Below are 54,459 nucleotides of genomic sequence, written 5' to 3'. Positions count from 1 at the left end.
GCGGCTGGTGTTTCAGGCCATTTCCGCGCGCGACCTGATCGTGGTGGAATCGGTCGTCATGCTGCTGGTCTTTGCTGTCATCACGGTGAATTTTCTGGTCGATCTGGCTTATGCCGCCGTCGATCCAAGGCTAAGGAGCCGGACATGAGCCGCAACCTGATCCTTGGCACGGTGTTGTCCTCGCTGGTTCTGCTGGCGGCCTTGGTGTCCTTTGTCTGGACGCCCTATGACTACGCGGCATTGGATATCCCCAATAAACTGCAACCGCCCAATGCGCAGCACTGGTTCGGCACGGACCATTTCGGGCGCGACATGTTTTCGATGATCATGGTCGGTGCGCGCACGTCGATTGCGGTGGCGCTGGTGGCGGTGGGCATTGGCATCGGCTTAGGCGTGCCTCTGGGTCTGACCGCTGCGGCGCGCAAGGGGTCGTGGCTGGACGAGGTGATCATGCGCGGCAATGATCTGGTCTTTGCCTTCCCCTCACTGGTCATTGCCATCCTGATCACCGCCGTCTTCGGCGCCGGAGCGATCAACGCCATCATCGCCATCGGCATCTTTAACATCCCCGTTTTCGCCCGCATCACCCGCGGCGCTGCACTGTCATTGTGGGAGCGGGAATTCATCCTCGCCGCCCGTGTCTCGGGCAAAGGGGCAGCGCGGATATCGGCCGAGCATATCCTGCCCAATGTGGCGAACCTGCTGATCGTTCAGGGGACCATTCAATTCTCGCTGGGGATACTGGCCGAGGCCGGGCTGTCCTATGTCGGCCTTGGCGCGCAACCGCCCACACCCAGCTGGGGCCGAATGCTGGCCGATGCGCAGACAATGGTCAGTTTTGCCCCGCATTTGGCTCTGATTCCGGGATTAGCGATCATTGTCACGGTGTTGGGGTTGAACCTATTGGGCGACGGGCTGCGCGACTGGCTGGACCCTCGGATACGGGTGGCGCGGGCATGAGTTTGCTGCAGATAGATACCCTCTCGCTGACGATCCATGGCGCGGAAATCCTGAAACAGGTCAGCCTGTCCATCGACGCTGGTCAGATTATGGCCGTGACCGGGGAAAGCGGCTCGGGCAAATCGATGACCGCCTTTGCCGTGATGCAATTGTTACCGAACGGAGCGGAAACACAGGGCGCGATCCGACTGGAGGGACAGGACCTGCTGAACCGTCCCGAGGCCGAGATGTGCGCCCTGCGCGGGGCGTCGATCGGGATGGTCTTCCAAGAGCCGATGACCGCGCTGAACCCGGTCAAGACCATCGGAGATCAGGTGATGGAGACGATCCTGATCCACAAGGCAATGCCGCGCGCCCAGGCGCTGTTGCGCGCGCAAGAGGTTTTGACCCGCGTCGGCCTGCCGCCTGACCGCTTTCCGCTGTCCCGCTATCCGCATGAGTTGTCTGGAGGTCAGCGCCAGCGCGTGGTGATCGCAATGGCCATCGCCTTGCGCCCCAAACTGTTGATCGCGGATGAGCCGACAACGGCTCTGGACGTGACCACACAGGCGCAGATCCTCGACCTGCTCACAGGGTTGGTGCGCGAATATGGTATGGGTTTGCTGATGATCACGCATGATCTCGCGGTGGTTGCCGATATGGCTGATCGGATCATTGTGATGCGCCGCGGAGAAGTGGTTGAAAGCGGCGCAACCGCCGACCTGCTGCGCAATATGCAGCACCCTTATACACGGATGCTGTTCGAAGCCTCGGGCCATCAGGTGATGCTGCCCGATACCGCAAATCAACACCCTCTGCTTGAGGTGACACAGGTCATCCGCGACTACCGTCTGCCCCGCAAGGGCCTGTTTGGCACACCGGGGCATCACCGCGCGGTGGACGGGGTCAGCTTTACTCTCAACAAAGGGGAGCGTCTGGGCTTGGTGGGTGAATCTGGCTGTGGAAAATCGACCCTAACACGGGCCATTTTGGGGTTGGAAGCGGTGCAGAGCGGCGAAATCCGCTTGGACGGGCAGCCGGTATTCTCTGGACACAGGCCGAACCCGGTCGTGCGCCGCAAGATGCAGGTGGTATTTCAGGACCCCTATGGCAGCTTCAACCCGCGTCACCGTGTGGCCCGTCTAATCACCGAACCCTTTCACCTGCTGGATACGCCGCCCACCGGGTCCGAACGTCAAGACCGCATCGCCGAGATGCTGACAGCCGTGGGGCTCAGTCCCGACGACGCGGGTAAGTACATTCACGAATTCTCGGGTGGGCAACGGCAGCGCATCGCCATTGCCCGCGCCCTGATCATCCGCCCCGAACTGATCCTGTTTGATGAGGCGGTTTCGGCGCTGGACGTCTCGGTCCGGGCGCAGATCCTCGATCTGCTGGCCGAGCTTTGCGCGACCTATGACCTGACCTATCTGTTCATCAGTCATGACCTGAGCGTTGTGCGCACGATTACCGACCGAGTGATGGTGATGCAGGCCGGAAAGATCGTTGAACAGGGCGAAACGGAACAGGTCTTTGCCAATCCGCAACACGTCTATACCCGAACCCTGATCGAAGCTGCGCCCAGCTTGCCGGAAATCGGCAGGATTGTCGCATAAAGCCTTTTAATAGAGCCTGAAAGGAGGCCCAAATGCCCAACCCCATCTGGTTCAATCCCGGCCTGTGTCTGATCGGTGGTAGGTGGGTCAGCCCCCAGTTGCAGGCAGACATTTCGTTGATCAACCCGTCTGACGGGTCCGAGATTTGCCGGATTGCGCGCGGAGACGCGGCGGATATCGACGCCGCTGTGCAGGCCGCGCAATCCGCATTGGATGGCGATTGGGGGCGCAAATCAGCATTGGAGCGGGGGCGCATCCTGACCCGACTGGGCCAATTGGTGCTGGAAAGAGTGGAAGATCTGGCGCAGATCGAGGCAATGGATGTGGGCAAACCACTAACGCAGGCGCGCGCCGATGCAGTCGCTTTGGCGCGGTATTGCGAGTTCTATGGTGGGGCCGCGGACAAGGTGATGGGCGATACCATCCCCTATCTGGACGGCTACACCGTCTATACCCTGCGCGAGCCGCATGGGGTGACCGGCCATATCGTCCCGTGGAACTACCCGATGCAGATCATTGGCCGCTCGGTCGGGGCGGCGCTGGCAATGGGCAATGCCTGCGTGCTGAAACCCGCAGAAGAGGCCTGCCTGACCGCGCTGGCCTTTGCCCATCTGGCGCAGGAGGCCGGCTTGCCTGCGGGCGCGTTGAACGTGGTGCCCGGTTTGGGGGCCGAGGCCGGGGCGGCGCTGTCCGGACATCCCGGTGTCCACCACATCTCGTTTACCGGCTCGGTTGCTACCGGTGCGCTGGTTCAGCAAGCAGCAGGGCGCAATGTGGTGCCGGTGACGCTGGAACTGGGCGGGAAATCCCCGCAACTGGTGTTTGACGATGCCGATCTGGACGCCGCGCTGCCGTTTCTGGTGAATGCAGGCATTCAGAACGCGGGGCAGACCTGTTCTGCCTCGTCCCGCATTCTGGTGCAACGCGGCGTGTATGAGCAGGTCAAGGCCCGAATGGCGGCGGCCTATGCCGACCTGACCATTGGCCCGGCGCAAGAGGATTTGCGGGTTGGTCCGCTGATCTCGACCCGGCAGAAAGAGATCGTGACCGGATTTCTGATCCAGGGCTCTGATCTGAGCATCGCGGGGCTGGGGCAGATCGTTGACCATGCCCCGGCCGAAGGTGCTTATGTGCGGCCGACGCTCTTTGCGGATGTTCCCCCGGACCACGTGCTGGCACGCGACGAGATTTTCGGCCCGGTGCAGGTTCTGATCCCCTTCGACACCGAGGAAGAAGCGGTTCGGATTGCCAACAACACCGATTACGGACTGGTCGCCAGCATCTGGACCCGCGATGGTGCACGGCAGATGCGGTTGGCGAAACGTCTGCGCTCGGGTCAGGTGTTCATCAACAACTACGGCGCCGGCGGAGGCGTCGAATTGCCGTTCGGTGGAGTGGGTAAGTCAGGCCATGGCCGCGAGAAAGGGTTCGAGGCCCTTTACGGGTTCTCGCAGCTAAAAACTGTGGCAGCACGCCATGGTTAGGGTCTAAACGATCACCTCGATCGGATCCTGAGCGCCGACGCCGAACACACGTTTGTAGCGTGCAATCTCGTCCTGCGGACCCATTGCCTTTTCCGGGTTGTCCGACAGCTTCACCGTCGGGCGGCCATTGGCCGACACTGCCTTGCAGACCAATGAGAACGGCGCCAGCGCGTCATCTGGCACCAGCCCGCGGAAATCATTGGTCAGCAAAGTGCCCCAACCAAAGGACACCTTGGTGCGGTGGGCAAACTGACTGTGCAATTCGCGGATCTTGTCCACGTCCAGCCCGTCGGAGAAGATCACCCGTTTCTGCCTCGGGTCTTCGCCACGAGATTTCCACCAGTTGATGGCAATCTCGGCCCCGGTCGCCGGATCGCCGCTGTCGACGCGGATACCGGTCCAGCCTGCCAGCCAATCGGGGGCACGGTCCAGAAATCCCTGCGTGCCATAGGTGTCGGGCAGGATAATGCGCAGGTTGCCGTCATGTTCGTCGTGCCAGTCGCTGAGAACGTCGTAGGGGGCCTGTGCCAGCGCCTCATCGGTTTCGGCCAGCGCGGAATAGACCATGGGCAGTTCGTGTGCGTTGGTGCCAATGGCTTCGACCTCGCGCCGCATGGCGATCAGACAGTTCGAGGTGCCGGAAAACGCTGCGCCCAACCCCTCGATCATCGCCTGCACGCACCAGTCCTGCCACAAAAAGGAATGCCGCCTGCGGGTGCCGAAATCGGCGATGCCAAGCCCGTCAATTCCGCGCAGCTGTTCGATCTTTTCCCAAACACGTGTCATAGCGCGGGCATAGAGCACCTGGAGCTCGAACCGGCGCATGTCGTTCAGAACCGCGCGGGATCGCAGTTCCATCAGCACCGCCAAAGCCGGAATTTCCCACAGCATGACCTCGTGCCATTTTCCCTCGAAGGTCAGTTCGTACTGATCGCCCTTACGCTCAAGGTGGTAGGGCGGCAGGCGCATATTCTCGAACCACTCCATAAAGTCCGAGCGGAACATCTGCCGTTTGCCATAGAACATATTGCCGCGCAGCCAGGTGCTTTCGCCCCGGCTGAGGCTGAGCGAGCGGATGTGGTCCAGCTGTTCGCGCAACTCGCCTTCGTCGATCAGTTCAGCCAAAGGAATGTGATTCGACCGGTTGATCAGCGAAAAAGCCACATCTGTTTGGGGCTTATTTCGAAACACTGACTGGCACATCAGCAGTTTGTAGAAATCCGTGTCGATCAAAGACCGGACAATCGGGTCAATCTTCCATTTATGATTGTACACGCGTGTCGCAATATCGACCATGGGGAACTCCTGCGATTTCCGTTGTTAGATCAATAGGTGCGTGAATTGGCAAGAGTCGCTAGATTGAGGACAATGACAAGGTCAGAACACAAAACGAGCATATTGTGTGATCTTTTCGTTGGTTAGTGGAAGAAGGGGATGGAAGGGCAAGGTTAAGTCGGTGAATGGTTCTCGAGTACGACTTTGATATTGTAACGATTGACGCTGACGATACGAATTCCGGATCAGCGAAGACCGCAGCGCCCGGCGGCAGGGCGGCGCGAGCGTTCTTTCGCCGTGCCGAAACGGCAGCAGCTCTTCGGGCAACTTCTCCCAAAATCCGACTGGTCTTTGAAGAGGCCGGGTTTGGACTGGAATCCACCAACAGCAATCTTGCACATGGCTATTATCGCTTACAGGACACGGTTGAGCGGGATCGTATCCTTCACGCATTGTTTGCCAATATCAGGGCAGTGGGTGTTAAGGGCGAGTATTGTGGCGAATTCGATATCCGTCAGTTTCTGAACGACGTAAAATCAGCCCGGCCACAGGACGACGTGCCGCCCGAAAGTCAGAACAGGATAGAGAAGCCGCAACAATCGGGCGGGTCCACACCCAAACGGCGCTCGGTTCAGGGGCGCATCGGGTTAGCTCTTGCGTTGGCGGTGGTCGTGATTGCCGTGCTCAGATATCTGGCAGCTGCGGGAGCCACGCCTTAGGCCAAAGTGACGCCAGCCGCGCGCATCGCGGTTTTGGCAGAGGCCAGGGACCCGTCCAGATCGATGGCCCTGCAGGCTTCCATCCGGACGGTTACATCAAACCCCAGCCGTGCGGCGTCTACTGCAGAGAAATGGACGCAGAAATCCGTCGCCAGACCGACAAGAGTCAGTGTGTCGATGCCGCGTGTTCTCAAATAGCCCTCCAGACCGGTTGGAGTGGTCTGATCGTTTTCGAAAAACGCTGAATAGCTGTCTATGGCGCTGCGAAACCCTTTGCGGAGGATCAGATCACCATCGCTGCGCAGATCGGCATGAAACGCAGCGCCTGACGTGCCCTGAACGCAATGATCCGGCCACAGTACCTGTGGACCATAGGGCATTTCGGTCATGTCATAGGGGATTTTGCCCGCGTGCGAATTGGCGAATGAGGAATGGCCTGCCGGATGCCAATCCTGCGTCAGGATCACGGCGTCGAAATCATCCATCATCGCATTGATCGGGGCGACGATCTCATCCCCTCCGGGTACGGCCAGCGCACCGCCGGGGCAGAAGTCATTCTGGACGTCGATAACAAGCAGGGCGTGGGTCATCACGGTATCTCCTTGGGGTTTTCTATCGGTACGGGGTGCGGGCGGAATCGTCAATCTTGCGCCGGGCTACAGCCTGATGCCTTGCGGCACTGGCCCAGCAGGTTTAGATCACGCGCATGTACACAATCGCTGCCCTTTATCATTTCACCCGTTTCGCCGATCCTGCCGCGCTGCGCGAGCCTTTGCTGGTGCTGTGCCGCGCGCAATCGGTCAAAGGCACGCTTCTGCTGGCGCAAGAGGGGATCAACGGCACCATCGCGGGCCCGCGCGCCGGGATTGATGCTGTGCTGGCGCATATTCGTGCGCTGCCGGGCTGTACGGATCTGGACTGGAAAGAGGCCACCGCCGACCACCCTCCCTTTGGCAAGATGAAAGTGCGCCTGAAAAAAGAGATCGTGACAATGGGCCAGCCGGATATCGATCCGTGCGCCCGCGTCGGCAACTATGTGGAGCCCGAGGACTGGAATGACCTGATCCGCTCGGAGGACGTGGTGGTGATCGACACCCGCAACGACTACGAGGTGGCGATTGGCACGTTCGAGGGCGCAATAGACCCTGAAACGGCCAGTTTCCGCGATTTCCCGGCGTGGTGGGAGGAAAACAAGGACCGCTTTCACAATAAACGCGTGGCGATGTTCTGCACCGGCGGCATCCGCTGTGAGAAATCCACCAATTTCCTGCTGGGGCAGGGGGTCCAGGATGTCTATCACCTGAAGGGCGGCATATTGCGCTATCTTGAGGAGATGCCCGCCGAGGACAGCACCTGGCAGGGTGAATGTTTTGTGTTCGATAACCGCGTGTCCGTGGGGCATGGGCTGGTCGAAGGGCCACATAACCTGTGTCACGGCTGCCGCCGCCCGATCCTGCCCGAGGATATGAAGCGCCCCGAATACGAACATGGCGTGTCCTGCCATCAGTGTATCAACGAGACCTCTGAGGCCGACAAGATGCGGTTCCGCGAGCGGCAGAAACAGATCCAACTGGCGCGCCAGCGCGGTCAAGAGCATCTGGGCTCCGACTAACTCTCTGATAAACAAGGTTGCGGGCGCGCCCCGGAAAGCGGATCATCTTTCCGGACACACGATATCGGAGGCGTCATGCGTCGTGAACCAACGACCCTGGCAGAGTGGAAGTCGACTCTGGTCGCAGCTTTAGGGCTGATCGTGGCCAGTTTCCTGGCCTGGTATGGGTTGTCTCGTCTCAGCGAGGCGGCTGCCGGGGATACGATCGGCACGATCACATCGGTCGGGTTGGTGATCTGGATCGTTTCGCAGTCCTGGTATTACATGACGCAGGTAAAGTCTCCTCGCCGACTGGTATTCCTGATGGGGGTGTCCTTCATACAGGTGGTGCCCTTCCTGTTCGCCGCGGCCTATGGGGCTTTTGGGTATTATGACCTCTGTGTGATTGGTGCCAAAGGGCCGGCGGACGTGCTGTATTTCTCATACGTCACCTTCACTACGGTAGGATATGGCGACATGGCACCTGTCGGGTTGTGTCGCGCGCTGGCAGCGGCTGAGGCAGTCACGGGTTACGTATTGTTGGGGATGTTCGTAGCGGCAGCGGTCAGCATCTATTCCCGCAACCACCAACCGCATTGAACCTGTTTTCAGCCTATTTGTTCTGATCGATCCAGCGCGACATCATTTGTTTGTCCCGGAAGCACTCGGACGGGATCGGTCGGCGTTTTATACGCGAGATGCGCTCGGCAAAGGCGACCTGCTTGCCCGTAGGATAACTGGCAAAGGGGGACGGATCGTGTGGCTTGTGTGCTGAAATCCAGTCTGACATCGACCGCCGGTCGCGTTGCGCCTCGACTGGAATGTCCAGCGCAGTCTGTTCCGCGATGGCGCGGGCATAGCGCATTTGCCGGTCGGTGACGGGTAAAAGGTGATAGTCGTTCGACGGGCCGCTCAGGGCGGAATTTTGCATGTTCCGGGTCATCGGGTGATCCTCCGACTGTGTAGAACATAAATAGAACATTAACCGTTCATTTCAAGATCAGGCCATTTTGACTCGGCAAGATGCCGCCAGCTCCTGCTTTTATTGACTGATGAATCAATAAAAGCTAAATCCGTGCGTAACGCACTCTATTCCCTTCCCCCAAGGGAACATCCGAACAGAAAAGGACGCGGCATGAAGTTTCAGCCCAAGGCCAGCCATTTCATCAATGGCCAATATGTCGAAGACACCAATGGCGCCCCGATCGACGTCATCTACCCGGCCACCGGTGAGGTCATCGCGCGGCTGCATTCTGCAACGCCTGAGATCGTGAATCAGGCTCTAAACAGCGCTAAAGCCGCTCAGGCCGAGTGGGCCGCAATGTCGGGAACCGAGCGCGGCCGCGTTCTGCGCCGTGCCGCCGACATCATGCATGCGCGCAATCACGAGCTGTCGGTTCTGGAAACCCACGACACCGGCAAACCCCTTCAGGAAACGCTGGTGGCCGATGCGACCAGCGGCGCGGACGCGCTGGAGTATTTCGGCGGTCTGGCGGCCTCACTGACCGGCGAGCACATCCCGCTGGGCGGTGGCGACTTCGTGTACACGATCCGCGAGGCGCTGGGCGTCTGCGTCGGTATCGGTGCGTGGAACTATCCGACCCAGATCGCCTGTTGGAAGGGCGCGCCTGCGCTGGCCTGCGGCAATACAATGATCTTCAAACCGTCGGAAACCACGCCTCTGTCCGCGCTGCAAGTGGCGGAAATCCTGATCGAGGCCGGGGCGCCCAAGGGCGTCTACAACGTCGTGCAAGGTTATGGCGACGTTGGCGCATCGCTGGTGACTGACCCGCGCGTGGCCAAGGTTTCGCTGACCGGGTCTGTGCCAACGGGCCGCAAGGTCTATGCCGCCGCGGCGGATGGTATGAAGCACGTGACGATGGAGCTGGGCGGCAAATCCCCGATGATCGTGTTCGACGACGCCGATATCGAAAACGCCGTCTCGGGCGCGATTCTGGGCAACTTCTATTCCTCGGGTCAGGTGTGCTCCAACGGCACCCGCGTGTTCGTTCAAAAAGGCATCAAAGAGGCGTTCCTTTCGCGCCTGTCCGAACGTCTGGCAACCGCGAAAATCGGCGACCCGCTGGATGAAGAGGTCAACTTTGGCCCCATGGTCAGCGAAAACCAGATGAACATTGCGCTGGGTTATGTCGAGAAGGGCAAGTCCGAAGGCGCACGTCTGGTTTATGGCGGCGAGCGGATCGACGGTGATGGCTTCTACATGCAGCCCACTGTCTTTGCCGATGTGACCGACGACATGACCATCGCGCGCGAAGAAATCTTTGGCCCCGTCATGTCGGTGCTGGATTTCGACACCGAAGGAGAGGTCATGGACCGTGCCAATGACACCGAATTCGGCCTGGCCGCAGGCGTCTTTACCAACGACCTGACCCGCGCCCACCGCATCGTGGCCGGGTTCGAGGCGGGCACCTGCTATATCAACACCTACAACCTCGCCCCGGTTGAGGCGCCGTTCGGCGGGTCCAAAATGTCGGGCGTCGGGCGTGAGAACTCGAAACTGGCAATAAACCACTTCAGCGAGATGAAGACGGTTTACGTCTCGATGAACGATGTCGAGGCACCCTACTGATCAAAACCGGCGAGCTGCGCTCTGTTCCCGACATTTCGCGTCGGGAACAGAGCATAAGCTGTTCCTGACCTGTGGCTGAATTTCCAACAAGCGCTTAGTCCGCAAGCAGGAGGTCAGCCCATGAAAACCCACGCTCAGGCCGTTGTGATCGGAGGCGGCCTTGTTGGTTGCTCGATCCTATACCATCTGGCCAAGCTCGGCTGGACCGACGTGGTTCTGCTGGAACGTGATGAGCTGACCTCGGGCTCGACCTGGCATGCGGCGGCCAATATCCACGGTTTGCACGACAACAACAACATCACGCGCATCCAGCATTATACGATGAACCTGTATAAAGAGCTGGAGAAGGAAACCGGGCAGGGTTGTGGCGTGTTCCAGTCCGGTTCACTCTATCTGGCGCAGACCGAGGATCGCGAACACCAGTTGCGCCTGCAAGAAGCCAAGGCGAAGTTTTACGGCCTGAATTTCTATGAGGTCAGCCGTGAGCAGGCGATGGAATTGCACCCGCTGGCGCAGTTCGATGACATCCGCTGCATCATGTTCGAACCCGATGGCGGCAATGTCGATCCTTCGGGTGTGACCCACGCATATGCCGCCGGCGCGCGGGCAATGGGGGCCACGATTGAGCGGTTTTGCCCTGTAATAGGGACTGAACATCAACCCTATGGCTCGTGGATCGTGCGCACCGAAAAGGGTGACATTCACACGCAATGGGTGGTGAATGCAGGCGGCCTGTGGGGGCGTGAGGTTGCGGCGATGGCCGGGATCGAACTGCCATTGCAACCGACCGAACACCAGTATTTTGTTACCGAAGCAATTGATGAGGTCGCCAATCTGGGCCGGCGTCTGCCCTCGATCGCCGACCGGGATGGCGAGTATTACTTCAGGCAGGAAGGCAACGGTCTGCTGATTGGTGCCTATGAGAAGGACATGCGTTTCTGGGCTGAAAACGGCACTCCACTGGATTTTGCCCACGACTTGTTCCCCGACGATCTGGATCGCATCATGGAGAACGTCATCCGCGCCACCGAACGCGTGCCGGTGGCTGCGACCGCTGGTGTCAAGCGGGTGATAAACGGGCCGATGATCTGGTCTCCGGATTCCAACGCGATCTGGGGACCGGTGCCGGAGTTGAAAAACTACTTCTGCTGCACCGGTATCATCCCCGGCTTTTCGCAATCGGGCGGTCTCGGGCTGTTGTCAGCGCAATGGATGATCGAGGGCGAGCCGCAATACGATATGTTTGCCTGGGATCTGGCGCGGTTCGGCGACTGGGCCGACAAGGCTTTCACCAAGGCGCGGGTCGAAGACGTCTATACCCACCGCTTCGCCATCCACTTCCCGAACGAAGAACGCAGTGCCGGTCGACCGGCCCGCGTGCGCCCGGCCTACCAGATGCAAAAAGACATGGGCTGCGTCTTTGGTCTGAACTGCGGCTGGGAGCATCCGCTGTGGTTCGCCGATCAGCCCGGCGCGAAGGAAACCAACGGCTTCACCCGTCAGAACTGGTGGGAACCGGTGGGGCGCGAGGTGCAGATGTTGCGCGATCATGTGGGCGTCATCGATATCTCGAACTTCGCCAACTACGAGATCAAGGGGCCGGGGGCTTACGATTGGCTGGACCGCCTGGTCGCCAACCGGGTGCCGACCGAGATTGGGCGGTCCTGTCTGACTCCGCTGATTTCAGTTCGCGGGGGGGTGGCCGGTGATTTTACCGTCACCAAGGTTGCAGATGACGAATACATGATGATCGGCTCGGGCATGGCCGAGCGCTATCATCAGCGCTTCTTCAACATGGTCGATCTGCCGGAGGGCACCACTGTCGAAGTCGTCACCAACCGCATTGCAGGCTTCAACGTGGCCGGGCCAAAGGCGCGTGATCTGTTGCAGCGACTGACAAATGCGGACCTGAGCAACGAGGGCTTCCGGTTTATGCGATCCCGTACGATCGAAGTCGCCGGGGTCACCTGTTTGGCCATCCGCGTCAGCTTTACCGGCGATCTAGGATGGGAATTGCACTGCGCTGAATCTGACCAAATTAGACTCTATTCCGCGCTTTTGGAGGCTGCAAAGACGTTGAACGGCGGCCCCGTAGGCGGCCGCGCGCTGGGATCGCTGCGCATCGAAAAGGGTTACGGGTCTTGGGGTCGCGAGTATTCTCAGGAATACTGGCCGCAAGAGGTCGGGCTGGCAGGACTGATCAAGCTGGACAAGGAGTTCCTGCACAAGGAAGCCTATCTGGCCATCAAGGACAATCCGCCGCGCGAAGTACTGTCGATCTTCGAGGTTGACGCCGATCTGGCGGATGCCTCAGGTGGTGAGCCGGTCTTTACCCCCGACGGCACCCCCGTTGGCCGCGTGACCTCGGGTGCATTCGGCTATTCTGTGGATAAGTCCTTGGCCATCGGATATGCAGACCCCAAGGTGGCTGGTCCGGGCGATACGGTCGAGATTTTCATCCTCGGCAAGCCGCACAGGGCCAGAATCCTTGCGGAACCGCCCTTCGACCCCAAAGGATACAGGTTGCGCGACATCCAACCGGTGATGGAGACGGCCTCGTGACCGATACCTTCACGCGCGTTGCCGATTTTATCCTTAACCGCCCGGCCGACCAGATGCCTGATAGCGCCAAAGAGGCGGCGGCGCTGATGATGCTGGACACGATGGGTATCCTGATCGCGTCGGGCCCGATGGAGGCCGGGGTGATCGCGCGCGACACGGCGGCGCTGCTTTATGCCAGTTCCGATCCGGCCTTTAGCGCGCGGATGATGTTCGATGGTCGCCCGGTAAGCTTGGCAGGAGCAGCCTATGCAGCCGCAACCCAGACCGACAATCTTGACGGGCATGACGGGTACAACCCCACCAAAGGGCATATCGGGGTTGTGGTTTTGCCTGCATTGATCGCCCTGGCCGAACATCGCCACGACCTGACCGGACCCGAAGCTTTGGCCACCGTCATCACCGGCTATGAAATTGCCGGTCGCGCCGGGTTGTCGTTGCACGCTTCGGTCAGCGACTACCACACCTCGGGCGCTTGGAACGCGCTGGGCGTTGTGGCGATGGTCGCCCGGTTGCGCGGTTTTACACCCGAACAGATGCGGCAGGCGTTGGGGATTGCCGAATACCACGGCCCACGCAGCCAGATGATGCGCGAGATAGCCAATCCAACGATGTTGCATGACGGTTCGGGCTGGGGCGCGCTGGTTGGCATTTCCGCTGCCATTCTGGCCGAGCGCGGATTTACCGGGGCGCCTGCCATCACAATCGAAGCCGATGCCGCCGCCCCCCATTGGACTGATCTGGGACAGTTCTGGCAAATCGAGCGTCAATATGTGAAACCCTATCCCATCTGCCGCTGGGCGCATGCGGCGATTGATGGCGTCCGGGCGGTGATGCGGGACAACAGCCTGTCCTCCGACCAGATTCAATCCATTCAGATCAACAGTTTCCATCAGGCGGCCTGCCTATATGCCGGGATGCCGGGCACGACGTCCCAGGCTCAGTATTCTCTGCCCTTTGCCGTAGCTGTGCAGGCCATTCACGGACGGATCGGTGTAGAACACATATCCGGAACTGGTCTGACTGATCCGGAAGTGGCGGATTTGATGGCGCGCATCCAAGTGACAGAGAACAAGCGCCACAACGCCCGTTTCCCCGAAGGTCGCTGGGCGGATGTCAGCATCACAACCACCGACGGGCGGGTTTGGAAATCCGGAGACATTAACGCCCGTGGCGGTCCCGAGGCACCGATCAGCCGGGATGAGGTAATCGCCAAATATATGGAATTCGCGGCCCCGGTTATCGGAGCGTCGCGCGCCGAGGCGATCCGCAAGGTCATTCTGGGCTGGGTCGCCCCGAACTCCCAATATTCCGATTTGTCACCATATATTTTTGGTCCCTGACGCTTGCCTTTCCGACCAAAGATCCGTGTGGCACATGTCCTGATGCCTATTTCTTTCCGTGTTAGAGCCTGTGTCACTCTTCCTTCAAAGTCGCGAAGAGATCGGTAATCCTCTGTCGAGTTTCCGCGCTGTCCTGCAACAGGGCCTCCGCATTGGCCAACGGTTTTTCTGGAATACGTACCGGTAAGGCTAAAAGGCCCCGAGTTGTATTCGCAACTCGACTGAACCTCGTCCCGCTATCCCGCTCTGCCTCCTCCGTCAGATCGGCCAGCCAGAACAACCGGTTCGCTTCATCCGTGTGACCCGAGGCGCGCATCAACTCGCCAGCCGCCGCGAAATCGCCCGCAGCTTGCAGGGCAGCGGCCCGCAGTGAAACAGCCGCTTCGGTGGAATCTTCGGCCAGTTCCAGCATTGCCTGATGCGGGCGCCGGGCCAGCAGTGCCGCCTTCGCCCGCAACCGGGCCCGTTCCCCACGCTTGAGCCTGTCCTGAGGACGTTTCGCCAGGGCCTGCGCCTGTCGGGCGAAACCCAGCCTGGCCAGCCGGTCCGCAACGACGATTGCCGCATTGGTTGTCAGCTCCTTTATCTGGACGTGCGACAGGCTCAGGGCGCGACGCAGAAAGGTTGCATCGTCGGCCCGTTCAGTCAGCACAAACACCACGCGGTTGAGCGTTTCTGTGGAGGCGTCACCCTCTGTCAGTTCTGCCACCACGTCCAGCGCCGCGTCGAATTCTTGTCCCAGGCTCAGGGCAACCGCGTGCGTTTGTTGCATCATCGGACCGATATCTGATCGGCGAAACTCGACCGTATAGGACTCCGCCAGATCCAGCTCTTGCGGTGAAACTGCGCCGCGTTCCAGCCAGCGTTTGTCGACCAGCCGAGCCAGCGCAAACGGGGCTTCAAGCGTGGCGTCCGGGGCCGCAAGCACTTCGGTCAGCAAGGCTTTGGCCCGGGGGGTATCCTGCTCGGCCGCTGCGACTTTTGCCTTTACCTGCGTGGTGTCGGCGCTGGTCCGAGTCTCAACACGGTCCACCGAGCGCAAGACGCGCCGGGCGGCTTCCAATTTCTGCCCGTCCACCAGAATGTCCGACAGCATCGGTCCGACAAAGCGGCGCAGGTGATCCGGGAGCTGCGCAAAGGTCTGCTCGATTGCCGCCAGATTTGCGTCTTCGTGCAGGTTGCCCTCGGTCAGAGCCGCCCACATGGCGGCATCGCTGGCACAACGCTGAAGCCCGGCAAAAGGATTCGTTTCATTCAGCGGCCTATTGTCCAGAACGCGGGCAATGGTGGCGATACGTTTGGTTTCCAATGACTGCTCGCCCAGCAATTCCAGCGCCCTGATGGCTTCAGAACCGAACCCGGAATAGGCATATAACTTGGCCAGTTTCAGCGCGCGGGTCTCGTCGACGGTATCGAATTCCTGAAACAGATCCGCCCTCAGCTGCGCAGCTTGTTCGGCAAACGGGCGTTCATCGGACCAGTCGTCAAAGGCAAGCTCGGCGCTGGACACGCAGGGGGGGCGACGTTCCAGCTGTGGCACATCCGGACCCAAAAGCCCGTTCAGATCGCCCAGAATTGAGGTCACCTGAACGTTCAGTTCCACATCAGATGTCATGAGCAGACTTTGGTTGCCAATAGAGGCCCGTGGCCCCACAGGAGCAATGTTCAAATCGACAATGCCGCGGTCAGCACCCTGCAAAAGACGCGCTGCAAGCTGGTCTTCGAAGCCGCTCGCGTTCAGGTTCAACAAAGGCAATTCCAACGCAGAAATAGTCTGATCCCGAACTGGTGTTTTGCCGTCCTCGGGTGCCTTGGGCAGGGTCAGGGTTGGAATGTCGCTGGTAGGCGGCGGCAGGTAGGTACCCGGCGCGATGTCCACCACAATCATCGTGTTTTTGAACAGAAAGGCCGAAGCAACACAGTCACAGCCAAACTCCAGCTCAAGGGGGGCACCGGGTTCAGCCTGTGAAAGGGCAGCCAGGCGGTTCTGGGTCAGGCGTTGAAACACCGCGCCTGTCTGAAACGCCACATCCTCCAGCGCAACGTTTAGGCGCGCGCCGTTCTTCGTCTGCTTCAAGACCCAGTCGGTGTTTTGCGGAACCTGGACAACCAGTCTGGTATACCCGTCATGTTCGCCCGAGCGCACGGTTACATCCCGCGCGGTGGCGCCGGTGGCCGCTGCGATCAATGCGGAGGCTAAGAGCACGAACCGGGTCATGCTGCGGCCTGTTTGAGCTCTTTCAGCGCCTCTTCAAGCTCGGTGAAACCCGGGCGGTTATGGGTCGGTGTGTTCTGACGCCCGACCTCGATACACATGGCGGCATTGTGGTTGTGCAGGTTGGCGACCAGAACCTCTTTGATCAATTGGTAGAAATGGTTGTCCTCCTCCACTACTGCTTTCAGCTTGCCCGCGAAGGGGCCGACCAGACCATAGGCCAGAAACACGCCCAGAAAAGTCCCCACCAGCGCACCGCCGATCAGTTTGCCCAGAACCTCGGGTGGTTGGTCGATCGAGCCCATTGTCTTGATCACCCCCAGAACCGCTGCCACGATGCCCAGGGCGGGCAGGCCATCGGCAACCGTCTGCAGGGCGTGGCTGGAATGCATGGCGTGGTGAAAATTTGCTTCCATCCGCTTTTCCAGCACTTCTTCCACCTGATGCGGGTCGTCGTAATTCATTGATGCGGACCGCATCGTGTCGCAGATCAGATCAACCGCTTCTTTGTCGGCTTGAATCTTGGGATAGGTCAAAAACAGCGTCGAGTTATCTGGGTCTTCGATATGTTGTTCAACCTCGACCGGGTTGGCCTTGGCGGTGCGGATCAGCGAAAACAGCAGGCACAGCAGGTCGCGATAATCCTCGGGCTTCCATTTCGGGCCTTTGAACACCTTGCCCATGTCTTTGAGGGTGTGTTTGACGGCGCTCATGTCGTTGCTGATCATAAAGGCCCCAACAGCCGCGCCGCCGATCATCATCATCTCAAACGGCAGCGACTTCATGATGATGGCCATCTTGCCGCCCGCAGCCAGATAGCCGCCGAACACCATGGCGAAAATGACGACAATTCCGATTAATCCGATCATGGGTGGTCTCCAGCAAAGTCCTGTGCGGGTTGAAATGCTATTCCTGCGGCGCCGCGGCGTTACGGCCAGCCATGATGACGCTGATTGTATAAGCGGCTTCAGGGCTCAGCCCGGCCAGAACGCCCGCCGCCGCGTCCGGCGGCATCCGTGACAGAAAGCCGGCGGCAAAACTCGGATCCATCGTCTCAAACAGGGCGGCGGCGTCTTTGGGTTTCATGTTCTGATAAACATCCGTCAGGCGCGTCAGGTCGGTCTCGGCGGCCTTTTCGGCGATGGAGAGCGTTTCGCGCAGGGCTTCTTCGGCCTCTTGCAGCGCAACCAGGCGGGTCTCGATCGCCTGATCGGCAATGGCCAGCGCCTTTTCCTTGTTCAGGACTGCTGCCTCGCGCTGTTCCAGCGCCTCTTCCCGGCGCAGCAATTCAGTCAGCAAAACCTGCGCCCCCGGCAACTCGGCCCGCGCCTGCTTGGCTTCGGGCATTGACGGCTCGACGCCTTTCGCCAGCGCGGGACCAGCCTCCAACCCAATGCGAATCGCGGCGGATCCGATCATCAGCAACGAGATGACTGCCAGCACGCCGCTCTTTGGGCGTCTTTCGGTTGGCTTGCGGGTCATGTCGCGACCTCATCCCGGGAACGGTCGTGTCGGAAGAACATCAAGCCATCGGGCCGCTTGGCAGGAGTTGTGGCAGGTGTTTCGGTTTCCTGCTCCGCAGGCTGATCGCCCGCCTCAACTATGTCTTCCGGCTGTGCAGGCTCTTCGCTCAACTCAGTAGTGTCTTCCGGTTCTGCCGCAACTGCTTCAGCATCCGTATCGGGTTTTGCGCTTGTTTCCTCCGGAGGGGTGACAGCTTCCGTTTTCGCTTGATTTGCGGCCTTGTCCTCGGGCGGAACGACGTCATGCATCGATGCCATCATCAGCTCGAGGCGCTGGGCAACCGATTCGGCCCGCTGCGTCAGCTCTTTCAGAACCTCACCGGACTGGTCCGACGCCTCACGCGCCGCACCAAGCGACTTTTTCAGTTCATCGGCTTGGGTCGACAGCACGGCAACCGCACCGCCAACGCCCTTTTCCAGATCGGTGAACCGCTTGAGCCGCCGGGACAGCACAAAACAATAAAGACCCGCACCCAGCGCGCCGGCGACCAGCAAAATATCTGCAATCAGCTCCAATTTCGCCTCCTAGTTCAATACAAATTCCATCACGAGGACATCGCGCACGCGTCCCTCGCCGACGACAATTTCAATGCGCCGCAACAGATGTCCGCGGATGCGGATCAGGGCCAGCGAATCCTCAAGATCCGACACTTCGACCGCGCGCAGATAGCCGTTCAGGATGTCCATGATTCGCGGTTTCATCTTCTCGACATCGGCGGCGTATTCGCCGTTCACCTCAAGCTGAGCGTGAAACTTCAGGTGCCGCGAATCGCCTGCATTCACCGAAACGATGACCGGCGGCAGATCGATGAAACCCACCTGTGGCAACGCCTTGACCGGTTTGCCCTTATCCATTTCCTTGGCCTCTTCCACCGTGGGTTTGCCGCCGAAAGGCAGCATTCCGGACGTGGTCAGGAAATACCCGCCTGCCGCCCCGGCCACGGCCAGAATCACTCCGATAAGAAGACCTTTTTTACCTGATTTTTCAGGGGCTTCTGCCTGTTCTGCAGTTGCGTCAGTCATGACGTCCTCATTTGTCCGTTCTGCAATTGTCATAACCCGGCAGGGACTAACCGATTGTTAAGGGCAATCGTCCAAACAGGAGGTGAGCCGGGCAGAATGTCGGCGAGTCGGAGGTGAGCGTGCAGCAGATCGGAACTGTCTGGGCAAGTTTGGACAGGCGTAAGCAAATCATCGTTGCCGGTGCGGTTGTGCTGGTGTTTCTTGGGGTCCTTGCGATGTCACGTCTGGTGACGGCGCCATCGATGACCTTGCTCTATGCGGGGCTGGAAAGTGGCGCCGCAGGGGATATCGTCCGCTCGCTGGAACAGCGCGGGGTTCCGTATGAAATTCGCGGCGGCTCGATCTATGTGCCCGGGTCGCAGCGGGATGAGCTGCGCATGACTCTGGCCAGCGAAGGCCTGCCAGCGAATGGCAATCAGGGATATGAACTGCTGGATTCGCTCAGCGGCTTTGGTACCACGTCGCAGATGTTCGATGCCGCCTATTGGCGGGCAAAAGAAGGTGAGCTGGCCCGGACCATTGTCGGCAGCCCCCATGTCAGCCAGGTGCGCGTTCATATTGCCAACGGGTCGACCAACCCGTTCCAGCGCAGCGTGGCGCCGACGGCCTCGGTTTATCTGGTGCCGTCGGGTGCCCAGGTAACTTCCGACCAGGCCAAGGCAATCCGGTTTCTGGTGGCTTCTGCGGTCAGCGGCTTGGTGCCCGAGAATGTCACCGTTGTCGATTCGAAAGGAGCGGTGATCGGGGCACAGGAGACAGCCGTGGCCGCTGATACAGCAGATGACAAGGCAAGACAGCTGCGTGAACGGGTGATGCGGTTGGTTGAGGCGCGCGTTGGTGCCGGGAATGCGGTGGTTGAGGTCAGTGTCGATACGGTGACCAAGACCGAGTCCATTCGAGAACGCCGCTTTGATCCCAATGGCCGTGTTGCCATCAGCACCGATATCGAGGAGCGGTCCGACAGTGCCCGCAACCAGTCTGCTGATGTAACCGTGGCGTCGAACTTGCCGGATGGGGACGGTGCCGGAGGCGACGAATCGAACTCCAACGCAACGCAGACCCGTGAACGGGTGAATTACGAGGTCTCTGAGACCGAGTTGGAGGTGCACAATGCGCCGGGTGCAATCAAGCGACTGACCGTGGCGGTTCTGGTCAATGGCACGCGAAGCGTCGATGCCGCTGGGATCGAGAACTTTGAGCCGATGCCCGAGGCCGAGATGGACGCGTTGAAAGAGCTGGTGGCTTCGGCCGTAGGGTTCGACGAGGCGCGCGGGGATGTCATTACCCTGAAATCGCTGGACCTGCCGCTGGTTGAGCCGCAGGGCACGATGGCCTCGGCCTCGATCTGGCAAAAGGTGCATTTCGACGTGATGTCGGTGATACAGATGGCGGTTCTGGCGATTGTCTCGCTGGTGCTCGGCCTGTTCGTGATCCGTCCGATCCTGACGAATCCGGCGATGGCACCCGCGCTGCTGCCTGCAGGGACCACTCCTGAGCCCGAGGCCTATCTGACCGGTGAAATTTCAACCGACGAGAACGGTCAATTCACCTCGCTGCCGGGCCAGATACCTGCTGGCGACGTTCCGGCGTTGGCCGCTCAGCAGGGCACTGATCCGGTGGACCGTTTGCGCGCGATGATTGGCGACAAACAGGAAGAAACTGTCGAGATCCTGCGCAGCTGGCTTGAAGAAGGGGAGGAGCGTGTCTGATGTCGATTGCCCATCTTCTTGAGGATTTCACCCTGCAGGCCGGTGGTGGCAAACTGCACCTTCTGGACGAGGACGCGCTGGAAGAACAAAGGCTGGCCGCGTTTGAACAAGGCTACAGCGCCGGTTGGGAAGACGCGGTTCAGGCGCAGGAACAGAGCCGGGGGCAGGTTTCGGCCGAACTTGCCAAATCGCTTGAGGATATGTCCTTCACCTATCACGAGGCCGCTACCCGGATGACCCTGTCGCTGGAGCCGATGTTTCAAAGCCTGGTACAGGTTGTTCTGCCCGAAACCTTGGATCGCGGCTTTGCCGCGCGGCTGGTGGAACAGCTGGCGGACATGGCGCGCGAACAGGTCGGTCAGCCGATGCAGATTTTAGTGCCCACAGGTTGCGGGACAGAGGTTGAGGCCCTGTTACCGCAGGATCTGTCGTCGCCCACCCGCGTGATTGAGGACCCGTCATTGGAGCCCGGGCAAGCCCGATTGCAGGTCGGCACCTCTCAACGCGAAGTGGATTGCAGCGGTCTGCTGGCCTCGGTCGCCGGGGCATTCGACGCATATGTATTTGAGGCAAAAGAGGCAGTGAACGATGAGTGAGTCCCAGACCCCGAAACCCGAGAAAGCCAACCCGTTCGAAGCCGTTCCGATCGAGGTCACAGTCTCGGTCGGGCGCGCGCGGCCCTTGATCCGCGACCTGTTGAACATGGGTGAGAATGCCGTGCTGACGCTGGACAAGCGGATCGAGGACCCGGTTGACCTCTATGTCGGCGATCAACTGGTCGCCCGTGGCCTGCTGGAAGAGATGGAGGGCGATCAGGCCGGGCAATTGGCGGTGCGCCTGATCGAGATCGCGGACTTGCAAAACGGAATCGGTTGATGCGGGTTCTGCTTTGGCTGGTTGTCGCGCTTGCGACCCTGTCCCCATCCTTGGCTGTGGCACAGGAGTTGTCGCTGTCACTGGGCGAAGGCGGCTCGATCTCGGCGCGGACCATCCAGTTGATCCTGTTGATCACGGTGCTCAGTCTCGCGCCGGGGTTGGCGATCATGATCACCTGCTTTCCGTTTCTGATCACGGTTCTGGCGATCCTGCGACAGGGCATTGGGTTACAGCAATCACCGCCCAACATGCTGATTGTCAGCCTGGCGATGTTCCTGACTTATTTCATCATGGAGCCGGTGTTTACCGAGGCGTGGACCACTGGCATCCGGCCCATGGTCGAAGAAACGATGGAGGTTGAGCCGGCGCTTGAAATTGCAATCCAGCCGTTCCGCGCTTTCATGGCTGCGCGGCTGGACCCCGATACGTTTTTTTCCATGGCGGCCCTGCGCCCCGGCGGCGACGCCATCGCGCTGTCACCCGAGGCACCGCTGTCGATCCTGATGCCGTCCTTCATGTTGTCCGAGATTGCCCGCGCCTTTCAGATTGGATTTCTGATCTTCCTGCCTTTTTTGATCATTGATCTTGTGGTGGCGGCGGTCCTGATGTCGATGGGTATGATGATGGTACCACCCGCGACCGTATCGCTGCCGTTCAAACTGGCGTTTTTCGTCATCGCGGATGGCTGGTCGCTGATCGCCGGAGCACTGGTGCGCAGTTACATGACCTAGAGCGGTCATTGCCGGGTGATCTGCAGCCGCGCACGCAGGCCCTGATCCCCGGTCTCGAATCTGAGAGAGCCGCCATGCTGTTCGGCAATCGTAGCCACGATGGTCAGGCCAAGGCCGAACCCGTCCGAGGACCCGATATTGGACCCGCGGCGAAACGGGGCCATCAGCGCCTCGATATCTGAAACGGAGAGATCGGCCCCCTTGTCCTCGACAGTGATGGTGGCTGTGCGGGCATCTGTTTCCAGTTGCACCTCCGCATGGCGGCCATATTTCAGAGCGTTGTCGATCAGGTTGGTCAATGCGCGTTTCAGCGAGATCGGCCGCCCCATGACCAGCATCCGTCGCGTTTCCGGGAGCGACCCGCGCCCGCGTCGCGACATGAAAAGCGACGGTGCACCCTCGACGGCGACCGGGGCAGTTTTCCTCAATGACACCGGCAGGTTCATGTCCTGGTAGTCGGCAACCAGAGACTCGACCAGCGCGGTCAGTGAAATCTGACGCGGTTCTTCAACGCTTAGTTCTGATCGGGTGTACGTCAGCACGCTTTCGATCATGCCGGTCATCTGGTCTACATCCGCCTCTAGCTTTTCGCGCAGTTCGTCATCGGGGATCAGTGCTGCCCGCAGGCGAACCCGGGTGGCGGGCGTGCCCAGATCGTGACTGACGCCAGATAGAACGGTGGCGCGCTTTTCCAGCTGCGCCCGCTCGGCGTCCAGATGGTCGTTGACCGCCGAAACGATCTCGCGCAGTTCCGCCGGACCATCGGCGTCATAGCTGTTCGGTCCACCCAGGCGCTTGCGATCGCGCAGAGCGCCTGCAAACCGGGTGAAGGTATCCGAGACATTGCCGACCGAAGTCAGGATGACCGCCAGCGCAACGACCGCAGCCAGAATGGCAGGCAGGCGCAAGTCGGCGGGGGCGGCCTTGCAGCCCCAGACATCGGTACCATCCACCTGCCGCCAGTCATTGCGTCCGAACCGGGCGATCAGGATAGGTTCGCTGCAATAGGTGGCCAGCAGGCGGGTCAGGTTGCCCATCTTCTCGGCCCCGGTCTGATCAATGCGTGAGAGGATATCTGAGACCGGATAGACCAGCCGATCCGACATCACCGCCAGCGTCAATTCGCGGCCGGCCAAAGGGGTATTATTATCGGTCAGGAGCGAAAGGTTGGTGACAAAGCTGCGGTCCGACAGGCCGGGCAATTGCTCGAACTGGCCTGCATCGGCCAGTTGCGCCGCTTCGGGCGACAAGGCTGTAACCGTGACTCCGGGCGGAGGAGTTATTCCGACTCGTAACTCTTCGTAGACGGCAAAGCCTGAAACATAGGCGCGGGTCAGAAACTCATCCCAGGCGCGGGCCGAGGAAAACCACAACCCTGCGGACAACAAGCCCGAGGCAAAAGCCGCCCCGGTCCATATCCAGCCCAGGCTGCGCAGGCGCGGCGCGCGCGCTGTCATGCCTCCTCTTCCACCGACACTTCGGCGGCGAAAACATAGCCGACGCCGCGTTCGGTCCGCAGCAATTGCGGGTCTTTCGGGTTGGTCTCGATCTTTGACCGCAACCGCCCGACCAACACGTCGATGGCGCGGCCCTGCGCCTCGGGTTTGTCCGCACTGCCGGTGACGTCCAGCGCAGCGGCGATCTCATCCCGGGTCAGGGGGATATGCGGGTTGGCCAACAGGACTTTGAGCAGCGCGGTTTCCCGTTGCGACAGGGGCACCAGATAGCCCTCGGGCGAATGCACCTCATCCCGCTTGCCGTCGTAAGTCCAGTCATTGAAGCGAAAGCTTTGCGTGCGGCGGCGATAGGCCAGTGAGGGCGTGCGGCGCGCGCGTTGCATCACAGCGCGAACCCGCGCCAGCAACAGCTGCGGATTGAACGGTTTGGCGATATAGTCATCGGCGCCGACCTCATATCCTGCCATCCGCTGATGATCAGCCGACAGGGCCGAGACCAGAATAATCGGCACATCCTGCTCGGCCCGCAGGCGAGCGCAGATCTCGACCCCGTTCTCATCTCCCAGCATCACATCCAGCAGGATCAGGTCGATCCGGCCTGCGGTCAGGTGCGATCGGATTTCGTTTTCCGAACTGGCAGGCAGGGCAATGAACCCGTTCTTTTGCAGGAACTGAGTCATCATCGACCGCATCTCGGGGTCGTCATCCACCACCAAAAGTCGCGGAATGCTCACGCGGCTTGTCCTCCCAATTTCTGCTCCTCCGACACCATGCATTGTAACGAACGGAAACAGATTCAATGTCAACGTAACACGCTGTAACAAAAGCGGTGAAAATTTGGGCGGTGGGGGAGGTTTAGCGCGGATTCTGCGTTGCCAGACGATGACAGGCTCTCAGTATGGCGGGCATCGCTGTTTCGGCAGCCACAAAGTTCTCAGGGAGGAGACACTAAAATGAATCGTTTTGCATTTGCCACCGTATCGACACTGGCCATCGCGGCCGCGTCGTCCGTTGTGGCCGAGCCACAGGCGGAAGTTCTGCATTGGTGGACGTCGGGTGGTGAGGCCAAGTCGGTGGCCGTATTGCAGGAAGAGTTCGCCTCGAACGGCGGCACCTGGACCGACATGCCGGTTGCTGGTGGTGCAGGGGATGCGGCGATGACCGCGCTGCGCGCACGGGTTTTGTCCGGAAACCCGCCAACTGCCGTGCAGTTGAAAGGCCCCGCGATTCAGGAATGGTATGAAGAGGGCGTTCTGGCCGATATCTCGTCCGTGGCCGAAGCCGAAGGCTGGGCCGATGTGCTGCCTGCGTCGATCGCGGGTCACATGATGTGTGAAGGCACATGGTGCGCAGCTCCTGTGAACGTGCACCGAGTGGACTGGATCTGGGCCAACGCGGATGTCCTGGCGGCCAATGGCATTGAAATGCCGACCACCTGGGACGAATTCAATGCAGCTGCCGTCAAGCTGATGGATGCCGGAGTGATCCCGCTGGCCCATGGCGGTCAGTCCTGGCAGGACGCCACCGTGTTCGAAGCGGTGGTGCTGGGTCTCGGCGGGCCCGAATTCTATCAGAAAGCACTGGTCGATCTGGATCCCGAAGCGCTGACATCGGACACCATGGTGCAGGTCTTTGATCAGATGCGCACGCTGCGCGGTTACGTGGACGAAAACTTCTCGGGCCGCGACTGGAACCTTGCCACCGCCATGGTGATGAATGGCGAGGCCGCGTTCCAGATCATGGGCGACTGGGCCAAAGGTGAGTTTCTGGCAGCAGGTAAGAAACCCGGCGAAGATTTCCTGTGCGCCTCGACCCCCGGCGACGGCTATCTGTACAACGTCGACAGCTTTGCCATGTTCAACGTGGAAGGCGACGACAATCGTGCCGGTCAGGACCTTCTGGCCAAGCTGATAGTGGGACCAAGTTTTCAGAAGGTGTTCAACCTGAACAAAGGGTCGATCCCAGCGCGGACCGACGTGGCGCTGGATGACTTTGACATTTGCGCCAACCTGTCGGCAGAAGACATGGGGTCGACCTCGGCCGCGGGCTCGCTGCTGCCGTCCTATGCCCATGGCATGGCGCTGCGCGGTGCGCAGGCCGGAGCGATTACGGATGTTGTGACCGCGCATTTCAACTCGGATATGTCCTCGGCTGACGCGGTTCAGCAACTGTCGGACGCAGTGGCAAACAGCTACTGATCCGAACCGGTTCTGCCCCTATACTGCGGGGCGGAACCTCTTTTCTCCCGGAGGAAAAAATGTCCGAATGGCTGGAAAACCACCTGCCCAAGGTGGTGCTGGCACCGTCGTTCATTGCCGTATTGATCTTTGTCTACGGCTTTATCGGATGGACGGCTTGGGTGTCGCTGACCCGATCGAAACTGTTGCCGAAATACGAGATCAAGGGCTTCATCCAGTATGAACGCCTGTTCGATTCCCCTCGCTGGGATACGGCAATCAACAACCTGTATATCTTTGGCGCGCTGTTCATCGTCATCGCGATGGTGCTGGGCCTGTTGCTGGCCATCCTGCTGGATCAGAAGATCCGTGTCGAAGGCGCCATTCGGACGATCTACCTGTACCCCATGGCGCTGTCGATGATCGTGACCGGTACCGCGTGGAAATGGATCCTGAACCCGGGTCTGGGTATCGAATCCATGGTGCAGGGCTGGGGCTTTACGAACTTCGAATTCGACTGGCTGGTGAACCCCGATTACGCCATCTACACCATCGTGATGGCCGCGATCTGGCAGAGCTCGGGCTTTGTCATGGCGCTGTTTCTGGCCGGGCTTCGCTCAGTGGACGGAGAAATCATCAAGGCCGCTCAGGTCGATGGTATCCCCACATGGCGCATCTACACGGCGATCATCATCCCCTCGATGGCGCCGATCTTCCTGTCTGCCTTCATCGTGCTGGCGCACCTTGCAATCAAAAGCTTTGACCTTGTCATCGCCCTGACGGGTGGCGGACCGGGCTACGCAACCGATCTGCCAGCCACCTACATGTATGCCATGGCGTTTTCGCGCGGCGACATTGGTCAGGCGGCCTCGTCCGCGATGATCATGATGCTGGTCGTCTTCGCCATCGTGGTTCCCTATCTTTACTCAGAGCTGAGGGCGAAAAATGACTGATTTGTCGATGCCCCATACCGAAACCCGCACCCAAAGCGCCACCGGCAAGATTGCCCTGCGTTGGCTGCTTTACGTCCTGCTGGGCCTGTTCGCGCTGTATTACCTGATGCCGCTCTTTGTGATGCTGACCACATCTCTGAAAAGCCTCGAGGAGATCCGCACCGGCAGCCTGATTTCGCTACCCCGCGAAGTGAGCTTTGACGCCTGGAAAACCGCCTGGTCCAGCGCTTGCACCGGTATCCAATGTGAAGGCCTGCGGCCTTACTTCTGGAACTCGGTCCTGATCGCAGTGCCTGCGGTGGCGATCTCAACCCTGCTGGGCGCACTGAATGGCTATGTCGTGGCGCAGTGGCGGTTCAAAGGGGCCAATATCATCTTCTCGCTGATGCTGTTTGGCTGCTTTATCCCGTTCCAAGTCGTGCTGCTACCTATGGCACGTCTGCTGGGCATGATGGGGATTGCCGGGACCATTCCGGGCCTGATCTTTGTCCATGTGATCTACGGGCTGGGTTTCACCACGCTGTTCTTCCGCAACTACTATGTCACCATCCCGGCCGAGCTGACCAAGGCCGCCCGCGTTGATGGTGCCGGGTTCCTGCGGATTTTCTGGTCGATCTTCCTGCCGCTGTCGCTGCCCATCATCGTGGTGACCGTGATCTGGCAGTTCACTCAGATCTGGAACGACTTCCTGTTCGGTGTGTCGTTCAGCCAGGCGGGCACGCAGCCCGTGACCGTGGCGCTCAACAACATCGTAAACTCCACCACCGGCGTCAAAGAATACAATGTCGACATGGCCGCCGCGATTATCGCGGGTCTGCCGACGCTGCTCGTCTATGTCGTTGCCGGTAAGTATTTCATCCGCGGCCTGACCGCTGGCTCTGTGAAGGGATAAGACCCATGGCACCCATCCTTGATATCAACAAACTTTACAAGAACTACGGTGCGACCGAGATTCTGAAGGACATCAACATCTCGATCGAACCGGGCGATTTCCTGGTCCTGGTCGGCCCCTCGGGTTGCGGCAAATCCACCCTGTTGAACTGCATCGCGGGGCTGGAGGAGGTCACCGGGGGCACGCTGTCCATTGGTGGAAATGACATGACCCATGTCAGCCCCAAGGACCGCGACATCGCGATGGTGTTCCAGTCCTATGCGCTCTATCCGACCATGTCGGTGGCCAAGAACATCACCTTTGGCATGAAGGTCCGCGGCGTCGATCAGGCCACGCAAGACGCGAAACTGAAGGAGGTCGCCTCACTGCTGCAGATCGAACCGCTGCTGAACCGCCGCCCCAGCCAATTGTCGGGTGGTCAGCGTCAGCGTGTGGCGATGGGCCGGGCGCTGGTGCGCGATCCCAAGCTGTTCCTGTTCGATGAGCCGCTGTCGAACCTCGACGCCAAGCTGCGGGTCGAGATGCGGACCGAGATCAAAAAGCTGCATCAGACACTGGATGCGTCCATCGTCTATGTGACCCACGACCAGATCGAGGCGATGACGCTGGCGACCAAGATCGTGGTTCTGAAAGGCGGAGTCGTGCAGCAGATCGGCACTCCGGCCGAGATCTACAACAACCCGGCCAACCTGTTTGTCGCCGATTTCATGGGCTCACCCGCGATGAACCTGATACCGGCGCAGGCAACCAAGAATGGCTCGGGCACAGAGGTCGCGATCGCGCGTGATACGGGCGAGACTCTGGTGCTTAAAGATACGCGTGATCTGTCGTTGCCCAAGGACGTGATTCTTGGTCTGCGCCCTGAAGATATTGCCGAGGCCGGGTTCCGCGCCGGGGCCGGCGTGCAAGAGGCTGAATGCCTGGTCGATATGGTCGAACCAGCCGGGGCCGACACCTATGTGGTCTCGGAACTGGGCGGCAAGCAGGTCACCGCGCGTCTGCACGCGGAAACCAGCGCGCAGGCAGGCAAGATGCTGAACCTCGCCTTTGACATGAGCAAAGTGTCCTACTTTGCCAAGGAAACCGGCGAGCGCCTAAACTAACAAAAAAAGCGCCGCGCGAACCCGATCGCGCGGCGCTTTTTCAAACTGCAAACCAGGTTAGCCGACCTTGTTCTGGTTCATGTCCTTGATCAGACGGTTCAGGTCTCCGCCCCTTGCATCCAGCATCGCCCCGATTTCAGTCCGTTCGGTCAGCAGCATATTCACACCTTCGATGAACATGTTGAAGAACTTGTCACGGCCTGATTTGTCCGACACAAGGAAGGTCACCTCGAACGGTGACGAGCCCTGCAGCTTGACCGAGGTGCGCACCTCATAGCCTGCCTTGATCTTACGGGCATTGCGTACGGTCACCTGACCGCCGATGAATTCGCGAAAGCGACGGCCGTATTTGCTTGAAATATAGCCTTGAAACGCCTTGGTGAATTGCCGCAACTGGGACGGGCTGGCCGAGCGGCCATCCGCCCCCAGCACATAGCGCGCCATGATCGGCACATCCGCATATTGCACGAAAATCTTCTCGAAATCGCGGATCATCGCTTTTTCGGATTTGCCCGAGGCGATCACGCGGTTGATATCATCCACGACACTGACAACCAGTGCTTTGGCGCTGGCTTCGGTCTGGGCAAAAGCGGGAAAAGCGGTCAGCATAGCACCAGCAAGGCCGGTGGCGATAAAACCGCGTCTGTTAAGATGGTTATTCGGCATATGGGTCCTCGTAAGGGTCTAGATAGGGGTCCCTGACAGGGTCGGTTCCGGTATCTGCATAGGGGTCGTCATACAGACCCAGATAGGCTTCCTCATCATCCCGTGCCAGTTCGAAGCGACGGTTTTGAATATAAATTGTCTGTGCCTGCGCGTAGCTGTCGGCGCTTTCATACAGGATCGAATCGATGGTGTCCGAGAACCGCCCCCGGTCGCCCATCCGGCGTACAACCTCGGCATAGACGCCAATGTTATCGACTGGCCGGACCGGAGAGAAATTGATTGGGTTCGAGAACAGGTTGACGATGACGCCAATAGAATCCCGCTGCGTTGAGGGGCCATAGAACGGCAACTCGACATAGGCGCCTTCGCCGACGCCCCAAACGTGCAGGGTTTCGCCGAAATCGGTATCCACCGGCGGCAGGTTCAGCTCGGCGGCTGGGTCAGACAGACCTGCGCCCCCCACCGTGGTGTTGATCACGAATCGCAGCAGCGCATTGCCGGATTGCTTGATATTGCCTTGCAGCAGGTAGTCCAGCGCCTGACCGGGCATCGTCAGGTTTTCAGCAAAATGGTTGAAGCTGGTCACCATCGGATCAGGCACGATTCTCACGTAGCCTTTCGAGGCGGGCCGGAACAGGAACCTGTCCACGCCAAGATTGAATTTGTGAATGCCCCGGTTGGTATTTTCGTAGGGATCGAACACTTCATTCGGAGGCGTACCCTCTGGCGGCCGCGTGGCGCAGGCGCTCAGGACTGTCATCAGGGACAGTACGATCAGGTGCTTCAGGCGGGATCTGCTCAACACGGTCTTAGCCACTCCAAACCATTCGGGGTCATTGGCCCGAATTATCAATCAATACTGCCTATGGCCACATAGCGCGACCCAATCCGAGTTAACATATACGTTCCAATACAAGTATGAAACAGATAGCGTTTAACCTGCCCGATGGGCCGAGGTAAAGCGACACCGCTTCAACTGTCCGGAATAAGAAGAGTTACGCCCACCTTTCGGGCACGTCCATCCCCGTTTTCAGTCTTTCCGAACCTGACCTTCCCGGTTAGCTTCGCCGCGACTCAGGATATGGAGGAAACCTCATGAGCATCGCAGCGAAACTGGAAAGCCTCGGCGTCACCCTGCCGGATGCACCGGCACCGGCGGCAAACTACGTGCCGTTCGTACGGGTCGGCAATATTGTTTATGTATCGGGCCAGATTTCCAAAGATGATGATCTGATAACCGGCAAGCTGGGCGATGATATGGGGGTCGAGGCCGGTGCGGCGGCGGCAAAGGTCTGTGCCATCAACCTGTTGGCGCAGGTCAAGGCGGCCTGCGGCGGCGATATTGACAAGCTGGTGCGCGTGATCAAGTTGACCGGTTTCGTGAACTCGACCGCAGATTTCACCGCGCAGCCGCAGGTGATCAACGGTGCATCTGATTTCCTGGTCGAGGCGCTGGGCGATGCCGGTCGTCATTCCCGTTCCGCCGTCAGTGCTGCCGCGTTGCCACTGGGCGTGGCCGTTGAAATCGAAGGTATCTTTGAGGTCCAATGACACCGTCCCTGCCTTCCGTGTTCCTGCAGACCCCGATCGCGCATCGGGCGCTGCATGACAAATCGGACAACCGCCCGGAAAACAGCCGGGCGGCCATTCAGGCCGCGATAGAGGCCGGATATGGGATCGAGATTGATCTGCAACGGACCTCGGACAACCGGGCGATGGTGTTTCATGACTATGACATGACGCGTCTGACCGGACAGTCGGGTCCGATTCAGCAGATCTCGGCAGCACAGGCGCAGGCCACGCGGCTGCTGCATGCCGATGACGGCATCCCCACGCTGGACGAGGTGCTTCAGATGGTGGGCGGCACGGTACCGCTGCTGATCGAATTCAAGGATCAGGACGGCGCGATGGGGACTGATGTCGGACCGCTTGAGGCAGACGCCGTTCGGGCGTTGCAAGGCTATGACGGACCGGTGGCGCTGATGTCTTTCAATCCCAACTCCGTGGCCGAGCTGGCGCGTATTGCCCCGCATCTTCCGCGCGGCATCGTGACGTGCTCGTATCAGCCCAAAGTCGAACTGTTGCCGCAGAAGGTCTGCGATCACCTGCGTGACATTCCCGATTTCGACCGGGTCGGCGCCAGTTTCATCAGCCACGAGGTCGCAGACCTGTCCCGCCCCCGTGTGGCCGAGCTGAAAGCGCGGGGTGTGCCGATTCTGTGCTGGACGGTCCGGTCGCCTGAACAAGAGGCACAGGCGCGCGAGGTTGCCGACAATGTGACCTTCGAAGGGTATTTGGCCCCGCATCCGGGTTGAACCCTTCCCCCACCGTCACAGATAAAGGTCAGACGCGGAGGGCACATGGATCAGGCGCAAATCGAAGTTCAGGTTCTGGGATCGCTGTCGCAGATTTCTGCTGAGGATTGGGACAGTTGCGCCTGCCCCGAGGCTGCCGATGGCGGGCGACCGCTGGACCCGTTTACCACCCACCGGTTTCTCTTGGCGTTGGAAAACAGCGGGTCGGTTGGGCGTGGTACCGGATGGCAACCGCAATACCTGACTGCCTATCTGGACGGTATGATGATTGGCGCGGCCCCGATGTATGCCAAGTCGCACAGCCAGGGCGAATATATCTTCGATCACAACTGGGCGCATGCCTACGAAAACGCAGGTGGTCGGTATTACCCCAAGCTGCAGATTGCCGTGCCCTTCACCCCAGCAACCGGGCGGCGCTTTCTGGTACGGCCGGGATACGAGGTGGTGGGAATGTCGGCGCTGGTGCAAGGCGCGGTGCAACTGGCCGCCGACAATCGGGTGTCGTCACTGCACGCCACATTCTGCACCGAGGATGAGGCCATTGCCGGTGAGCAGATGGGTCTGATGCTGCGCACTTCGCAGCAGTTCCACTGGCTCAACGATGCATTTGCGGATTTCGACGGGTTTCTGCGGGCGTTGTCCTCGCGCAAACGCAAGAATATCCGCAAGGAACGGACGCAAGCCTGTGGGTTCGGAGGTCAGATTCGCACTTTGACCGGCGATGAGCTGCGACCGGAACATTGGGATGCCTTCTGGCGCTTCTATCAGGACACCGGATCACGCAAATGGGGCGCACCGTACCTGACCCGTCAATTCTTTGATATAGTGCATGAAACCATGGCGGATGACATAGCCTTGGTGCTGGCGGAGCGCGACGGCTATCCGATTGCCGGGGCGCTGAATTTCATCGGGCGCGAAACGCTCTTTGGCCGCTATTGGGGCTGCGTCGAACATCACCCCTGCCTGCATTTCGAATTGTGCTACTATAGGGCGATTGATTTTGCCATTGCCCATGGTCTGGCCCGGGTTGAAGCCGGGGCGCAGGGTGAACACAAGCTGGCACGAGGCTATATGCCCGCGCGCACGCATAGCTTGCATTGGGTCGGTGACCCCGGTTTTGCCGATGCGATCCGAAAATATCTGGACGCCGAGGCCGCAGCAGTGGGAGAAGAGATCGAGATCCTGACGGAATACGGCCCGTTCAGGAAATTGAACCCGGAGGAACAGCAATGACCGAACTATTGTCGATCGAGACCCGCGGGCCGCTGCTGGACCCGCTGTTCAAGAATGGCTGGACCATGGTCGAAGGCCGGGATGCGATCACCAAGACCTTTATCTTCGAGGATTTCGTCCACGCCTTCGGCTGGATGACGCAGGTGGCGATATTTGCCGAGAAATGGAACCACCATCCTGAATGGTCCAATGTCTACCGCACGGTCGAGGTGACGTTGGCCACTCATGACGTGGGCGGTCTTTCCGCGTTAGACGCAAAGCTGGCGCGCAAAATGGACAGTCTATGCTAGCGGTTACCCTCACCGACGCCACCCGCCAATGCAGCGGTCACACCCATTTGGCCGAATTCAGCGGGGGTAACGGTGCCGTTGCTGACATCGATGTCGCCCGGAATACGCGTTGTCCGGTTGCCGATCTGGCGAACGCTGCGTGCGGCCGGATTGATATCCAGACAGCGATTGTTGTAGCAGGTCAGCCCGGACGTATTGATCTGAATGCGCGTCTGCCCGTCCGGCCCGGTTACCACCGGCGCCTGTGGAACGTCACAGGCCGCCAACAGGCTCAGAAAGCCGAGAAGTCGCCATTTTTGCATGATACGCCCCCGTGTGGATGACCTCGCTGAGCGCTAGGTCGTCCGGTTTAATCCAGCTGGCCGTTCTGGTTCTTGTCAGCCGACAGGAAATCATCGTTCATCTGCGCGTCGTATTCCGCCCTTGAGATAAAGTCATCGTTGTTCCGGTCAACCTCCTGAAACTGTTTGATGTCCAGAAACGGTTTGGCCTCCTGCAATCCCAACGAACCGTTCTTGTCCTCATCCATCTCCTGGAATGCATAATCGGAAAAGGCGTCGAACTCGTCCCGGGACAGGAACCCGTCATTGTTCGCGTCGATGGCTTTCAGCTCGTTTTCATGCAGCTCGCCCACGGTTTCTGCCGAGGCGGCACCGGCCAGCAAAACGGCCGCGGCGATAATAAATCCACGTGTCATTCCGGTTCTCCTCAACATGCGTATCTGTTGCCTTCAATGGCACCGGCGGCAGCACCTGCCGCTGTCAGGATGGATTTGCCTGATCCGCCGCCGAACTGGTTGCCGATGGCGCCGCCAATCAGCGCACCGCCCAGCGAGCCGCTGAGACAAGCGATTTCGTGCTGGCGCGCCGCCTGTTGTTGCGGGGTCGGGGCTGGGCCGCAGGCGGCCAGCGCCCCCGCAGAACAGAGCAAGAGTGTAATGATTTTCAGCTTCATCGAAAAACTCCCTGATTGTATTGTTCGAATATTGGCAGATCAGGGCGTTGCATCAAGTTAAATGGCAGTCATGGCCCCGGGTGCCCCCGGAGCCAACTGGTATCAGATGACGTCCAGCAGACCCTCGCCCGCCGAAATTTCGCAGGCACCGGGGTTCTCTTCTACATTCAACGCCACCACCTTGCCGTCCTCGACCAGCATGGCATAGCGCTTGGACCGGGCGATCAGCCCGGCGGGCGGGGCGTCGAAATCCATGCCGATGGCCTTGGTGAACTCGGAAGCTGCGTCGCCCAGCATTGTCAAACCGGCCTCGGTGGCGCCGGTGGCCTCACCCCAGGCTTTCATCACGAAGGGGTCGTTGACCGAGACGCAGATGATCTCGTCCACGCCCTTGGCATCGAACTGGTCCTTGGTGCGCATGAAGCTGGGCACATGGGCCGAATGGCAGGTCGGCGTAAAGGCGCCGGGCACCGCAAAGATCACAACTTTGCGCCCTTTGGTCTTGTCTGAAATCCGCACCTCTTCGGGGCCGTCCGCGCCCAGTTGGGTCAGCGTGGCGTCGGGCAGCATGTCACCTGTTGAAATCATTTTAAGCTCCTGTCGTTTGGATTTGCAGAGTCGGGCTCAGCCGCAATATAGGTGGTCGTGTGGATGAGACCACGTGAATTCGACAGGGCGGGAGGAACATGAGCCATATTGTCGTGATCGGTGCGGGGCAGGCGGGGTCTTCGCTTGTCGCCAGGCTGCGCAAGGACGGGTTTGACGGGGACATCACCCTGATCGGAGCCGAGCCGCATTTGCCCTATCAGCGCCCGCCGCTGTCCAAGGCCTATCTGCTGGGCGAGATGGAACTGGAACGCCTGTTCCTGCGTCCCGAGAGTTTTTACGTCGAGAACAATATCACCCTGCGTCTGGGCCAGCGTGTCACCGCGATTGACCCGCAGGCCAAGACTGTGACCGTAGGGGATGAGGTCATCTCTTACGACGACCTAGCGTTGACCACCGGGTCGGACCCGCGTTACCTGCCGGCCGCGATTGGCGGCGATCTAGAGGGTGTCCACGTGGTGCGCGATCTGGCCCATATCGACGAGATGGAGCCCCGCGTGACCGACGGTGCGCGTGCACTGATTGTCGGTGGCGGCTATATCGGGCTCGAGGCCGCAGCGGTCTGTGCCAAGCGCGGGGTCAAGGTGACCTTGGTTGAGATGGCCGACCGTATTCTGCAACGGGTGGCCGCGCCCGAGACCAGCGATTATTTCCGCGCGCTGCATACCGAATACGGCGCCGATATCCGCGAAGGCGTCGGGTTGGAGCGTCTGCTCGGTGAAAACGGCAAGGTGGTGGGCGCGGTTCTGACAGATGGCACTGAGTTGCAGGTCGATTTTGTCGTCGTCGGCGTTGGCATTGCCCCCTCGACCCAGCTGGCCGAGATGGCTGGGCTGGAACTGGACAACGGTATCAAGACCGACGCCCATGGCCGCACGTCCGACCCGTCGATCTGGGCGGCGGGCGATTGTGCCTCATTCCCGCATGGCGGTGCCCGTATCCGTCTGGAAAGCGTCCCAAACGCGATCGATCAGGCCGAAATCGTGGCTCAGAACATGCTGGGCGCGACCAAGGACTACGTTGCAACGCCGTGGTTCTGGTCGGATCAGTATGACGTCAAGCTGCAGATCGCTGGCCTGAACACCGGATATGACCGCGTGGTGACGCGGCAGGGAAACGGCCAGACCGTCTCCTTCTGGTATTACAAGGGCGACCAGCTTATTGCCGTGGACGCGATGAATGATCCACGCGCCTATATGGTCGGCAAACGTCTGATTGAATCGGGCAAGACCGCCGATCCTGCTATCGTGGCCGACGCGAGCGCGGACCTGAAGCCGCTGCTCAAGGCGTGAGGATCATCGCCGGAGAGTTCCGGGGCCGCGCCTTGGCCTCGGTTGGCAAAGGGGATGCGGGCGCACATCTGCGCCCGACCACCGATCGCGTGCGCGAGAGCCTGTTTAACGTGCTTAGCCACCAGATCGACTTTGACGGGCTGCGCGTGCTGGACCTGTTTGCGGGCACTGGCGCGCTGGGGCTCGAGGCTCTGTCACGTGGCGCGGCGCATGTGACATTTGTAGATGATGGGCGCGTGGCGCAGGGCCTGATCCGCAAGAATATCGACCTGACCCGCAGCGCCGACCGCACCGATCTGATCCGCCGGGATGTCACGCGGCTGGGCCAAAACCCCGGCGCGCCCTATGATCTGGTCTTTCTGGACCCACCTTACGGCAAGTCCATGGGGCAGAAGGCTTTCGCTGCCCTGTCGCAGGGGTGGATTGCCGACGATGCCCTGATCGTGTGGGAGGAAAACGCCCCGATGCAACCGCCCGAGGGGTTCGCCCTGCAAGACAGCCGAAAATACGGTGACACGCATATCACTCTGATGTGGAGCGATACCCCGAATGCATGATCTGGTCATTTTCGACTGCGACGGCGTTCTGGTCGATAGTGAGCCGCTGTCTAATCAGGTGCTGGTCGACAATCTCGGGCGCTATGGTCTTGATCTGACCCTTGAGGACAGCGTAGGTTTTTTTGTTGGTGGCACCATGATCGGTGTTCGGGACAAGGCCCGGGAGCTGGGCGCGGATTTGCCGGATGACTGGGTCGATGAGGTCTATGCCGAAACCTATGACCGCCTACAGCAGGGCGTGGGCTTGATGCCGGGTGTTTCGGATTTGCTGACCACGCTGGACTCATGCGGCGTCCCCTATTGTGTTGCCTCAAACGGCAGCCCGGACAAGATGAAAATCACGCTGGGGCAGAACGGACTGTGGGATCGTTTTCAGGGCGTGATGTTCTCGGCACATGTGTTGGGCACGGCGAAACCCGACCCGACAATGTTCCTGACTGCGGCGGAACAGTTCGGCGCCTTGCGGCCGGTGGTCATCGAAGACAGCGCCAGCGGTGTGACCGCCGCAATCCGCGCCAATATGCGCTGTCTGGCCTATGCACCGCAGGGGGGCGGTGAAAAGTTGGCCAGGCTCGGCGCTGAAGTGATCACCGATATGGCCGAGGTTCCGGTGCTTTTGGGGATTTGACCGGGACGTGCTAGAATTCAAGCATGGACCGCGCCCTGACACCTCCGATCTGGACTGTTCCGCAGGAAACCGACGCAACCACCGGACCCGAGCGGAAACCCACCCGCGCGCCGGTGTTCATCCACGACGCGGTGACGCCATGGGGGCAGGAAACCCTGTTGCTGAAACTGATGCGCGATCAGGCCGCCGATCAGGAGGAGTAGGTCGGGTGAAATTTGTCGCCCGGTGACAGGGTAAAGATATCAACCCCATCTGCCGTCACGCCCACCGAATGTTCGAACTGCGCCGACAGCGACTTGTCTCTGGTCACCGCGGTCCAGTCGTCGGCCAGCGTCTTGGTCTCGGGGCGGCCCAGATTCACCATTGGTTCGATGGTGAAGAACATGCCCTCTTCCAGAACGGCACCGGTGCCCGGACGGCCATAGTGCAGCACGTTGGGTGGTGCGTGGAATACCCGGCCCAGCCCGTGACCGCAGAAATCGCGCACAACGCTCATCCGGTGCGCCTCGACATAAGCCTGAATGGCGTGGCCGATATCACCGAACGTATTGCCCGGCTTGACCATCTCTATCCCCTTGAACAGGGCGTCATGGGTCACCTGGATCAGGCGCTCGGCCTTGCGCGGCAATTTGCCCGCCACATACATGCGGGACGTATCGCCGAACCAGCCGTCAACGATGACCGTGACGTCGATATTCAGGATATCACCATCCTTCAGCCGCTTGTCGCCAGGAATTCCGTGACAAACCACGTGATTCACACTGATGCAGCTGGCGTGCTGATAGCCCTTGTAGCCGATGGTGGCCGAGGTTGCTCCCGCGTCCTCGACCATTTGCGTGATCAGACCGTCGATCACGCCGGTGGTCTGGCCGGGAAAGACGTGCTCGGCAATGTCATCCAGAATCCGCGCGGCCAGGGCTCCTGCCGCGTGCATGCCGGCAAAGTCACCCTGTTCATAGATGCGGATACCGTCTTTGGTCAGACGGCCACGATGTTCCTTCATGGATGCGAGGCTCCAAATGTTTCGCGCGGCATTTCTTTTACGCTGCTTGTGCAGAAAGTACCAGAGGGTGTCGGGACGCAATGTCAGAACCACCCGCCCGATCGCATGTAGACCATCAGGTAATAATGAACTAGCACAAGGCAAGTCCGGGCGGGCACACGAAACAGAGAAGGGCAGGCCGATGCAAAGAAAAGCTGACCAGTTGAGGGCCGAGATTGCCAGCATCAGTGAGCTTCTCAAGGCCGGGCGACCGGATCGCGCGTTCAAGCGGGCCACCAAGGCTGCCAAGAAATGGCCAAAAGCTGCGGCCTTGCCAAGACTTGCGGGCATCAGCGCGGTGCAGCAGCAAAAACTCAAACTGGCCCAGACCCATTTCCATCAGGCCTGGCGACTGGATCCCGAAAACGCCGAGTTGACCCAGAACTATGCGCTCAGCCTGGTTCAGGGGGGCGATCCCGCCGATGCGCTGACGTTTCTGGATAAGGTCGCTGCGCGCGGCCCTCTAAGCCCCGCCCTGCAGTTCACCCGCGCGCTGGCCCTGCTGCAAGAGCAGCAGCCGGAACAGGCGCTGGCCGATGTCGAGCAGGTCTTGAGTCGCGAGCCTGCCAATCCGAACGCACAGATCCTGAAGGCGGACATTCTGGATTCGATGCACCGCTGGGGCGACGCTGTCGAGGTGCTGACGGCGCTGGTCAAAAAACAGCCGAGATTCTTTCCCGGCTTGCTGCGGCTGGCCAGATCGCAACTGGGCCTGGGTCAATTGGGCGACGTTCTGAAAAATACCCGCGCAACCCTTGCTTTGGCGCCAGAACATCCGGACGCGCTGGAAATGATGGCCGGACTGCCGAACCTCACTTTTGACGACATAGCCACGCTGCAGGCCCGGATTTCCAATACGCTGGAACGCGGCCTGGCAGCCAACCCTGAGGACGAGGTGAAACTGCGTTTTGCTGCGGCCAATCTGGCGCGCCGGCAAAAGAACACTGCGCAGGAAATGCAGCACCTGGCTGAGGCCCACAAACTGCAGCGCAACGGGTTCGAAGCCTGGGAAGAACGCAGCGCCAAAGACTGCGCCAAACGGCTGGCCGCCCCTTTGCCCGCTGCCGGGTCTGAACCATCCGCAGGCATCCCCCGGCCGATTTTCGTGGTCGGCCTGCCCCGGTCCGGCACCACGCTGGTCGAGCGTATTCTTGCCCGCCATTCCACCGTTCAGGGTCTCGGAGAGCTGCCCTCGGTCCATCAATGGGCCCGGCAGGCCGAAGCGCAGCCGCCGGAATGGCGTGAAATCAATGGGCTGACAGATCACTACATGGCAAAGCTGCCCGCGCTGTCCGGGAATGCCAAGGCCTTTGTGGATAAAGCCCCCGGCAACTATGCCTTTCTGGGTGAGATCGCGCAGGCGTTCCCCAACGCCGTGATCCTCAACGTGTTGCGCGATCCGCGCGATGTCGCCCTGTCCATGTGGCGCGCGAATTTCGGAGCGGGTGGGCTGTACTACACCCATGACCTGAACTGGATGGCGGCCGAGGCCAACCGGTATCAGCGTTACATGCGCCACTGGCATCAGCTTATGCCGGGCCGCATCCACGATATCCGGTATGAGACTTTGGTGGGCAACCTAAAGGGCACAGCCGAAGAACTGGCGCGGATTTGTGATCTGCCTTTCGAGGACGCCATGCTGACGCCGGACCAATCCGCGAATGCGATCAAAACGGCCAGTAACTTGCAGGCCCGGCAGCCGGTTAACACAGCCTCTGTCGGAGGCTGGCAAGCGGTGGCGGATCAGTTGGAGCCGTTTGTGCAAGGTTTGGACACGGATCTGTGGCCGCAGGTTTTTGATCGGCAATCTAAAGCTTAGTCTAATACAAGAGCTTTACACGGTGGGAATCCAAGCCAACGGGCGCTGAGCCCTGAGTCCTTGATCGCAACTTTCAAACGATCCGAGAAAAATACGCGGCTTCTGATGCTGCGATCCATCCAGAAGTCTAGATCACAGGCGGACGACGGGTCGACCGCAAGCTTGTTTTTGTCTTCAGGGATTGACCTCCACGCTAATCCCTTGGTTCCAACCGGTCTAAGCCCAATAGATTGATCCGGGACGAGTGTTTTTCGGTTCTCCAAAATATGCATGAAAAACCATCGCCGCCCAGGATAGGGCGTTTCTTGGTCGTATTCGCGCAACTCTACCTCATGAAACCGGGTTCGGCCGAGCCCAAACTGCTTCAGCAGATCACGCATCGACTCCGACACAAAAATCAAACCCAAATGGCCCGTAAAAATATCCGGCAGATTTTCCTTCTTTTTCTTGGGGAGATCGCGAAATTCGAAATAAATGTAGTCCGGATACTCGGACACATCTATGTCCTGCGCATCTTCGTATCTTTTTCGAAACGCCACATACCCGGACGGTCGTGGAGCATCCAGATGGACCTCGACGGGCTGGACATTGCGGGTGCCGTACAGAAGGAGGGATTCCCAAACTTTCTTATGTGCCACTGCTTCCTCAAAGTGCGGTAATTGCGTAGAATTTCATCAATACGTTAATTGCAAGCTATCCTATGCGGTTTCCGACCCAAACACCTTCTGGCGAAATCTCAGTCCCATAAACCAACCGCTCCACCCCCTGTGCCTGTGCGACCTCGAACGCTGCCGCATAGGCCGGGTCGATATCTGTGGCCAGCGCCAGACGGTCGCAATCGGTGCGCTGCACCAGATACAGCATGGTCGCCCGGTGTCCCGGTGCCACCATCGCCGCCAGCTCACCCAGATGTTTTGTGCCGCGGGCGGTGACGCTGTCGGGGAACTCGGCCAGACCCGGCTGGCGCGACAGGGTGACGCTTTTGACTTCGACGTAAGCGTCCGGCAGGCCCGGCTGGGTCAGCAGAAAGTCGATGCGGCTGTTTTCACCGTACTTCACCTCGGGGCGGACAGTTTCATAAGCGGCCAGTTCGGGGATTTCACGTGCCTCCAACGCGGCGCGCAGGGCCTTGTTCGGGACCGACGTGTCGACCCCGGTGAAATGGCCATTTTCATGATCGACCAGCCGCCAGCCGTATTTCAGCTTTTTCTTCGGGTCGTCATTGGGCTCCAGCCAGATTTTCTCACCCGGCTCGGCCAGCCCCATCATTGAACCCGGATTGGCGCAGTGGGCGGTGACCTCGCGCCCGTCCTCCAATGTGCAATCCGCCAGAAAGCGTTTGTAGCGGCAGATCAGGCGGGCGGGGACAAGGGGGGTTTCAAATCGCATGTCTCAGGGCCTATACCTGCCCTAACGGTCGATCAAGAGGGGGGCACGCACCATGGCCAATCCAACCGCCGCAATGCTGGTGATCGGGGATGAGATACTCTCGGGCCGGACCCGCGATGCGAATATGCACTATCTCGCTGGGGAACTGACCAAACATGGCATCGACCTCAAAGAGGTGCGGATCGTCAGCGACGATGCCCCTGCGATCGAGGCGGCGGTCAAGGCTTTGTCCGACGGCCACGACCATGTTTTCACCAGTGGCGGGATTGGCCCGACCCATGACGACATTACCGCCGATTGTATCGCCCGCGCCTTCGGGGTGCATATCGACATTCGCGACGATGCGCGCGCCCTGTTGCAGGCGCATTATGACAAGTCGGGATTGGAGTTTAACGAGGCCCGCCTGCGCATGGCACGCATCCCGGACGGAGCGGAATTGATCGACAATCCGGTCTCGACTGCGCCGGGGTTCACTATCGGCAACGTGCATGTGATGGCAGGGGTGCCGTCGGTGTTTCAGGCGATGGTGGCCAGTGTGTTGCCCGGCCTGACCGGGGGCAGCCCGTTGTTTTCCCAGACTCTGCGTGTGAACAGGGGCGAAGGTGATATTGCGGCCACTCTTTCCGCGCTGGCCGAGGAGTTTTCAGACCTGTCCATCGGGTGTTATCCGTTCCAGATCAACGGTGTTTTCGGGGCGAACGTGGTGTTGCGTGGCACCGATGGCGCGCGCATCGATGCCGCCACGACCCGGCTTGCGAAAGAGCTTGAATTGTGAACGTCAACTGGGCGGACATCGTCGATGGCACATGGCCTGCTGCGCGGTATGATCGGCTGGGGCCGTTTCAACTGCGTCAGGGGCAAGGCGGTGGGTCGCGCGTATCTGCAGCCAATGCGCTGGGTCCGGCAAGCGAGGCTGATATCGATGCCGCCGAGGCTGCGATGCAGGCGATGGGGCAAAAGCGCATCTTCTGCCTGCGCCCGGGGGATGAGGCGCTGGATAACCAACTGGCCGCGCGCGGGTATCAGGTTCTGGATCCGGTCAACATCTATGCCTGCCCGACCGATCACCTGACGGGTACGCCGATCCCCCGTGTCACGGTGTTCCTCACGCCCGAGCCGCTGGCGATCATGCGCGAAATCTGGGCGAAGGGCTGCATCGGTCCCGAGAGGCTTGCCGTGATGGAACGCGCGCAGGGTCCGAAAACCAGCCTGCTTCTGCGCCACAGTGATCATCCTGCCGGGACCGGTTTTGTTGCTGTTCACGGCGGGGTCGCAATGGTTCACGCGCTGGAAATCCTACCCGATCATCGCCGTCAGGGCCTTGGCGTCTGGGCAATGCGCGCCGCCGCCTTCTGGGCACGGGAAAATGGGTCGGATACGCTCAGCGTGATCTGCACCAGGGCAAACGCCGGGGCAAACGGGCTTTATCACGCGCTCGGGATGGAGATTGCCGGCGAATACCACTACCGTCAGCTTATTTGAGGAGAAAGCCCGACGTGACCGACCAAACCGCCCCCACTGCGCTGGACCTGCCGATGGTGGACCCGCTGCCGCCCGAGACGCAGAAATACTTTGATATCTGCGTGGATAAGCTGGGCTTTGTGCCGAACGTGCTGCGGGCCTATGCGTTTGACATCGACAAGCTTAACGCCTTCACCGCGATGTATAATGACCTGATGCTGGGCGATAGCGGTCTCAGCAAGCTGGAACGTGAGATGATCGCGGTGGTCGTATCGGCGATCAACAAGTGCTTCTACTGTCTTGTGGCGCATGGCGCGGCGGTGCGGCAATTGTCGGGTGATCCGCAGCTGGGGGAAATGCTGGTGATGAATTACCGTGTCGCGCCTCTGGACACGCGCCAACGGGCGATGCTGGACTTTGCCGCCAAGATGACCTCGGCAAGTACCGAGGTCGAGGAACCCGACCGCCAGCGCCTGCGGGATGTGGGGTTCACGGATCGCGACATCTGGGACATCGCCAACGTGGCCGGCTTTTTCAACATGTCAAACCGGGTCGCCAGTGCCACGGCGATGATTCCGAACGACCAATACCACGCGCAGGCCCGATGATCCGCTTTGCCTCACTGATCCTGTTGCTGTTGGTCGGGCCGGGTATCGCGCAGGACCTGACGTTGCCTTCGGGCGCACGCCAGATCAGCGACCGGGTCAGCCCGCTTGACAGCTATGACCTGCCAACCGGCCCGTTTGCCGATGGCACCTTGCCGACGCGGCAGGTTGAGGGGCGGGTTGAACGGATCACATGGCGCTTGCAATCGGGCTCCAGTACGACGCTGCAATTGCTGGCCCCGCTGCGCGATCAGATCGTCGCGCAGGGCTATGACGTGCTGTTCGAATGCGAGGCCCGCACCTGTGGTGGGTTCGATTTCCGCTTCGGAACCGAGGTTGTTCCGACCCCCGACATGTATGTGGCGATTCAGGATTACCGCTTTCTGTCGGCCACGCGCGGCGACGATGTGCTAAGTCTGCTGGTCAGTCGCAACCCGCCCAGCGGGTACGTTCAGTTGATCCGGGTCTCTCCGGTTGACGCCGAGGCCCCACCACCTCTGGTGATCGAGGAAACGGCCGATGTATCCGGCGGGTTACTGGCCGCGTTGGAACAGAACGGGCATGTGATTCTGGACGATCTGCATTTCCGCACCGGAGAGATCACGCTGGGCGATGGCCCATTTGCCTCACTAAACCGGATCGCGGCCTATCTGGCCGACAACCCCGGTACGCGGCTGGCGCTGGTCGGTCACACGGACGATACCGGCGCGCTAGATGCCAATATCTCTGTCAGCACGGGTCGGGCGCAGGCGGTCCGGGCTCGCCTGATCGAGTCGCATGGGGTTGCTGCCGACCGGGTTGAGGCCCGTGGCATTGGATATCTGGCCCCCCTGACCTCGAATGCCACGCCCGAAGGCCGCGACCTGAACCGCCGGGTCGAGGCGGTTCTGCTGGTCAATTGACCCCGGTGACACAGGTCTGACAGGCGAGCCGATCGAATACGAAAGGAGCCCACATGACTGACCAGACACCAACGCCGCAGGCATTGATCATTGGCGCGGGGACCGGTCTGTCGGCCTCGTTCGCGCGGGCATTGGCACAGGGCGGATATGCCGTGCATCTGACGGCCCGCGACGTGTCGGATCTGGCACCCTTGGCCACCGAGACAGGGGCGAGGCTGCATCAGTTGGATGGCACGGAAGCCCAAGGCGTGGCGGCGCTGGTTGCCGGTCTGCCGGGAGAGCTGCGGGTTGCGTGTTATAACCCTTCGGCCCGGCAGCGTGGCCCGATCACCGAGCTTGATCCGGAAACGGTACGCAAGGCGGTAGAAGTCACCGCACATGGGGCGTTTCTGCTGGGTCAGGCCGCCGCCCGCCGGATGTTGGATCAGCCGATGCGCGACAACCGACGTGGCACGATCCTGTTCACCGGCGCCTCGGCAGGGGTCAAAGGTTTCCCGCTTTCGGCACCTTTTGCCATGGGCAAGTTTGCGCAACGGGGGCTGGCGCAGTCCATGGCACGCGAACTGCACCCCCGAGGCATCCATGTGGCCTGGGTCAATATCGACGGCGGTATCCGCAATCCGGACCGGGTTGCAGGGGCTGACACGCCCGACTCGATGCTGGACCCGGATGCCATCGCACGGGAATACATGCATCTGATCCATCAGGACCGCTCGGCCTGGAGCGATGAGTTGACCCTGCGCCCGTGGGTTGAACGGTTCTGAGCGGACAAAAAAAGGCCCGCGCAGATGCACGGGCCGTCGAGGTTCACCGGGGGAGATATTACCAGTCCATCGGGCCCTTTTCGTTGAAAGACTCGACAAGAAAATCAATAAATGCCCGCACCTTTGGCTGGGTAAAGCGGCCGGGCGGGTAGACGGCATAGACGCCCTGCACTTCGTCGGGCAACGACGGCATCGCATCCAGAACCGCACCGGATTTCAGCGCGTCCGCGTACAGGTAGCTGGGCAGATATGCGATCCCCAGCCCGGAGATGGCCGCATTCAACAGCGATTGCCCGTCATTGACGCTCAGCCAGCCTGCGGTGCGCACCTGCCGTTTTTCACCCGAAGGTGCCGTCAGTTTCCACACATTGCCTGAGGATTGGCTGGAGTAGTGCAGCAACTTGTGTTCGTTCAGGTCGTCGATCTTCTGCGGACGTCCGAATTTCTCGATATAGCTGGGCGCGGCGACCATCCGTTTGACAGTTTCCGTCAGCTTGCGGGCGCGCAGAGTGCTGTCTTCCAGCTCACCAATGCGCACGGCAACGTCGAACCCTTCCGAGATCAGCTCCACATAGCGGTTGTTCAGCACCATGTTCACGGTGATATCCGGATAGGCTGCGAGGAAATCCGAAAGAACCGGCGACAGGTGATTCACGCCGAAATCCGTCGCCACGCTGATCCTTAGCAGGCCCGAGGGGGCCGACTGCATCGAGGTCACCAGCGCATCCGCCTCGCCCGCGTCGTTCAGCACGCGGCGGGCACGGTCGTAATAGGCCAGCCCGATCTCGGTGGGGGACACGCGGCGTGTCGTACGGTTGAGCAGCCGTGCGCCCAGTCGGGCCTCAAGGCTGGACACGTGCTTTGACACTGCCGATTTGGAGATGCCCATCTTCTTGGCCGCATCGGTGAAGCCACCCTGGTCCACCACATTGGCAAAGGCTTCCATTTCGGTAAGTCGATCCATTCTCGTTCCCCGGGTGCAAAATCTTTGCCTGACTGTCGCCTTCAATCTGGGCGGAAACAGGGCAGACATGGGATAATATCAGGGATTTGAATCAGATCGTTTGCAGATGGGAAACGCGGAAACAATGGTTTCCGGTGCCGCTACAGAGCCTGCAAGACAAGGATTTTCGGCGTTTATGTCCGAATGTGTTAAGATGAGAATGGCAAATTTGTGACCACGGAGGAGATCATGAAAGCCTTGCTTGCCCCAGCTGCCTTGTGCCTGTTCGCAACCCTTGCGACGGCCGGAGGGGAAACCGCATCCAACCCCGAAGCTAAAGTCTATTTCGTGAATCTGGCCGATGGGGACACCGTTCAATCCCCGGTAACTGTGGTCTTTGGCCTCAGCGGCATGGGCGTGGCCCCCGCCGGGACCGAGAAGGAAAACACCGGCCATCATCACCTGCTGATCGACCGCCCACCGCTGGGTGAGGGCGAAGACGGTGCGGATGAACTGGCCAACGGTCTGCCCTCGGACGACAACCACCTGCATTTCGGCGGCGGCCAGACTGAGGTGACATTGGACCTCGCCCCAGGTGAGCACACGCTGCAACTGGTGCTGGGCGATGCGGGCCACGTGCCGCACGCCACGCCGATTGTGTCCGAGGTGATTACGATTACAGTGGAATAATTACCGGGATCGGCCATGAACCCGGTTTACAATAATCTGGATGTCGGAAACTCTGTCGGCCAAAACAGGAGGCCAAAATGTCGCTGGAGTTCTTTCTGACATCCTTGATTGTGGTGTTGTTGCCCGGAACCGGAGTGATTTACACGCTGGCTGTTGGCCTTGGGCGTGGGTTTCGCGCCAGCCTTGCGGCGGCGGCGGGATGCACAATAGGCATCGTACCGGCAGCTCTGGCCAGTATCATCGGGCTTGCGGCCCTTTTGCATACCAGCGCGCTGGCCTTTCAGATCATCAAGTATCTGGGTGTCCTCTACCTGTTTTATATGGCTTGGGGTATCGTCAAAGAAGGCGGAGCAATGGAGGTAAATGCCGAGAAATCCTCGGCAGGTCACCTCAAGATCGCGGTGACCGGGACGTTGATCAACGTACTTAATCCCAAACTGTCCCTGTTTTTTCTGGCCTTCCTGCCTCAGTTTCTGCCAGCCGGCACGGCGAATGCCGGTATGGAACTGGCCAAGCTGGCCACCGCCTTTATGGCGATGACCTTTGTGGTCTTTGTCGGATACGGTGCCTGCGCTGCCCTTGCACGGGATTACGTCATTCGCAAACCATCCGTGATGGCCTGGATCAAACGGTGTTTCGCGACAGCGTTCGGTGCGTTGGGCGTCAAGCTGGCGCTCTCTGAGTAATCAGAGAGCCGCAGCCAGCCGTGTTCCCTGATTGATCGCCCGTTTGGCGTCCAGCTCTGCCGCGACATCCGCACCGCCAATCACATGCGGGGTGATGCCGCGGTCGATCAGCGCATCTGCAAGGCTGCGCTCGGACACCTGCCCAGAGCACAGGACAATTGTATCCGCCGCAATCACGGTGGGGTCGGCGCGTTCTTCGCCAAAACTGATATGCAGGCCATCCGCGTCAATGCGCTCGTAATTCACGCCGCCGACGAAATCGACGTCCTTCATCTTCAGCGTTGCGCGGTGAATCCAGCCGGTCGTCTTGCCCAGCCCCTTGCCATGCGCCTGTTTCTTGCGCTGCAGCAGAGTGACGTCGCGAGCAGGGGCTTCGGGTTGCGGGCCTTCCGGCGCCAGCCCCGAGCGGTGCTGTTCCGGGTCGGTCACGCCCCATTCCTTCATCCAGGCGGGCAGATCGGTGGTGATGCTGTGGCCGTTCTCCAGCAGGAATTCCGACACGTCGAACCCGATACCGCCTGCGCCGATCACGGCGACGGATTTTCCAACCTCGGCCTTGTCGCGCAGCACGTCGATATAGTTGACGACGTTGTCACGGTCCTGCCCCGGAATTTGAGGGTCGCGCGGTGTGACGCCGGTGGCGATGATTACCTCGTCAAAGCCGGTCAGGTCGTCGGCGCCGACCTCACGGTTCAGTTCCACCTTGACGCCCAAATCTGCCATCATGGTGCGGTACCAATCGACCAGCCCCCAGAATTCTTCCTTGCCCGGCACCTGTTTGGCCATGTTCAGCTGACCGCCAATCTCGGCGGCGCGGTCGAACAGGGTCACGTCATGGCCGCGCTGGGCGGCGGTCATGGCAGTGGACAGCCCGGCCGGACCGGCACCGACGATCGCAACGGTCTTCGGCGTCTCGGCCTGGCCAATCTCCAGCTCAGTTTCGTGGCAGGCGCGCGGGTTGACCAGGCACGAGGTCAGCTTGCCGCTGAAGGTGTGATCCAGACAGGCCTGGTTGCAGGCGATACAGGGCGCGATCTGGGCGGACTGACCGGCCATCGCCTTGTTCACGAAATCCGCATCCGCCAGCATCGGGCGCGCCAGTGACACCATGTCGGCGCAGCCGGTGGACAGAACCTCTTCGGCCACTTCAGGTGTGTTGATCCGGTTCGAAGTAATCACCGGGATACCGACCTTGCCCATCAGCTTTTTGGTCACCCAGGCAAAGGCTGCGCGCGGAACGCTGGTCGCGATGGTGGGAATCCGCGCCTCGTGCCAGCCGATGCCGGTGTTGATGATCGTGGCCCCGGCCTGTTCGATCCGCTGGGCCAGTTCCACCACCTCTTCATGGGTCGAGCCATTGGGGATCAGGTCAATCATCGACAAGCGGTAGATGATGATGAAATCGGTGCCCACGGCCTCACGCGTGCGGCGCACCACTTCGATGGGCAGGCGCATCCGGTTCTCGTAGGACCCACCCCAGCGATCCTCACGCTTGTTGGTGTGGGTCACAAGGAACTGGTTCAGGAAATACCCCTCGGACCCCATGATCTCGACACCGTCATATCCGGCCTTCTGGGCCAGAACGGCGGCGTTCACGATGTCGCTGATCTGTTTCTCGATGCCTTCCTCGTCCAGTTCATTCGGCGGGAAGGGCGAGATCGGAGACTTCACCGGGCTGGGTGCCACGCATTTGGGACCATAGGCATAGCGCCCCGCATGCAGGATCTGCATGGCGATCTTGCCGCCCGCCTCATGCACTCGCCGCGTGATGATCGAGTGGTTCGCCACCTCTTTGTCGTTGGTCATCATCGACGCGCCGGGCAGAACCGAGCCTTCGAGGTTCGGGCCAATTCCACCCGTCACCATCAGTCCAACGCCGCCACGGGCCCGGTCGGCATAAAACTCGGCCACTCGGTTCCAGTCGCCGGTCTCTTCCAACCCCGTGTGCATCGAGCCCATCAAGACGCGGTTCTTCAACGTGGTAAAGCCCAGATCCAGCGGGGCCAGCATGTTTGGGTACGCAGTCATGGCGAACTCTCCCTCCCGATTCTTCTGCGATAGATTGACGTTCACGTCACCTTTGTCACGCAGAACCTAACGTCACACCCTTTGCTGTTCCTGAAGCGCTTGATACAGAGTTGCCAGACCAATGTACGAGGCCGCGCATGACCCCAGAAGAGATCGCCAAACTGCCCTATCGCCCCTGCGTCGGGCTGATGCTGATGAATGCCGAGGGTAAGATCTTCGTCGGCCAGCGCAATGACCGCCACGTGGATGCATGGCAAATGCCTCAGGGTGGCGTGGACAAGGGCGAGGCCCCCCGCGATGCGGCCCTGCGCGAGTTGTGGGAAGAAACCGGCGTCACCGCTGCTCTGGTCGAGGTCGTGGCCGAGACCGACGGTTGGCTGCCCTACGATTTGCCTCACGACATTGTGCCAAAGATATGGAAAGGTCGCTATCGCGGGCAGGAACAGAAATGGTTTCTGCTGCGCTTCACCGGCAGCGACGATCAGATCAATATCGAAACCGATCACCCGGAATTCACCCGCTGGAAATGGCAGGAACCCAGCAAGCTGATTGATGAGATCGTGCCGTTCAAGCGCGAAGTGTACGCGCAAGTGGTGGACGCGTTTGACAGCTATCTGGGCTAAGGGCGGCATCACATCCTGCTGATCACCCCGCGACAACTTGCCGTGAAGGGGCGTGGTTCGGGTTGCGGCACATCTCTAGCTTGGAGGGCATGAAAGACACTGCCCACCCCCAACCCGTCACCGATCCCGCCGGGCGGACATTTAACGGCACGGACCAGCGCGCACCATTGCGCCGTGGGCTGCAAAGCTGCGGTGAATACGGTTCGGGCCAGACGGCGGGGCGGTTTTATCCGATCGCATGCGTCGCACTTGAGGTCACGCAGCGCTGCAATCTGGATTGTACGCTGTGTTACCTCTCGGACCGGGCCGAGTTGACCTATGATCCGCCGCTCGCGGTCCTGTTTGCGCGGCTGGCAACGATCCGAAGCCACTACGGCGCCGGGGTTTCGGTGCAGCTGACCGGGGGTGACCCGACCCTGCGAAAGGTCGAGGACCTTGCAACGCTGTGCCGCGAAATCCGGCGGTTGGGGATGCGGTCCTGTCTGATGACCAACGGTATCCGTGCCAGCCGGGCGTTTCTGACGCGGCTGGCAGCAGCGGGGCTGGACGATGTGGCCTTTCACGTGGACATGACGCAGGAACGCAAAGGGTTCCGCAACGAGGTTGAGCTGAACACCGTCCGCCGCGCTTACATCCGCCGGGCACGCGGGCTGGGATTGCGGATTCTTTTCAATACGACCGTTTTCAGCGGCAATTTCGATGACCTCCCGGCCCTGGCGCGGTTCCTGCGGGATCGTCCCGAGGTTGCCTTTGTCTCGTTCCAGATGCAAGCCGACACCGGGCGCGGCGTCCTGCGTGCGCGACCTGATGCGATCACACAGGACAGCGTCGCACGTGCGGTCGAGGCGGGTTATGAGGCGCCGCTGCATTTCGGCACAGCTGCGGTAGGGCATTCCAAATGCAACCGCTATGCCAGTGTCGTCACCGCCGGAGGCCGCGCGGAGTCGTTGTTGTCGAACAGGCGTCTGGTGCATCGGGTGATCGCTGCATTGGAAGGAGCGGACGACCAGCAGGATGCCCATATGCGTATTCGTCCCAAACTGCTGCGCGCGATCCGGCGTCACCCTTTGCTGGCGTTGCGTGCTCTGGCACACTTGGCAGTTAGCGTGGCCCGTCTGGGGCCGGGGTTGTTTCGCGGTCCGGTACGGCGGCAGGCGGTGTTCATTCACAACTTCATGGCGGCGGATGCGTTGGATGACGACCGCTGTGCCTCGTGCGTGTTCATGGTAGCGACAGCGAATGGCCCCTTGTCGATGTGCGTGCATAATGCCCAACGCGATCACCATCTGGCCAGCCCGGACCAGATCGACGGACCCACCGGCCCAAGCTGGTGGAACGCGGCTGTGCCCCGTTTGGCTGCGCGTTCGGACTTGCCCGACCTGAGCGATCCGGCATCGGCGCCGCTCAAACAGTTGAAGGGCCAGATGCGGGCCTTGCGCCAGGCCCGGAAGGACGCCTCATGAAAAAGCTGCTGATCGTGATGTTGCTGCCCCTGTTGGCCGCCTGCGCCAGCGTCGAACGTTTGGCTTTGCCGGCACCCGAGGTGCTTCCGGGGCAAACCCTGACCCGTTTTGCCTCTGCGCCGGGTCAGCGGCTCGACCACCGGGACTGGAGCGCCTTTCTGTCCCGCTATGTCGCCCCGGATGCGATGGGTGTGAATCGAGTGGCCTATGGGCAAGTAACCCTGGCGGATCGGGCACGGCTGGACGAGTATCTGACAGAACTGCAAGCCGTGGACCCAACACGGCTGACCCGGGATCAGCAACTGGCATATTGGATCAACCTGTATAATGCGGTGACGGTGGACGTGATCCTTGAGAACTACCCCGTCGCCTCAATCCGCGTCATCAAGGATGGCCCTCTTTCCATCGGCCCCTGGAACCGCCCGCTGGTGCAGGTTGCGGGGCAGACCCTGAGCCTGAACGATATCGAGCACCGTATCATCCGGCCCACTTTCGATGAGCCGCGCATTCACTACGCATTGAACTGCGCCGCTGTAGGGTGCCCAAACCTGATGGACCGCGCCTGGCAGGCCGAGACGCTGGAGCGTGACTTTGCCGCTGCCGAGCGCGCCTATATCAACGATCCGCGCGGGGTCCGGTTTGACGAACGCGGAGGACTGATCCTGTCGAAGATCTACATCTGGTTCAGAGAGGATTTCGGACGTGATGAACGCGCAGTGATCGCCAATATCACAGAAGCGGCAGAACTGAACCTGCAGGCACGGCTAAATGAAACTTCGCGCGTGGCTGCATATGAGTACAATTGGGCGCTAAACGACGCAACTGTCACGGAATAACAGTGATTCAAAGCGATTCTTGAAGAGATTTTTTTCGATGCGCGTTGACCCAGAATTACACAAACAGAGTCCGCAAATGAGGTGCAGCAGGCTTCAGAAGTGGTTACTGAAGGCTGCTTTATCAGTTTAAAGAACGTTAAAGTCCTCTAAACACAAAATTTTTACTGCAAAAGTGTCCAAAATGTGGCACGGTGCGCTGAGGTGTACTTTGTTTTCGTATGAAGTTTTGAAACGGGGGAAACGTAGTGAGTTTTCTGGGACTATGTAAGGTTGCCACGGTAGCAGTCTGTTTAACGGCTGGATCCGCTTATGCCTCAACCGTTAATTTCTTGGTTGGTGCGGGATCAGGCACAACTTCCACGTCAAGTTGTACCAATTGTAATTTGACCATAACTCCAAACGCATCGTTAGTTGGTACGGCATTCTCGCTCGGCGTAGGGGAAACACAGCGTGTGGCTTTGTTTGATGTCCTTTTGAGCGACGCTGGCCTTTTCTCGGGCGGTGAGTTTGAGGTGGATACCACCTTAGCATTTGATATCCCTGGTGGATCAATCAGTAGTTCGGGTGATGCCGATTTTATTAGCTTTTTTGGCTTCATTACTCTCGGCAGTTTGGATTGGACGCAGAGCGCGTTTAATGTTGCCTTTGGAAACGGAGGTTTGTACAGCGTCGCGCTCGAAGAGGGCATCGGATTTGTGTTGGGCAAATCCAAAACAATCTATGCGGACGTGACTTTGGAAGTCTCACCGGTTCCGCTGCCAGCGCCATTTCTGCTGCTTTTAGGTGGTATCGGCGGACTTGGTTTAGTGCGCATGCGCCGGAAGAGGTCATCTGCCTCACCCGCGTGATTTTTCACGCCTTAACAACCTACGCAGCGGTTCACCATTAACTGTGAGCCGCTCGTTTCATTTTTGGAAGGCAAGTTCTAAGGGCGATCTGTTCCCTCCGAACGGTCTTGACGTGATGCTCAAAATTCAGCCCAACCAACCGGTTGGGCTAACACGTTTCCCTATTTTTTGAGTGGCAAGTTGCGAAGGGTCTTGTGCCCAAGGTTCATCTTGGTTTCTGCGAACTTACAGCAACTCTTCGGCGCGCAGCAGTTCCTGCATGTTTGCCTCGGGGCGCGGGCCGATATGGCTGATCACCTCGCGGGCGCAGACATTGCCGATCTTCGCGCAGGTCTCGTAATCGCGGCCCGTGGCCATGCCGAACAGGAATCCGGCAGCAAATTGATCGCCTGCACCGGTTGCGTCTACCGGCACCACTTTTTGCACCGGCACATCGATGCGCTGACCGTCATGCAGAACCGTTACGCCATCGCCCGAGCGCGTGCAGACAACCAGAGGGCAAATCTCGGCTGTTTTCGCCAACGCCTCCTCCAGATCGTCGGTTTCGAACAGCGATTTGATCTCGGCCTCGTTACCGATCACGAAATCCAGTTCATTCTCGATCAGCAGCAGGAAATCGACCCGGTGGCGTTCAACACAGAACGGGTCCGAAATGGCGATGCCTGTCTTGCCGCCGCCCTTATGGCAATCGCGCGCGGCCTCAAGAAATGCCGCTTTGCCCTTTTCCTTGTCAAACAGATAACCCTCAAGGAACATGATCTGGCTTTTGCCCGCCACGTCACTGGAGACGTCTGCCGAGGATAGCTCGGACGAAATCCCCAGATAGGTGTTCATCGACCGCTCGCCATCGGGTGAGACAAAGATCATCGAACGCGAGGTCGGCAGTTCGCCGCCCGGGACCGGAGGGTTCACGAAGTCTACGCCATCCTCGTTCATCGCATCCGCATAGAACCGGCCCAGGGCGTCGTCATGTACCCGGCCGATGAACGCCGCATCCAGACCCAGCGCACCGGCTCCGGCGATGGTGTTGGCCACGGACCCACC

General features: G+C 60.0%; 60 protein-coding genes (2 of these 60 running past the window's edge). 38 read left to right on the top strand and 22 right to left on the bottom strand.

All coding sequences use genetic code 11. From position 1 onward, the window contains the following. The 4 genes in view from ACR0IK_RS09045 to ACR0IK_RS09030 are tightly spaced (at most 32 nt apart) and all read left to right on the top strand, a layout consistent with a single transcriptional unit that may run on beyond the window. Positions 1-148: the final stretch of an ABC transporter permease gene (locus ACR0IK_RS09045; RefSeq protein ID WP_480641223.1), read on the top strand. 800 nt of this gene lie to the left of the window's left edge; 148 of the gene's 948 nt are visible here — the last part of the coding sequence; the start codon falls outside the window, past its left edge; it ends in the stop codon at positions 146-148. Continuing rightward, positions 145-960, top strand: coding sequence for an ABC transporter permease (locus ACR0IK_RS09040; protein WP_480641222.1), 816 nt, complete (start codon positions 145-147; stop codon positions 958-960). Before ACR0IK_RS09045 ends, ACR0IK_RS09040 begins: the two co-directional genes overlap by 4 nt. Next, a complete protein-coding gene (locus tag ACR0IK_RS09035; protein WP_480641221.1) occupies positions 957-2,555 on the top strand; it encodes an ABC transporter ATP-binding protein in 1,599 nt (532 codons plus the stop codon). The genes ACR0IK_RS09040 and ACR0IK_RS09035 overlap by 4 nt, the downstream gene beginning before the upstream one ends. 32 nt (positions 2,556-2,587) lie before the next feature. Further along, positions 2,588-4,039 (top strand): aldehyde dehydrogenase family protein, encoded by a 1,452-nt coding sequence (locus tag ACR0IK_RS09030; RefSeq protein WP_480641220.1) that lies wholly within the window; start codon positions 2,588-2,590, stop codon positions 4,037-4,039. A gap of 3 nt (positions 4,040-4,042) precedes the next feature. Here the strand turns inward: ACR0IK_RS09030 and pncB are convergent, their stop codons facing one another. Beyond that, positions 4,043-5,335: a nicotinate phosphoribosyltransferase gene (pncB, locus tag ACR0IK_RS09025; protein ID WP_480592366.1), complete on the bottom strand. Its 1,293-nt coding sequence runs from the start codon at positions 5,333-5,335 to the stop codon at positions 4,043-4,045. Between the two features lie 164 nt (positions 5,336-5,499). Here pncB and ACR0IK_RS09020 point away from each other — a divergent pair, with 164 nt between their 5' ends. Beyond that, on the top strand, positions 5,500-6,033 hold the full coding sequence (locus ACR0IK_RS09020) for a hypothetical protein (RefSeq protein WP_480592368.1): 534 nt from the start codon (positions 5,500-5,502) through the stop codon (positions 6,031-6,033). On the opposite strand, the gene pncA is transcribed toward ACR0IK_RS09020, so the two are convergent. Beyond that, the gene (gene pncA / locus ACR0IK_RS09015; RefSeq protein ID WP_480641219.1) at positions 6,030-6,623 is read right to left on the bottom strand and encodes a bifunctional nicotinamidase/pyrazinamidase; all 594 of its coding nucleotides are present in this window, start codon (positions 6,621-6,623) and stop codon (positions 6,030-6,032) included. The two genes, ACR0IK_RS09020 and pncA, sit on opposite strands and share 4 nt — an antisense overlap. Before the next feature lie 116 nt (positions 6,624-6,739). Between pncA and trhO the strand changes: the two genes are divergently transcribed. Beyond that, complete coding sequence (gene trhO / locus ACR0IK_RS09010) at positions 6,740-7,645, top strand: oxygen-dependent tRNA uridine(34) hydroxylase TrhO (protein WP_480641218.1); 906 nt, start codon at positions 6,740-6,742, stop codon at positions 7,643-7,645. 75 nt (positions 7,646-7,720) lie between these two features. Continuing rightward, on the top strand, positions 7,721-8,224 hold the full coding sequence (locus ACR0IK_RS09005) for a potassium channel family protein (protein ID WP_480592374.1): 504 nt from the start codon (positions 7,721-7,723) through the stop codon (positions 8,222-8,224). Positions 8,225-8,237: 13 nt separating this feature from the next. Here ACR0IK_RS09005 and ACR0IK_RS09000 read toward each other — a convergent pair whose 3' ends face one another. Then, a complete protein-coding gene (locus ACR0IK_RS09000) occupies positions 8,238-8,567 on the bottom strand; it encodes a hypothetical protein (protein ID WP_480592376.1) in 330 nt (109 codons plus the stop codon). Between the two features lie 192 nt (positions 8,568-8,759). On the opposite strand from ACR0IK_RS09000, the gene betB reads away from it, so the two are divergent. The 3 genes from betB to ACR0IK_RS08985 all read left to right on the top strand — a co-directional run bounded on the left by betB (position 8,760) and on the right by ACR0IK_RS08985 (position 14,116). Next, on the top strand, positions 8,760-10,214 hold the full coding sequence (gene betB, locus ACR0IK_RS08995) for a betaine-aldehyde dehydrogenase (protein WP_480641216.1): 1,455 nt from the start codon (positions 8,760-8,762) through the stop codon (positions 10,212-10,214). A 120-nt stretch (positions 10,215-10,334) separates the two neighbouring features. Continuing rightward, positions 10,335-12,776 (top strand): GcvT family protein, encoded by a 2,442-nt coding sequence (locus tag ACR0IK_RS08990; protein ID WP_480641215.1) that lies wholly within the window; start codon positions 10,335-10,337, stop codon positions 12,774-12,776. Next, on the top strand, positions 12,773-14,116 hold the full coding sequence (locus tag ACR0IK_RS08985; RefSeq protein ID WP_480641214.1) for an MmgE/PrpD family protein: 1,344 nt from the start codon (positions 12,773-12,775) through the stop codon (positions 14,114-14,116). The genes ACR0IK_RS08990 and ACR0IK_RS08985 overlap by 4 nt, the downstream gene beginning before the upstream one ends. A gap of 73 nt (positions 14,117-14,189) precedes the next feature. Here ACR0IK_RS08985 and ACR0IK_RS08980 read toward each other — a convergent pair whose 3' ends face one another. From ACR0IK_RS08980 to ACR0IK_RS08960, 5 genes are read right to left on the bottom strand one after another with little or no spacing between them, the layout of a single operon-like run. Then, a complete protein-coding gene (locus tag ACR0IK_RS08980; RefSeq protein WP_480641213.1) occupies positions 14,190-16,334 on the bottom strand; it encodes a hypothetical protein in 2,145 nt (714 codons plus the stop codon). Beyond that, complete coding sequence (gene motA, locus ACR0IK_RS08975) at positions 16,331-17,200, bottom strand: flagellar motor stator protein MotA (RefSeq protein ID WP_480641212.1); 870 nt, start codon at positions 17,198-17,200, stop codon at positions 16,331-16,333. Before motA ends, ACR0IK_RS08980 begins: the two co-directional genes overlap by 4 nt. A 37-nt stretch (positions 17,201-17,237) precedes the next feature. Further along, a complete protein-coding gene (locus ACR0IK_RS08970) occupies positions 17,238-17,813 on the bottom strand; it encodes a MotE family protein (RefSeq protein WP_480641211.1) in 576 nt (191 codons plus the stop codon). Next, positions 17,810-18,370: a hypothetical protein gene (locus ACR0IK_RS08965; protein ID WP_480641210.1), complete on the bottom strand. Its 561-nt coding sequence runs from the start codon at positions 18,368-18,370 to the stop codon at positions 17,810-17,812. The genes ACR0IK_RS08970 and ACR0IK_RS08965 overlap by 4 nt, the downstream gene beginning before the upstream one ends. Positions 18,371-18,379: 9 nt before the next feature. Further along, a complete protein-coding gene (locus ACR0IK_RS08960) occupies positions 18,380-18,877 on the bottom strand; it encodes a flagellar basal body-associated FliL family protein (RefSeq protein ID WP_480641209.1) in 498 nt (165 codons plus the stop codon). A 119-nt stretch (positions 18,878-18,996) separates the two neighbouring features. Here ACR0IK_RS08960 and fliF point away from each other — a divergent pair, with 119 nt between their 5' ends. Genes fliF through fliP form a run of 4 tightly spaced genes read left to right on the top strand, consistent with a single transcriptional unit; the run spans position 18,997 to position 22,193 of the window. Beyond that, positions 18,997-20,586: a flagellar basal-body MS-ring/collar protein FliF gene (gene fliF / locus ACR0IK_RS08955; RefSeq protein WP_480641208.1), complete on the top strand. Its 1,590-nt coding sequence runs from the start codon at positions 18,997-18,999 to the stop codon at positions 20,584-20,586. Beyond that, positions 20,586-21,182, top strand: coding sequence for a FliH/SctL family protein (locus ACR0IK_RS08950; protein ID WP_480592395.1), 597 nt, complete (start codon positions 20,586-20,588; stop codon positions 21,180-21,182). Before fliF ends, ACR0IK_RS08950 begins: the two co-directional genes overlap by 1 nt. After that, on the top strand, positions 21,175-21,462 hold the full coding sequence (locus ACR0IK_RS08945) for a FliM/FliN family flagellar motor switch protein (protein WP_480592397.1): 288 nt from the start codon (positions 21,175-21,177) through the stop codon (positions 21,460-21,462). Before ACR0IK_RS08950 ends, ACR0IK_RS08945 begins: the two co-directional genes overlap by 8 nt. Then, complete coding sequence (gene fliP, locus ACR0IK_RS08940) at positions 21,462-22,193, top strand: flagellar type III secretion system pore protein FliP (RefSeq protein ID WP_480641207.1); 732 nt, start codon at positions 21,462-21,464, stop codon at positions 22,191-22,193. Before ACR0IK_RS08945 ends, fliP begins: the two co-directional genes overlap by 1 nt. A 5-nt stretch (positions 22,194-22,198) precedes the next feature. On the opposite strand, the gene ACR0IK_RS08935 is transcribed toward fliP, so the two are convergent. Together ACR0IK_RS08935 and ACR0IK_RS08930 are read right to left on the bottom strand one after the other, a co-directional pair. Then, complete coding sequence (locus ACR0IK_RS08935) at positions 22,199-23,650, bottom strand: sensor histidine kinase (RefSeq protein ID WP_480592401.1); 1,452 nt, start codon at positions 23,648-23,650, stop codon at positions 22,199-22,201. Beyond that, positions 23,647-24,384, bottom strand: a complete 738-nt coding sequence (locus ACR0IK_RS08930) for a response regulator transcription factor (RefSeq protein WP_480592403.1) — start codon at positions 24,382-24,384, stop codon at positions 23,647-23,649. The genes ACR0IK_RS08935 and ACR0IK_RS08930 overlap by 4 nt, the downstream gene beginning before the upstream one ends. A 219-nt stretch (positions 24,385-24,603) precedes the next feature. Between ACR0IK_RS08930 and ACR0IK_RS08925 the strand changes: the two genes are divergently transcribed. From ACR0IK_RS08925 to ACR0IK_RS08910, 4 genes are read left to right on the top strand one after another with little or no spacing between them, the layout of a single operon-like run. Then, positions 24,604-25,848, top strand: a complete 1,245-nt coding sequence (locus ACR0IK_RS08925; protein ID WP_480592405.1) for an ABC transporter substrate-binding protein — start codon at positions 24,604-24,606, stop codon at positions 25,846-25,848. 59 nt (positions 25,849-25,907) lie between these two features. Beyond that, positions 25,908-26,780 carry a carbohydrate ABC transporter permease gene (locus ACR0IK_RS08920; protein ID WP_170387762.1) on the top strand — a complete coding sequence of 291 codons (873 nt, stop codon included), beginning with the start codon at positions 25,908-25,910 and terminating at the stop codon, positions 26,778-26,780. Continuing rightward, complete coding sequence (locus ACR0IK_RS08915; RefSeq protein WP_480641206.1) at positions 26,773-27,672, top strand: carbohydrate ABC transporter permease; 900 nt, start codon at positions 26,773-26,775, stop codon at positions 27,670-27,672. Before ACR0IK_RS08920 ends, ACR0IK_RS08915 begins: the two co-directional genes overlap by 8 nt. Positions 27,673-27,677: 5 nt before the next feature. After that, positions 27,678-28,775 (top strand): ABC transporter ATP-binding protein, encoded by a 1,098-nt coding sequence (locus ACR0IK_RS08910; protein ID WP_480592408.1) that lies wholly within the window; start codon positions 27,678-27,680, stop codon positions 28,773-28,775. Between the two features lie 57 nt (positions 28,776-28,832). Here ACR0IK_RS08910 and ACR0IK_RS08905 read toward each other — a convergent pair whose 3' ends face one another. After that, on the bottom strand, positions 28,833-29,441 hold the full coding sequence (locus ACR0IK_RS08905; RefSeq protein WP_480641205.1) for an MlaC/ttg2D family ABC transporter substrate-binding protein: 609 nt from the start codon (positions 29,439-29,441) through the stop codon (positions 28,833-28,835). Further along, a complete protein-coding gene (locus tag ACR0IK_RS08900) occupies positions 29,431-30,201 on the bottom strand; it encodes an MlaA family lipoprotein (protein ID WP_480641482.1) in 771 nt (256 codons plus the stop codon). Before ACR0IK_RS08900 ends, ACR0IK_RS08905 begins: the two co-directional genes overlap by 11 nt. A 335-nt stretch (positions 30,202-30,536) precedes the next feature. On the opposite strand from ACR0IK_RS08900, the gene ACR0IK_RS08895 reads away from it, so the two are divergent. Genes ACR0IK_RS08895 through ACR0IK_RS08880 form a run of 4 tightly spaced genes read left to right on the top strand, consistent with a single transcriptional unit; the run spans position 30,537 to position 33,279 of the window. Next, complete coding sequence (locus ACR0IK_RS08895; RefSeq protein WP_480592412.1) at positions 30,537-30,992, top strand: RidA family protein; 456 nt, start codon at positions 30,537-30,539, stop codon at positions 30,990-30,992. Further along, positions 30,989-31,756 (top strand): glycerophosphodiester phosphodiesterase family protein, encoded by a 768-nt coding sequence (locus ACR0IK_RS08890; protein ID WP_480592414.1) that lies wholly within the window; start codon positions 30,989-30,991, stop codon positions 31,754-31,756. The genes ACR0IK_RS08895 and ACR0IK_RS08890 overlap by 4 nt, the downstream gene beginning before the upstream one ends. Positions 31,757-31,801: 45 nt before the next feature. Continuing rightward, positions 31,802-32,989, top strand: a complete 1,188-nt coding sequence (locus ACR0IK_RS08885) for a GNAT family N-acetyltransferase (protein ID WP_480641204.1) — start codon at positions 31,802-31,804, stop codon at positions 32,987-32,989. Further along, positions 32,986-33,279, top strand: coding sequence for a 4a-hydroxytetrahydrobiopterin dehydratase (locus ACR0IK_RS08880; protein WP_480592417.1), 294 nt, complete (start codon positions 32,986-32,988; stop codon positions 33,277-33,279). The genes ACR0IK_RS08885 and ACR0IK_RS08880 overlap by 4 nt, the downstream gene beginning before the upstream one ends. Here the strand turns inward: ACR0IK_RS08880 and ACR0IK_RS08875 are convergent. The 4 genes from ACR0IK_RS08875 to ACR0IK_RS08860 all read right to left on the bottom strand — a co-directional run bounded on the left by ACR0IK_RS08875 (position 33,276) and on the right by ACR0IK_RS08860 (position 34,821). Then, positions 33,276-33,581, bottom strand: a complete 306-nt coding sequence (locus ACR0IK_RS08875; protein ID WP_480592419.1) for a hypothetical protein — start codon at positions 33,579-33,581, stop codon at positions 33,276-33,278. The two genes, ACR0IK_RS08880 and ACR0IK_RS08875, sit on opposite strands and share 4 nt — an antisense overlap. A 47-nt stretch (positions 33,582-33,628) precedes the next feature. Continuing rightward, on the bottom strand, positions 33,629-33,976 hold the full coding sequence (locus tag ACR0IK_RS08870; protein WP_480592421.1) for an EF-hand domain-containing protein: 348 nt from the start codon (positions 33,974-33,976) through the stop codon (positions 33,629-33,631). A gap of 11 nt (positions 33,977-33,987) precedes the next feature. Next, the gene (locus tag ACR0IK_RS08865; RefSeq protein ID WP_480641203.1) at positions 33,988-34,233 is read right to left on the bottom strand and encodes a glycine zipper 2TM domain-containing protein; all 246 of its coding nucleotides are present in this window, start codon (positions 34,231-34,233) and stop codon (positions 33,988-33,990) included. A gap of 102 nt (positions 34,234-34,335) precedes the next feature. Next, positions 34,336-34,821 carry a redoxin family protein gene (locus ACR0IK_RS08860; protein WP_480592425.1) on the bottom strand — a complete coding sequence of 162 codons (486 nt, stop codon included), beginning with the start codon at positions 34,819-34,821 and terminating at the stop codon, positions 34,336-34,338. 98 nt (positions 34,822-34,919) lie between these two features. Here ACR0IK_RS08860 and ACR0IK_RS08855 point away from each other — a divergent pair, with 98 nt between their 5' ends. The 4 genes from ACR0IK_RS08855 to ACR0IK_RS08840 are packed head-to-tail and all read left to right on the top strand — an operon-like array spanning position 34,920 to position 37,519. After that, positions 34,920-36,131 carry an NAD(P)/FAD-dependent oxidoreductase gene (locus ACR0IK_RS08855; RefSeq protein WP_480592427.1) on the top strand — a complete coding sequence of 404 codons (1,212 nt, stop codon included), beginning with the start codon at positions 34,920-34,922 and terminating at the stop codon, positions 36,129-36,131. Further along, positions 36,128-36,688, top strand: coding sequence for a 16S rRNA (guanine(966)-N(2))-methyltransferase RsmD (gene rsmD / locus ACR0IK_RS08850; protein ID WP_480592429.1), 561 nt, complete (start codon positions 36,128-36,130; stop codon positions 36,686-36,688). The genes ACR0IK_RS08855 and rsmD overlap by 4 nt, the downstream gene beginning before the upstream one ends. Next, complete coding sequence (locus tag ACR0IK_RS08845) at positions 36,681-37,316, top strand: HAD family hydrolase (protein WP_480592431.1); 636 nt, start codon at positions 36,681-36,683, stop codon at positions 37,314-37,316. Before rsmD ends, ACR0IK_RS08845 begins: the two co-directional genes overlap by 8 nt. Positions 37,317-37,339: 23 nt before the next feature. Next, complete coding sequence (locus ACR0IK_RS08840) at positions 37,340-37,519, top strand: hypothetical protein (RefSeq protein WP_480592433.1); 180 nt, start codon at positions 37,340-37,342, stop codon at positions 37,517-37,519. On the opposite strand, the gene map is transcribed toward ACR0IK_RS08840, so the two are convergent. After that, positions 37,507-38,319 carry a type I methionyl aminopeptidase gene (map, locus tag ACR0IK_RS08835; protein ID WP_480592435.1) on the bottom strand — a complete coding sequence of 271 codons (813 nt, stop codon included), beginning with the start codon at positions 38,317-38,319 and terminating at the stop codon, positions 37,507-37,509. The two genes, ACR0IK_RS08840 and map, sit on opposite strands and share 13 nt — an antisense overlap. A gap of 181 nt (positions 38,320-38,500) precedes the next feature. On the opposite strand from map, the gene ACR0IK_RS08830 reads away from it, so the two are divergent. Further along, positions 38,501-40,177, top strand: coding sequence for a tetratricopeptide repeat-containing sulfotransferase family protein (locus ACR0IK_RS08830; protein ID WP_480641202.1), 1,677 nt, complete (start codon positions 38,501-38,503; stop codon positions 40,175-40,177). Here ACR0IK_RS08830 and ACR0IK_RS08825 read toward each other — a convergent pair. Then, entirely contained in the window at positions 40,174-40,815 is a 642-nt protein-coding gene (locus tag ACR0IK_RS08825) for an imm11 family protein (RefSeq protein ID WP_480641201.1), read from the bottom strand. The genes ACR0IK_RS08830 and ACR0IK_RS08825 overlap by 4 nt on opposite strands. A 55-nt stretch (positions 40,816-40,870) precedes the next feature. Then, complete coding sequence (sfsA, locus tag ACR0IK_RS08820; RefSeq protein WP_480641200.1) at positions 40,871-41,566, bottom strand: DNA/RNA nuclease SfsA; 696 nt, start codon at positions 41,564-41,566, stop codon at positions 40,871-40,873. A 52-nt stretch (positions 41,567-41,618) separates the two neighbouring features. Here sfsA and ACR0IK_RS08815 point away from each other — a divergent pair, with 52 nt between their 5' ends. The 5 genes from ACR0IK_RS08815 to ACR0IK_RS08795 are packed head-to-tail and all read left to right on the top strand — an operon-like array spanning position 41,619 to position 45,298. After that, entirely contained in the window at positions 41,619-42,341 is a 723-nt protein-coding gene (locus ACR0IK_RS08815; protein WP_480592442.1) for a competence/damage-inducible protein A, read from the top strand. Next, positions 42,338-43,048 carry a GNAT family N-acetyltransferase gene (locus ACR0IK_RS08810; protein ID WP_480641199.1) on the top strand — a complete coding sequence of 237 codons (711 nt, stop codon included), beginning with the start codon at positions 42,338-42,340 and terminating at the stop codon, positions 43,046-43,048. The genes ACR0IK_RS08815 and ACR0IK_RS08810 overlap by 4 nt, the downstream gene beginning before the upstream one ends. Positions 43,049-43,062: 14 nt before the next feature. After that, positions 43,063-43,635 carry a peroxidase-related enzyme gene (locus tag ACR0IK_RS08805; protein WP_480592446.1) on the top strand — a complete coding sequence of 191 codons (573 nt, stop codon included), beginning with the start codon at positions 43,063-43,065 and terminating at the stop codon, positions 43,633-43,635. Then, entirely contained in the window at positions 43,632-44,534 is a 903-nt protein-coding gene (locus tag ACR0IK_RS08800) for an OmpA family protein (protein ID WP_480641198.1), read from the top strand. Before ACR0IK_RS08805 ends, ACR0IK_RS08800 begins: the two co-directional genes overlap by 4 nt. Positions 44,535-44,587: 53 nt before the next feature. Next, entirely contained in the window at positions 44,588-45,298 is a 711-nt protein-coding gene (locus tag ACR0IK_RS08795; protein WP_480592450.1) for an SDR family NAD(P)-dependent oxidoreductase, read from the top strand. Positions 45,299-45,356: 58 nt separating this feature from the next. On the opposite strand, the gene ACR0IK_RS08790 is transcribed toward ACR0IK_RS08795, so the two are convergent. After that, on the bottom strand, positions 45,357-46,262 hold the full coding sequence (locus ACR0IK_RS08790) for a LysR family transcriptional regulator (protein WP_480592452.1): 906 nt from the start codon (positions 46,260-46,262) through the stop codon (positions 45,357-45,359). A gap of 228 nt (positions 46,263-46,490) precedes the next feature. Between ACR0IK_RS08790 and ACR0IK_RS08785 the strand changes: the two genes are divergently transcribed. Then, positions 46,491-46,931 carry a DUF4399 domain-containing protein gene (locus ACR0IK_RS08785; RefSeq protein ID WP_480592454.1) on the top strand — a complete coding sequence of 147 codons (441 nt, stop codon included), beginning with the start codon at positions 46,491-46,493 and terminating at the stop codon, positions 46,929-46,931. 77 nt (positions 46,932-47,008) lie between these two features. Next, positions 47,009-47,617: a LysE family translocator gene (locus tag ACR0IK_RS08780; protein ID WP_480592456.1), complete on the top strand. Its 609-nt coding sequence runs from the start codon at positions 47,009-47,011 to the stop codon at positions 47,615-47,617. On the opposite strand, the gene ACR0IK_RS08775 is transcribed toward ACR0IK_RS08780, so the two are convergent. Next, positions 47,618-49,645, bottom strand: a complete 2,028-nt coding sequence (locus tag ACR0IK_RS08775; RefSeq protein WP_480641197.1) for an FAD-dependent oxidoreductase — start codon at positions 49,643-49,645, stop codon at positions 47,618-47,620. It abuts the gene before it with no gap. 137 nt (positions 49,646-49,782) lie between these two features. Here ACR0IK_RS08775 and ACR0IK_RS08770 point away from each other — a divergent pair, with 137 nt between their 5' ends. The 4 genes from ACR0IK_RS08770 to ACR0IK_RS08755 all read left to right on the top strand — a co-directional run bounded on the left by ACR0IK_RS08770 (position 49,783) and on the right by ACR0IK_RS08755 (position 53,415). Beyond that, positions 49,783-50,268 (top strand): RNA pyrophosphohydrolase, encoded by a 486-nt coding sequence (locus ACR0IK_RS08770; protein WP_480592460.1) that lies wholly within the window; start codon positions 49,783-49,785, stop codon positions 50,266-50,268. Positions 50,269-50,357: 89 nt separating this feature from the next. After that, the gene (locus ACR0IK_RS08765) at positions 50,358-51,731 is read left to right on the top strand and encodes a radical SAM protein (RefSeq protein WP_480641195.1); all 1,374 of its coding nucleotides are present in this window, start codon (positions 50,358-50,360) and stop codon (positions 51,729-51,731) included. Then, positions 51,728-52,567 carry a DUF547 domain-containing protein gene (locus ACR0IK_RS08760; RefSeq protein ID WP_480641194.1) on the top strand — a complete coding sequence of 280 codons (840 nt, stop codon included), beginning with the start codon at positions 51,728-51,730 and terminating at the stop codon, positions 52,565-52,567. Before ACR0IK_RS08765 ends, ACR0IK_RS08760 begins: the two co-directional genes overlap by 4 nt. A gap of 452 nt (positions 52,568-53,019) precedes the next feature. Then, positions 53,020-53,415, top strand: coding sequence for a VPLPA-CTERM sorting domain-containing protein (locus ACR0IK_RS08755; RefSeq protein ID WP_480592466.1), 396 nt, complete (start codon positions 53,020-53,022; stop codon positions 53,413-53,415). A 225-nt stretch (positions 53,416-53,640) separates the two neighbouring features. Here ACR0IK_RS08755 and ACR0IK_RS08750 read toward each other — a convergent pair whose 3' ends face one another. Beyond that, positions 53,641-54,459, bottom strand: partial view of an adenosine kinase gene (locus ACR0IK_RS08750; protein WP_480592469.1) — the 3' portion only. It continues 171 nt past the right edge of the window; 819 of the gene's 990 nt are visible here — the last part of the coding sequence; its start codon lies off the right edge, out of view — the gene reads right to left on this strand; its stop codon occupies positions 53,641-53,643.

Source organism: Ruegeria sp. BF7 (assembly GCF_056538605.1).
The sequence above is the reverse complement of the archived record's forward strand: the minus strand, read 5'-3'. Positions and strand labels throughout refer to the sequence as shown.

Excerpts from the sequence above, each read along its gene's own strand:
- ACR0IK_RS09040 (WP_480641222.1), top strand. The coding sequence starts at position 145 with ATGAGCCGCAACCTGATCCTTGGCACGGTGTTGTCCTCGCTGGTTCTG.
- ACR0IK_RS09035 (WP_480641221.1), top strand. The coding sequence starts at position 957 with ATGAGTTTGCTGCAGATAGATACCCTCTCGCTGACGATCCATGGCGCG.
- ACR0IK_RS09030 (WP_480641220.1), top strand. The coding sequence starts at position 2,588 with ATGCCCAACCCCATCTGGTTCAATCCCGGCCTGTGTCTGATCGGTGGT.
- pncB (WP_480592366.1), bottom strand. The coding sequence starts at position 5,335 with ATGGTCGATATTGCGACACGCGTGTACAATCATAAATGGAAGATTGAC.
- ACR0IK_RS09020 (WP_480592368.1), top strand. The coding sequence starts at position 5,500 with ATGGTTCTCGAGTACGACTTTGATATTGTAACGATTGACGCTGACGAT.
- pncA (WP_480641219.1), bottom strand. The coding sequence starts at position 6,623 with ATGACCCACGCCCTGCTTGTTATCGACGTCCAGAATGACTTCTGCCCC.
- trhO (WP_480641218.1), top strand. The coding sequence starts at position 6,740 with ATGTACACAATCGCTGCCCTTTATCATTTCACCCGTTTCGCCGATCCT.
- ACR0IK_RS09005 (WP_480592374.1), top strand. The coding sequence starts at position 7,721 with ATGCGTCGTGAACCAACGACCCTGGCAGAGTGGAAGTCGACTCTGGTC.
- ACR0IK_RS09000 (WP_480592376.1), bottom strand. The coding sequence starts at position 8,567 with ATGACCCGGAACATGCAAAATTCCGCCCTGAGCGGCCCGTCGAACGAC.
- betB (WP_480641216.1), top strand. The coding sequence starts at position 8,760 with ATGAAGTTTCAGCCCAAGGCCAGCCATTTCATCAATGGCCAATATGTC.
- ACR0IK_RS08990 (WP_480641215.1), top strand. The coding sequence starts at position 10,335 with ATGAAAACCCACGCTCAGGCCGTTGTGATCGGAGGCGGCCTTGTTGGT.
- ACR0IK_RS08980 (WP_480641213.1), bottom strand. The coding sequence starts at position 16,334 with ATGACCCGGTTCGTGCTCTTAGCCTCCGCATTGATCGCAGCGGCCACC.
- motA (WP_480641212.1), bottom strand. The coding sequence starts at position 17,200 with ATGATCGGATTAATCGGAATTGTCGTCATTTTCGCCATGGTGTTCGGC.
- ACR0IK_RS08970 (WP_480641211.1), bottom strand. The coding sequence starts at position 17,813 with ATGACCCGCAAGCCAACCGAAAGACGCCCAAAGAGCGGCGTGCTGGCA.
- ACR0IK_RS08960 (WP_480641209.1), bottom strand. The coding sequence starts at position 18,877 with ATGACTGACGCAACTGCAGAACAGGCAGAAGCCCCTGAAAAATCAGGT.
- ACR0IK_RS08950 (WP_480592395.1), top strand. The coding sequence starts at position 20,586 with ATGTCGATTGCCCATCTTCTTGAGGATTTCACCCTGCAGGCCGGTGGT.
- ACR0IK_RS08945 (WP_480592397.1), top strand. The coding sequence starts at position 21,175 with ATGAGTGAGTCCCAGACCCCGAAACCCGAGAAAGCCAACCCGTTCGAA.
- fliP (WP_480641207.1), top strand. The coding sequence starts at position 21,462 with ATGCGGGTTCTGCTTTGGCTGGTTGTCGCGCTTGCGACCCTGTCCCCA.
- ACR0IK_RS08935 (WP_480592401.1), bottom strand. The coding sequence starts at position 23,650 with ATGACAGCGCGCGCGCCGCGCCTGCGCAGCCTGGGCTGGATATGGACC.
- ACR0IK_RS08925 (WP_480592405.1), top strand. The coding sequence starts at position 24,604 with ATGAATCGTTTTGCATTTGCCACCGTATCGACACTGGCCATCGCGGCC.
- ACR0IK_RS08920 (WP_170387762.1), top strand. The coding sequence starts at position 25,908 with ATGTCCGAATGGCTGGAAAACCACCTGCCCAAGGTGGTGCTGGCACCG.
- ACR0IK_RS08915 (WP_480641206.1), top strand. The coding sequence starts at position 26,773 with ATGACTGATTTGTCGATGCCCCATACCGAAACCCGCACCCAAAGCGCC.
- ACR0IK_RS08910 (WP_480592408.1), top strand. The coding sequence starts at position 27,678 with ATGGCACCCATCCTTGATATCAACAAACTTTACAAGAACTACGGTGCG.
- ACR0IK_RS08905 (WP_480641205.1), bottom strand. The coding sequence starts at position 29,441 with ATGCCGAATAACCATCTTAACAGACGCGGTTTTATCGCCACCGGCCTT.
- ACR0IK_RS08900 (WP_480641482.1), bottom strand. The coding sequence starts at position 30,201 with ATGACAGTCCTGAGCGCCTGCGCCACGCGGCCGCCAGAGGGTACGCCT.
- ACR0IK_RS08895 (WP_480592412.1), top strand. The coding sequence starts at position 30,537 with ATGAGCATCGCAGCGAAACTGGAAAGCCTCGGCGTCACCCTGCCGGAT.
- ACR0IK_RS08890 (WP_480592414.1), top strand. The coding sequence starts at position 30,989 with ATGACACCGTCCCTGCCTTCCGTGTTCCTGCAGACCCCGATCGCGCAT.
- ACR0IK_RS08885 (WP_480641204.1), top strand. The coding sequence starts at position 31,802 with ATGGATCAGGCGCAAATCGAAGTTCAGGTTCTGGGATCGCTGTCGCAG.
- ACR0IK_RS08880 (WP_480592417.1), top strand. The coding sequence starts at position 32,986 with ATGACCGAACTATTGTCGATCGAGACCCGCGGGCCGCTGCTGGACCCG.
- ACR0IK_RS08875 (WP_480592419.1), bottom strand. The coding sequence starts at position 33,581 with ATGCAAAAATGGCGACTTCTCGGCTTTCTGAGCCTGTTGGCGGCCTGT.
- ACR0IK_RS08870 (WP_480592421.1), bottom strand. The coding sequence starts at position 33,976 with ATGACACGTGGATTTATTATCGCCGCGGCCGTTTTGCTGGCCGGTGCC.
- ACR0IK_RS08865 (WP_480641203.1), bottom strand. The coding sequence starts at position 34,233 with ATGAAGCTGAAAATCATTACACTCTTGCTCTGTTCTGCGGGGGCGCTG.
- ACR0IK_RS08860 (WP_480592425.1), bottom strand. The coding sequence starts at position 34,821 with ATGATTTCAACAGGTGACATGCTGCCCGACGCCACGCTGACCCAACTG.
- ACR0IK_RS08855 (WP_480592427.1), top strand. The coding sequence starts at position 34,920 with ATGAGCCATATTGTCGTGATCGGTGCGGGGCAGGCGGGGTCTTCGCTT.
- ACR0IK_RS08845 (WP_480592431.1), top strand. The coding sequence starts at position 36,681 with ATGCATGATCTGGTCATTTTCGACTGCGACGGCGTTCTGGTCGATAGT.
- ACR0IK_RS08840 (WP_480592433.1), top strand. The coding sequence starts at position 37,340 with ATGGACCGCGCCCTGACACCTCCGATCTGGACTGTTCCGCAGGAAACC.
- map (WP_480592435.1), bottom strand. The coding sequence starts at position 38,319 with ATGAAGGAACATCGTGGCCGTCTGACCAAAGACGGTATCCGCATCTAT.
- ACR0IK_RS08830 (WP_480641202.1), top strand. The coding sequence starts at position 38,501 with ATGCAAAGAAAAGCTGACCAGTTGAGGGCCGAGATTGCCAGCATCAGT.
- sfsA (WP_480641200.1), bottom strand. The coding sequence starts at position 41,566 with ATGCGATTTGAAACCCCCCTTGTCCCCGCCCGCCTGATCTGCCGCTAC.
- ACR0IK_RS08815 (WP_480592442.1), top strand. The coding sequence starts at position 41,619 with ATGGCCAATCCAACCGCCGCAATGCTGGTGATCGGGGATGAGATACTC.
- ACR0IK_RS08800 (WP_480641198.1), top strand. The coding sequence starts at position 43,632 with ATGATCCGCTTTGCCTCACTGATCCTGTTGCTGTTGGTCGGGCCGGGT.
- ACR0IK_RS08795 (WP_480592450.1), top strand. The coding sequence starts at position 44,588 with ATGACTGACCAGACACCAACGCCGCAGGCATTGATCATTGGCGCGGGG.
- ACR0IK_RS08790 (WP_480592452.1), bottom strand. The coding sequence starts at position 46,262 with ATGGATCGACTTACCGAAATGGAAGCCTTTGCCAATGTGGTGGACCAG.
- ACR0IK_RS08785 (WP_480592454.1), top strand. The coding sequence starts at position 46,491 with ATGAAAGCCTTGCTTGCCCCAGCTGCCTTGTGCCTGTTCGCAACCCTT.
- ACR0IK_RS08780 (WP_480592456.1), top strand. The coding sequence starts at position 47,009 with ATGTCGCTGGAGTTCTTTCTGACATCCTTGATTGTGGTGTTGTTGCCC.
- ACR0IK_RS08775 (WP_480641197.1), bottom strand. The coding sequence starts at position 49,645 with ATGACTGCGTACCCAAACATGCTGGCCCCGCTGGATCTGGGCTTTACC.
- ACR0IK_RS08770 (WP_480592460.1), top strand. The coding sequence starts at position 49,783 with ATGACCCCAGAAGAGATCGCCAAACTGCCCTATCGCCCCTGCGTCGGG.
- ACR0IK_RS08765 (WP_480641195.1), top strand. The coding sequence starts at position 50,358 with ATGAAAGACACTGCCCACCCCCAACCCGTCACCGATCCCGCCGGGCGG.
- ACR0IK_RS08760 (WP_480641194.1), top strand. The coding sequence starts at position 51,728 with ATGAAAAAGCTGCTGATCGTGATGTTGCTGCCCCTGTTGGCCGCCTGC.